The organism is Actinoplanes sp. NPDC023801 (assembly GCF_040639655.1).
Classification (GTDB): Bacteria; Actinomycetota; Actinomycetes; order Mycobacteriales; family Micromonosporaceae; genus Actinoplanes.
The window spans coordinates 352,059-409,729 of sequence record NZ_JBFAAI010000002.1 but is presented as its reverse complement, the minus strand read 5'-3'; the positions used below and the strand labels follow the sequence as shown (position 1 = coordinate 409,729).

Annotated in this window: 44 protein-coding genes, 1 tRNA gene and 3 pseudogenes (2 of these 48 cut by a window edge); 23 read left to right on the top strand and 25 right to left on the bottom strand. The window is 70.3% G+C overall.

Going from position 1 to position 57,671, the window contains the following annotated elements; genetic code table 11:
• A protein-coding gene (locus AB0G04_RS06405; protein WP_360977365.1) for a FadR/GntR family transcriptional regulator crosses the window boundary here: on the bottom strand, nt 1-131 show its beginning. It extends 640 nt beyond the left edge of the window; 131 of the gene's 771 nt are visible here — the first part of the coding sequence; the start codon lies at nt 129-131; its stop codon lies off the left edge, out of view.
• A gap of 137 nt (nt 132-268) precedes the next feature.
• Between AB0G04_RS06405 and AB0G04_RS06400 the strand changes: the two genes are divergently transcribed.
• The 9 genes and pseudogenes from AB0G04_RS06400 (at nt 269) to AB0G04_RS06360 (ending at nt 9,125) form a co-directional block, all read left to right on the top strand.
• On the top strand, nt 269-1,537 hold the full coding sequence (locus AB0G04_RS06400; protein WP_360977362.1) for an extracellular solute-binding protein: 1,269 nt from the start codon (nt 269-271) through the stop codon (nt 1,535-1,537).
• 5 nt (nt 1,538-1,542) lie between these two features.
• A complete protein-coding gene (locus AB0G04_RS06395; RefSeq protein WP_360977359.1) occupies nt 1,543-2,511 on the top strand; it encodes a sugar ABC transporter permease in 969 nt (322 codons plus the stop codon).
• Nucleotides 2,511-3,338 (top strand): carbohydrate ABC transporter permease, encoded by an 828-nt coding sequence (locus AB0G04_RS06390; RefSeq protein ID WP_360977356.1) that lies wholly within the window; start codon nt 2,511-2,513, stop codon nt 3,336-3,338. The genes AB0G04_RS06395 and AB0G04_RS06390 overlap by 1 nt, the downstream gene beginning before the upstream one ends.
• 1 nt (nt 3,339) lies before the next feature.
• Nucleotides 3,340-4,524, top strand: a complete 1,185-nt coding sequence (locus AB0G04_RS06385) for a mandelate racemase/muconate lactonizing enzyme family protein (RefSeq protein ID WP_360977353.1) — start codon at nt 3,340-3,342, stop codon at nt 4,522-4,524.
• Nucleotides 4,525-4,577: 53 nt separating this feature from the next.
• Nucleotides 4,578-4,912 (top strand): annotated as a pseudogene (locus AB0G04_RS06380) (alcohol dehydrogenase catalytic domain-containing protein); the annotation flags it as partial.
• Nucleotides 4,895-5,602, top strand: a complete 708-nt coding sequence (locus AB0G04_RS06375) for a zinc-binding dehydrogenase (protein WP_360977889.1) — start codon at nt 4,895-4,897, stop codon at nt 5,600-5,602. The pseudogene AB0G04_RS06380 and the gene AB0G04_RS06375, both read left to right, overlap by 18 nt.
• Nucleotides 5,599-6,360, top strand: coding sequence for an SDR family oxidoreductase (locus tag AB0G04_RS06370; protein ID WP_360977350.1), 762 nt, complete (start codon nt 5,599-5,601; stop codon nt 6,358-6,360). Before AB0G04_RS06375 ends, AB0G04_RS06370 begins: the two co-directional genes overlap by 4 nt.
• Before the next feature lie 178 nt (nt 6,361-6,538).
• A complete protein-coding gene (locus tag AB0G04_RS06365; protein WP_360977347.1) occupies nt 6,539-8,929 on the top strand; it encodes a ricin-type beta-trefoil lectin domain protein in 2,391 nt (796 codons plus the stop codon).
• Nucleotides 8,930-8,963: 34 nt separating this feature from the next.
• The gene (locus AB0G04_RS06360; protein WP_360977343.1) at nt 8,964-9,125 is read left to right on the top strand and encodes a hypothetical protein; all 162 of its coding nucleotides are present in this window, start codon (nt 8,964-8,966) and stop codon (nt 9,123-9,125) included.
• Nucleotides 9,126-9,280: 155 nt separating this feature from the next.
• On the opposite strand, the gene AB0G04_RS06355 is transcribed toward AB0G04_RS06360, so the two are convergent.
• The 3 genes from AB0G04_RS06355 to AB0G04_RS06345 are packed head-to-tail and all read right to left on the bottom strand — an operon-like array spanning nt 9,281 to nt 16,670.
• On the bottom strand, nt 9,281-12,130 hold the full coding sequence (locus AB0G04_RS06355) for a glycoside hydrolase N-terminal domain-containing protein (protein ID WP_360977340.1): 2,850 nt from the start codon (nt 12,128-12,130) through the stop codon (nt 9,281-9,283).
• Nucleotides 12,127-13,827 carry a ThuA domain-containing protein gene (locus AB0G04_RS06350; RefSeq protein ID WP_360977337.1) on the bottom strand — a complete coding sequence of 567 codons (1,701 nt, stop codon included), beginning with the start codon at nt 13,825-13,827 and terminating at the stop codon, nt 12,127-12,129. Before AB0G04_RS06350 ends, AB0G04_RS06355 begins: the two co-directional genes overlap by 4 nt.
• A 14-nt stretch (nt 13,828-13,841) precedes the next feature.
• Nucleotides 13,842-16,670 carry a PQQ-dependent sugar dehydrogenase gene (locus AB0G04_RS06345; RefSeq protein ID WP_360977334.1) on the bottom strand — a complete coding sequence of 943 codons (2,829 nt, stop codon included), beginning with the start codon at nt 16,668-16,670 and terminating at the stop codon, nt 13,842-13,844.
• 146 nt (nt 16,671-16,816) lie between these two features.
• Here AB0G04_RS06345 and AB0G04_RS06340 point away from each other — a divergent pair, with 146 nt between their 5' ends.
• Nucleotides 16,817-17,116 carry a hypothetical protein gene (locus AB0G04_RS06340; protein ID WP_360977331.1) on the top strand — a complete coding sequence of 100 codons (300 nt, stop codon included), beginning with the start codon at nt 16,817-16,819 and terminating at the stop codon, nt 17,114-17,116.
• Here the strand turns inward: AB0G04_RS06340 and AB0G04_RS06335 are convergent.
• The 14 genes and pseudogenes from AB0G04_RS06335 to AB0G04_RS06270 all read right to left on the bottom strand — a co-directional run bounded on the left by AB0G04_RS06335 (nt 17,103) and on the right by AB0G04_RS06270 (nt 32,462).
• Nucleotides 17,103-18,032: a GTP-binding protein gene (locus tag AB0G04_RS06335; protein WP_360977328.1), complete on the bottom strand. Its 930-nt coding sequence runs from the start codon at nt 18,030-18,032 to the stop codon at nt 17,103-17,105. The genes AB0G04_RS06340 and AB0G04_RS06335 overlap by 14 nt on opposite strands.
• On the bottom strand, nt 18,016-19,254 hold the full coding sequence (locus tag AB0G04_RS06330) for a GTP-binding protein (RefSeq protein WP_360977325.1): 1,239 nt from the start codon (nt 19,252-19,254) through the stop codon (nt 18,016-18,018). The genes AB0G04_RS06335 and AB0G04_RS06330 overlap by 17 nt, the downstream gene beginning before the upstream one ends.
• A complete protein-coding gene (gene rpmF / locus AB0G04_RS06325; protein WP_360977322.1) occupies nt 19,251-19,430 on the bottom strand; it encodes a 50S ribosomal protein L32 in 180 nt (59 codons plus the stop codon). The genes AB0G04_RS06330 and rpmF overlap by 4 nt, the downstream gene beginning before the upstream one ends.
• Nucleotides 19,431-19,664: 234 nt before the next feature.
• Nucleotides 19,665-20,447, bottom strand: a pseudogene (locus AB0G04_RS06320) (WxL domain-containing protein); the annotation flags it as partial.
• Between the two features lie 1,464 nt (nt 20,448-21,911).
• A pseudogene (locus AB0G04_RS06315) lies at nt 21,912-22,880 on the bottom strand (choice-of-anchor M domain-containing protein); the annotation flags it as partial.
• 81 nt (nt 22,881-22,961) lie between these two features.
• On the bottom strand, nt 22,962-23,810 hold the full coding sequence (locus tag AB0G04_RS06310) for an anchored repeat-type ABC transporter permease subunit (RefSeq protein ID WP_360977319.1): 849 nt from the start codon (nt 23,808-23,810) through the stop codon (nt 22,962-22,964).
• A 1-nt stretch (nt 23,811) separates the two neighbouring features.
• Nucleotides 23,812-24,516 carry an anchored repeat-type ABC transporter ATP-binding subunit gene (locus AB0G04_RS06305; RefSeq protein WP_360977886.1) on the bottom strand — a complete coding sequence of 235 codons (705 nt, stop codon included), beginning with the start codon at nt 24,514-24,516 and terminating at the stop codon, nt 23,812-23,814.
• Nucleotides 24,517-24,530: 14 nt separating this feature from the next.
• On the bottom strand, nt 24,531-25,409 hold the full coding sequence (locus AB0G04_RS06300) for a choice-of-anchor M domain-containing protein (protein ID WP_360977316.1): 879 nt from the start codon (nt 25,407-25,409) through the stop codon (nt 24,531-24,533).
• An 18-nt stretch (nt 25,410-25,427) separates the two neighbouring features.
• Nucleotides 25,428-26,972, bottom strand: a complete 1,545-nt coding sequence (locus AB0G04_RS06295) for an anchored repeat ABC transporter, substrate-binding protein (RefSeq protein WP_360977313.1) — start codon at nt 26,970-26,972, stop codon at nt 25,428-25,430.
• A gap of 62 nt (nt 26,973-27,034) precedes the next feature.
• Entirely contained in the window at nt 27,035-27,658 is a 624-nt protein-coding gene (locus AB0G04_RS06290) for a choice-of-anchor M domain-containing protein (protein WP_360977309.1), read from the bottom strand.
• Nucleotides 27,655-28,308, bottom strand: a complete 654-nt coding sequence (locus AB0G04_RS06285; RefSeq protein WP_360977306.1) for a choice-of-anchor M domain-containing protein — start codon at nt 28,306-28,308, stop codon at nt 27,655-27,657. Before AB0G04_RS06285 ends, AB0G04_RS06290 begins: the two co-directional genes overlap by 4 nt.
• A 71-nt stretch (nt 28,309-28,379) precedes the next feature.
• Nucleotides 28,380-29,909 carry a TIGR03773 family transporter-associated surface protein gene (locus AB0G04_RS06280; protein ID WP_360977303.1) on the bottom strand — a complete coding sequence of 510 codons (1,530 nt, stop codon included), beginning with the start codon at nt 29,907-29,909 and terminating at the stop codon, nt 28,380-28,382.
• Complete coding sequence (locus tag AB0G04_RS06275; RefSeq protein ID WP_360977300.1) at nt 29,906-30,952, bottom strand: DUF916 domain-containing protein; 1,047 nt, start codon at nt 30,950-30,952, stop codon at nt 29,906-29,908. The genes AB0G04_RS06280 and AB0G04_RS06275 overlap by 4 nt, the downstream gene beginning before the upstream one ends.
• A 73-nt stretch (nt 30,953-31,025) precedes the next feature.
• Complete coding sequence (locus AB0G04_RS06270; protein ID WP_360977883.1) at nt 31,026-32,462, bottom strand: choice-of-anchor M domain-containing protein; 1,437 nt, start codon at nt 32,460-32,462, stop codon at nt 31,026-31,028.
• 957 nt (nt 32,463-33,419) lie between these two features.
• Between AB0G04_RS06270 and AB0G04_RS06265 the strand changes: the two genes are divergently transcribed.
• From AB0G04_RS06265 to AB0G04_RS06250, 4 genes are all read left to right on the top strand, one after another.
• On the top strand, nt 33,420-33,740 hold the full coding sequence (locus tag AB0G04_RS06265) for a MerR family transcriptional regulator (RefSeq protein WP_360977297.1): 321 nt from the start codon (nt 33,420-33,422) through the stop codon (nt 33,738-33,740).
• Between the two features lie 210 nt (nt 33,741-33,950).
• Nucleotides 33,951-37,295, top strand: coding sequence for a TIR domain-containing protein (locus tag AB0G04_RS06260; protein WP_360977294.1), 3,345 nt, complete (start codon nt 33,951-33,953; stop codon nt 37,293-37,295).
• 637 nt (nt 37,296-37,932) lie between these two features.
• Complete coding sequence (locus AB0G04_RS06255; protein WP_360977291.1) at nt 37,933-38,265, top strand: ATP-binding protein; 333 nt, start codon at nt 37,933-37,935, stop codon at nt 38,263-38,265.
• Nucleotides 38,266-38,404: 139 nt separating this feature from the next.
• A complete protein-coding gene (locus AB0G04_RS06250) occupies nt 38,405-40,027 on the top strand; it encodes a PAS domain-containing sensor histidine kinase (protein ID WP_360977288.1) in 1,623 nt (540 codons plus the stop codon).
• A gap of 20 nt (nt 40,028-40,047) precedes the next feature.
• Here the strand turns inward: AB0G04_RS06250 and AB0G04_RS06245 are convergent, their stop codons facing one another.
• Nucleotides 40,048-40,209: a hypothetical protein gene (locus AB0G04_RS06245; protein WP_360977285.1), complete on the bottom strand. Its 162-nt coding sequence runs from the start codon at nt 40,207-40,209 to the stop codon at nt 40,048-40,050.
• A gap of 122 nt (nt 40,210-40,331) precedes the next feature.
• Here AB0G04_RS06245 and AB0G04_RS06240 point away from each other — a divergent pair, with 122 nt between their 5' ends.
• Complete coding sequence (locus AB0G04_RS06240; protein WP_360977282.1) at nt 40,332-40,625, top strand: histidine kinase dimerization/phospho-acceptor domain-containing protein; 294 nt, start codon at nt 40,332-40,334, stop codon at nt 40,623-40,625.
• A gap of 36 nt (nt 40,626-40,661) precedes the next feature.
• Here AB0G04_RS06240 and AB0G04_RS06235 read toward each other — a convergent pair whose 3' ends face one another.
• The 3 genes from AB0G04_RS06235 to AB0G04_RS06225 all read right to left on the bottom strand — a co-directional run bounded on the left by AB0G04_RS06235 (nt 40,662) and on the right by AB0G04_RS06225 (nt 43,953).
• Nucleotides 40,662-41,903, bottom strand: coding sequence for a DUF6596 domain-containing protein (locus AB0G04_RS06235; protein WP_360977279.1), 1,242 nt, complete (start codon nt 41,901-41,903; stop codon nt 40,662-40,664).
• Nucleotides 41,900-42,229: a YciI family protein gene (locus AB0G04_RS06230; protein WP_360977276.1), complete on the bottom strand. Its 330-nt coding sequence runs from the start codon at nt 42,227-42,229 to the stop codon at nt 41,900-41,902. Before AB0G04_RS06230 ends, AB0G04_RS06235 begins: the two co-directional genes overlap by 4 nt.
• Before the next feature lie 131 nt (nt 42,230-42,360).
• Entirely contained in the window at nt 42,361-43,953 is a 1,593-nt protein-coding gene (locus AB0G04_RS06225; protein WP_360977273.1) for an MFS transporter, read from the bottom strand.
• A 471-nt stretch (nt 43,954-44,424) separates the two neighbouring features.
• On the opposite strand from AB0G04_RS06225, the gene AB0G04_RS06220 reads away from it, so the two are divergent.
• The gene (locus tag AB0G04_RS06220) at nt 44,425-44,646 is read left to right on the top strand and encodes a hypothetical protein (protein WP_360977269.1); all 222 of its coding nucleotides are present in this window, start codon (nt 44,425-44,427) and stop codon (nt 44,644-44,646) included.
• Here AB0G04_RS06220 and AB0G04_RS06215 read toward each other — a convergent pair.
• Nucleotides 44,611-44,695 (bottom strand) — tRNA-Leu (locus AB0G04_RS06215). The genes AB0G04_RS06220 and AB0G04_RS06215 overlap by 36 nt on opposite strands.
• Before the next feature lie 170 nt (nt 44,696-44,865).
• Here AB0G04_RS06215 and AB0G04_RS06210 point away from each other — a divergent pair.
• The 5 genes from AB0G04_RS06210 (at nt 44,866) to AB0G04_RS06190 (ending at nt 54,300) form a co-directional block, all read left to right on the top strand.
• Complete coding sequence (locus tag AB0G04_RS06210) at nt 44,866-46,821, top strand: tetratricopeptide repeat protein (RefSeq protein WP_360977266.1); 1,956 nt, start codon at nt 44,866-44,868, stop codon at nt 46,819-46,821.
• 178 nt (nt 46,822-46,999) lie between these two features.
• Nucleotides 47,000-49,528, top strand: coding sequence for a fibronectin type III domain-containing protein (locus AB0G04_RS06205; RefSeq protein WP_360977262.1), 2,529 nt, complete (start codon nt 47,000-47,002; stop codon nt 49,526-49,528).
• A complete protein-coding gene (locus AB0G04_RS06200; RefSeq protein ID WP_360977259.1) occupies nt 49,522-50,493 on the top strand; it encodes a MoxR family ATPase in 972 nt (323 codons plus the stop codon). Before AB0G04_RS06205 ends, AB0G04_RS06200 begins: the two co-directional genes overlap by 7 nt.
• Before the next feature lie 194 nt (nt 50,494-50,687).
• Entirely contained in the window at nt 50,688-51,797 is a 1,110-nt protein-coding gene (locus AB0G04_RS06195) for a DUF58 domain-containing protein (protein ID WP_360977256.1), read from the top strand.
• Between the two features lie 91 nt (nt 51,798-51,888).
• Nucleotides 51,889-54,300: a DUF3488 and transglutaminase-like domain-containing protein gene (locus AB0G04_RS06190; protein ID WP_360977253.1), complete on the top strand. Its 2,412-nt coding sequence runs from the start codon at nt 51,889-51,891 to the stop codon at nt 54,298-54,300.
• A 12-nt stretch (nt 54,301-54,312) separates the two neighbouring features.
• Here the strand turns inward: AB0G04_RS06190 and AB0G04_RS06185 are convergent, their stop codons facing one another.
• Together AB0G04_RS06185 and AB0G04_RS06180 are read right to left on the bottom strand one after the other, a co-directional pair.
• Nucleotides 54,313-54,672 carry a ferredoxin family protein gene (locus tag AB0G04_RS06185; protein ID WP_360977250.1) on the bottom strand — a complete coding sequence of 120 codons (360 nt, stop codon included), beginning with the start codon at nt 54,670-54,672 and terminating at the stop codon, nt 54,313-54,315.
• The gene (locus AB0G04_RS06180; RefSeq protein ID WP_360977247.1) at nt 54,672-56,258 is read right to left on the bottom strand and encodes an FAD-binding protein; all 1,587 of its coding nucleotides are present in this window, start codon (nt 56,256-56,258) and stop codon (nt 54,672-54,674) included. Before AB0G04_RS06180 ends, AB0G04_RS06185 begins: the two co-directional genes overlap by 1 nt.
• 404 nt (nt 56,259-56,662) lie before the next feature.
• Between AB0G04_RS06180 and AB0G04_RS06175 the strand changes: the two genes are divergently transcribed.
• A complete protein-coding gene (locus tag AB0G04_RS06175) occupies nt 56,663-57,094 on the top strand; it encodes a PPOX class F420-dependent oxidoreductase (RefSeq protein WP_360977244.1) in 432 nt (143 codons plus the stop codon).
• A gap of 19 nt (nt 57,095-57,113) precedes the next feature.
• Nucleotides 57,114-57,671: the 5' portion of a hypothetical protein gene (locus AB0G04_RS06170; RefSeq protein WP_360977241.1), read on the top strand. The gene runs 330 nt beyond the window's last position; 558 of the gene's 888 nt are visible here — the first part of the coding sequence; its start codon is at nt 57,114-57,116; the stop codon falls past the right edge of the window.

Below are 57,671 nucleotides of genomic sequence, written 5' to 3'. Positions count from 1 at the left end.
CCGGAGGGGTAGACGTTCCGGACGATGCGCTCGACCAGCTCGGCGGTGAGTGCTTTGGCGAGGTTGCTGGGCCGGCGAGCCCAGGCCGGCTTGGCCACGGCGTTCAGGGCCGTGTCCTGCGATGGCGTCATGTTCCCTCCGGGTGCTCGCCGGGAAGCGGCGTGGCATCAGTGTACGACCGCGTAATTGACGGCATACGTCATACGAGTTACGTTCCCGTTATTGTCGGCCCTGACGGTCCGTCGGCCGCTTCTGCAGAGGTGACGAGATGAGAGTGCGCTCATGGTGGTCGGCGGTCCTGGTGGCGGGCCTGGCTCTGACGGGGTGTGGCAGTGCGTCGGGATCCGGTGGAGCCACGTCCGGCGGGTCGGCGGACAGGCTGGTGGTGTGGGACTGGAAATCCGGTGAACCGTCCGCGAAGTCCTACGTGGAGAAGGCGAAGGCCGACTTCGCCGGAAAGCATCCGGGCGTCACGGTCGAGTTCGTCGCCCAACCGTTCGACCAGTACTACACACTGCTCGGCGCGGCGATCCAGTCCGGCAAGGGGCCGGACGTCATGTTGTTCAACGGCGGAGGACAGATCCGCGACCGGGTCGACGCGCTGGTGCCGCTGGACGAATACCTGGCCGAGGACCGGCAGCGGCTGGCCGGCTGGGACGCGTTCACCAAGGACGGCAAGACGTACGCCGGCCCGGTGACGCTGCAGGGCCACCCCATCTACTACAACAAGGGGCTCTACGAGAAGGCCGGCCTCGATCCCGCCGCTCCGCCGGGGACCTGGGACGAGTTCCTCGCCGGCTGCACCGCCGTCACCAAGGTGGGCGCCGACTGCATCGCTCTCGGCAACAAGGAGGGTGCCGGCATCCAGTTCTGGCTCTCGGCGCTGGGCTCGGGAGTCCTCACCGCCCAGGAGTACGACGACTGGATCGCCGGCCGGCGCGACTGGAAGTCGCCGCACGTGAAGCAGATCTTCGAGCTCTGGAAGCAGTCGGGCGAGAAGGGCTTGAACAACGAGGGCGCGAACTCGACGGCGATGTTCAACGACTCCTTCGCCCTCTTCCAGTCCGGCAAGGCCGCACACGTGATCGGCCTGATGTCGGACGTGGGGCACTGGAAGGACTTCAACGAGTTCCTGACACCCGAGAAGCTCGGCGTCATGGGCGCGCCGGTCGTCACCACCGGCGTCACCCCGAGCATGCCCTTCGACGGCGGGATCGGGTACGGCGTGGCGAAGTGGACGAAGAACCCCGAGGTCGCCGCCGACCTGGTGCGCTCGCTGACGTCGACGGAGGCGCTGAAGGCGTTCTACGCCGAGGCCGGGGCGATAGCCGCCGACACCACGATCGACGCGTCAGCCGCCGGCCCGGCCGTGGCCACGATCTCCGCAGCGATCAAGACCGGCAAGCCCGCCCTGCATGTGGCGCTCTCCTCGAAGACCCTGGACCTGATGGGACGCCTGTCCCAGCAACTTCTGAGCGGGTCGATCACCGTCGACCAGGTGGTGGAGCAGCTGGCGGCCTCCGACAAGACCGCCTGAAGCCCGTGCGGACCGAGAACGCGCCACCGCCGGTCCGTCCGGGCGGGGCCGGACGGGCCGGCGAGGCGCCGCGCGAACCCGCGACCCGCCGTCCGCCCCGCCCGAAGCGGGGCTCGCGTACCGAGCGGTTCGCACCGTACGTGCTGATCGCCCCCACCGCGCTCGTCATCCTGGGGCTGCGGCTGTACCCCCTGCTGCTCGGGGTGAACTTCTCGTTCACCGGCGACGGGGAGCGGAACGGGACGGCGGTCGGCTTCGACAACTACCGCGAGCTGATCGAGGATCCGCTGTTCCGCACCGCGCTGAGCAACGTCGGCCTGCTCGTGCTGCTGCTCCCGGTGGCCGTGGCGATTCCCGGCCTGCTCGCCACCTTCATCTACCTGCGGGTGCCGGGGCACCGTCTCTACCGCGGCGTCTACTTCTTCCCGGCCGTGCTCTCCCCGGTCATCGTCGGTGCGATCTTCAACCTGCTCCTGGCCTTCGACGGTCCGCTCAACGCCGTCCTCGGCCACGTGGGAATGAGCCCGGTGGACTGGCTCGGTGACCCCGCCATCGCCATGTTCGCGGTGGTCGGCGTACACGTCTGGGCGACGTTCGGAATGGCCCTGGTGGTCTTCCTCGCCGGATTCGCCACCCTGGATCCCGCGCTGCTGGACGCGGCCCGGGTGGACGGGGCGTCACTGCCGCGCGTGATCTGGCACGTGATCATCCCCCGCCTCACCCGCACCATCCAGTTCGTCTTCGTCACCACCATGATCGGGATGCTGACCTCGATGTTCGGTCTGCTCTTCGTGATGACCAGCGGTGGCCCCGAGGGCTCCACCTACCTGCCGGAGTACTACATCTGGATCCAGCAGGGGCAGATGAACCGTCCGGCTCTCGCGTCCGCCGCGTCGACCGTCCTCTTCATGATCATGCTGGTCGTCGGCCTGCTGCAGATCACACTGCTCCAACGGTCCGGGAAGGACGACTGATGTCGCGTTTCCGCCCGGCCACCTGGCTTCTCGCGCTCCCGATGCTCCTGCTCGCGCTCGCCACGATCTACCCCTTGCTGTTCACCGTCAACGTGGCCATGAAGACCCGGCGTGACTACGTCCTCGATCGATTCGCGCTTGCCGACACCCTGCGCGGTGCGAACCTCACGACGGCGTGGACCAGCGTCGGCATGGGTCGCTACCTGGCCAATTCGCTCCTGGTCGTGACGTCGGCGGTGCTGCTCCTGCTGCTGCTCGGCTCGATGGCGGGCTTCGCCCTGAGCCGGTTGCGCTTCCGCGGATCCACGGTGCTGTATCTGGCCTGCCTGGCGGGGCTCTTCGTGCCCTTCCAGGTGATCATGGTGCCGCTCGCGCGGATCATGGCCGACACCGGGCTCATCGACACGTACCCGGGCCTGATTCTCGTCTATGTCGCGCAGTTCCTGCCGTTCACCGTCTTCCTGATGACCGGCTACTACCGGACCGTTCCCCAGGAGGTCATCGACGCGGCCAGGATCGACGGCAACAGCGTCTACGGCGTGTACCGCCGGATCATGCTGCCGCTCGGCACCCCGGCCCTGCTGTCGGTGGGGATCCTCAACGCCCTCTTCTGCTGGAACGACGTGCTCATGTCGCTGGTGATGATGCCCTCGGCCGACCACCGGACCCTCATGGTGGGCGTGACCTCGCTGCGCGGGCAGTACTCCGACGACATCCCGACCTTCGCCTCCGGGGTTCTGATCGCCGCGCTTCCCGTGCTCGTCGTCTATCTCTTCCTCCAGCGCCAGATCGCCGACGGCGTCGCCGCCGGCTCCACGAAGGGCTGACATGCGGATCACCGGATATCGGACACTGACCACGGTGCAGCAATGGGGACGGCCGGTCGGCGACGCCAACGGCGTCTTCGCCGACGGCATGGTCCCGGTGTCGATCGTCATCGTGGACACGGACGAGGGCATCTCCGGGGTGGGCCTCGGCCCGCACGTGGAGATCGAACGGGTCTTCGCCGCCGTCGAGGGTGAGGATCCCCGCGCGGTGACGTCCCTCTACGACCGCATGCTGCGGCACACCTTCAAGGCCGGGCACGCGGGGCCGGTGTTCGGCACCATCGGCGCGCTGGACACCGCTCTGTGGGACATCAAGGCCAAAGCCGCCGGCCAGCCGTTGTGGCGGTTGCTCGGCGGGCGCGACCGGCGGGTCCCGGCGTACGCCTCCGGCCTGGACATCGCGCTGACCGACGACGAGCTCGTCGCCGCCTATGAGATCTATGCCGGGTACGGTCTGCGCGCCGCCAAGCTCAAGGGCGGGCTGGACATCGAGCGTGACCGGGACCGGTTGTGCCTGGTCAGGGATGTGCTGACCGAGGCGGCGCACGGGCGGCGGCCCGGCCTCATGCTCGACGTGAACGAGGCCTGGACCCGGAAGCAGGCCGTCCGTCACGTCAGCGAACTCGAGCGCACCGTCGACCTGATCTGGATCGAGGAGCCGGTACGCCGCTGGGACGCCGAGGGTCACGCCGCGGTCACCCGTGGCGTACGGGCGTCGGTGGCCACCGGGGAGAACCTCAGCGGGCTCGAGCAGTGCCGTCCGATCATCGCGGCCGGGGCGGTCGACATCGTGCAGACGGCCGCCGTGTGGGGCGTCACCCACTTCCTCCGGGTCTCCACCCTGGCCCACGCCCACGACCTGCCGGTGAGCCCGGTGGGCAACATCCCGATCGGGCTGTTGCACGCGGCGACCTCCGTACCGAATCACCTGACCAGCGAATTGCAGGACCTGGACCCACCCGTCGGCGTCTCACTGGACCTGCAGGTCGAGGACGGCGCCTTCCTTCTCAGTGACACCCCGGGCCTCGGCATCCGCGTCGACGACCGGGCGATCCGGGCCGCGGCGCACCGATTCACCGGGGCCGCGGCGGAGGGGCCGAACGTACGCCCGGAGCGCGCCGGTCAGCGGCTGCTGCCGGATCTGGACGGCGTCGCCCGGCCCGCCCGGTTCCCTGTGGCGCCGTAGCCCAACAACGACGTCCGCCCGCTTCCGGCGGGCTGCCCCCATACGGAGGTTCGATGAGATCAGTGCTCTACCGAGGAGCGCAGCAATTCGACGTCGTCGACCGGGAACCGCAGCCGCCCGGTGCGGGCCAGGTGCGGATCGCCGTGGCCTACACCGGCATCTGCGGTACCGATCTGCACATCTACCACGGGGACATGGACTCCCGGGTCGCTGCTCCCGCGGTCATCGGGCACGAGATGTCCGGCCGGATCGCGGCGCTCGGCGCGGGCGTCGACGACCTCGCCGTCGGTCAGGCCGTCACGGTGATGCCGACCGCTGGTGCGGGCGGTGTACCGCCTGCCTGCGCGGCAACTCGCACATCTGCCATGCCATGAACTTCCTCGGCATCGACTCGCCGGGGTCCATGCAGGACTCGTGGAACGTACCGGCGAACCTCGTCGTGCCGTTGCCGGACGGCCTGCCGCTCGATCAGGCGGCGCTGACCGAGCCGGTCGCCGTGGCGGTGCACGACGTCCGCCGGGCGAACGTGGCCATGGGCGATCAGGTGGTCGTGGTCGGTGGCGGTCCGATCGGCGTACTGATCGCCCGGGTGGCGCAGCTCCGCGGTGCCCGTGTGCTCCTGGTCGAACCCGACGAGTACCGGCGCGGCGTCGCGGCCGGTATCGGCATCGACACCGTGGATCCGGTGCCGACCGACGTGACGACCGCGGTCGCGGACCGCACCGGCGGGGCCCTCGCCGACGTCGCGTTCGAGGTGTCCGGTTCGGCGCTGGGCGTCGACACCGCCATCAGCGTGCTGACCACGCGGGGCCGGCTGGTGATGGTGGCGATCCACCCGCAGCCCCGGCAGGTGAACCTGCACAGTTTCTTCTGGCGTGAGCTGGAGCTGCTCGGGGCGCGGCTCTATCGGCGTGAGGACATGGAGGAGGCGGTCCGGCTGCTCGCCGGAGGCAGGATCGCGGTCCAGCCGCTGATCTCGCGGATCGAGCCGCTCGGTGAGGTGGCCGCGGCGTTCGCGGCACTGGCCGGCGGCGGCGTCATGAAGGTGCTGCTCGACTCGCGGGAGGAGACCCGGTGACCGCCCTGTTCGACCTGTCGGGACGGACCGCTCTCGTGACCGGCGCCCGGCGTGGCATCGGCCTGGCGATGGCGGAGGCGCTCGCCGTGGCCGGTGCGGACGTCGTCGGCGTCTCCGCCCGGCTCGAGCCGGACGGCAGCGAGGTGGAGCGCCGGGTCCGCGGTGCCGGTCGCCGGTTCACCGGGTTCCGGGCGGACCTGGCCGACCGGGCGGCGGTGCGGCGGCTGGCCCATGACGTCCTCGCTCTCGGACCGATCGACATCCTGGTGAACAACGCCGGCACGATCATCCGTACGCCGGCGGCCGACCACACCGACGACATGTGGGACCGGGTCATCGAGGTCAACCTCAGCGGCCAGTTCGTGCTGAGCCGGGAGATCGGCCGGACCATGACCGCCCGGGGACACGGGAAGATCATCTTCACCGCGTCGCTGCTGAGTTTCCAGGGCGGCGTCACCGTACCCGGATATGCCGCCTCGAAGTCCGGTATCGCCGGGCTCACGAAGGCACTCGCCAACGAGTGGGCCGCGCACGGGGTGAACGTGAACGCCATCGCTCCCGGCTACATCGCCACCGACAACACCCGGGCGCTGCGCGACGATCCCGAACGCGACCGGGCCATTCTCGCCCGGATCCCGGCGGGCCGGTGGGGCCGCCCGGACGACCTGGGCGGCGTCACGGTGTTCCTCGCCTCGGCGGCCTCGGACTACGTCAACGGGGCGGTGATACCGGTCGACGGTGGCTGGCTCGGCCGATGAGCGGCACGGGCCCTGAGCGGCGGATCTCCTGACCGATCCGGCGTACGGCATCCGGGACGCGTGCCGTCGAAAGCGACATCCGTCAATCCTTGTTGAGACATAATTCGTATGATGAACTGACGGCTGACTGTGTCCCGCTCCCGCACTTTCCCCCATTTCCCCAGGTAAGGAGACACCCGTGTCCGTACCTCGCTCAGCCTCGCCGGGGAGACTTCTCTCCCGGCTCGCGACGATGTCACTGACGGTCGTGGCCACCGCGGCCGTCGTGGCGACGTCGGCCACCCCCGCCCGGGCCGCCACCACCACCCTCTACGCCGCCCCGGCCGGGACCGGCACCGTTTGCACGAGCGCCCAGCCGTGCTCACTCACCGCCGCGCAGACCGCCGTGCGAGCGCTCACCGGGTCCATGTCCGGTGACATCGTCGTGCAACTCGCCGACGGGGTGTACCGGCTGCCCGCGCCGCTGCGGCTGACCGCCGCCGACTCCGGCACGAACGGCTACCGTGTCCTGTGGCAGGCCGCGCCGTCGGCCCGGCCCGTGATCAGCGGCTCCCGGGCCGTCACCGGGTGGTCGCTTGCGGACTCCGGCAGGAACATCTGGCGCGCCAACGTCGGCGCCGGCCGGGACAGCCGGCAGCTCTACGTCAACGGGGCCATCGCCACCCGCGCGCGTACCCAGGTCAACCGGGCCGACTTCACCGCGGACAGCACCGGACTGAGGTTCACCAACGGAGCGCTGTCCTACCTCAACAACCTCGCCACCGACAATCGTGTCCAGGTGGAGAGCGTCGGCTCGTTCACCGACCGCTACGTGTCGGTGCAGAACATCGCCGGGAACCTGATCACGATGCAGCAACCCGGCTGGAGCAACAACAACTTCGGGTACGACACGTTCACCAGTCCGCACCGGGCCGGACCGCTGTACCTGAGCAACGCCTACGAGTTCCTCGACGCGCCGGGGGAGTGGCACCTGGACCCCGGCACCGGAGCGCTGTCCTACATCCCGCTGTCCGGCCAGAACATGACCAGCGTGAGCGTGGAACTGCCGGCGCTCGAATCACTGCTCCAGATCGGAGGAACGTACGCCGCTCCCGCACACCACGTCACCTTCGCCGGGATCACGTTCAGCGGGACGAGCTGGCTCGGGCCCAGCGGCAGCCAGGGCTATGCCGACCAGCAGACCGGTGCGTACATCTCGGGGAACTGGAACTGGCCCGCGTTCACGTCGTGCCACAACGGCTGCCCGCAGTTCGAGGCCACCCGCCCCAACTGGTTCCAGTCGCCGGCCGCCGTGCAGGTCTCCGCGGCCAGCAACATCACCTTCACCGACTCCCAGTTCGTCAACCTGGGCCAGACCGCGATCGGCATCGGCAACGACGCCACCGCGCACGCCAGTGGTATCGGACTGGGCGCCACCGACATCACCGTCACCCGGTCGGAGATCGCTCGCAACTCGGCCGGCGGCATCGTCGTCGGCGGCGTGCGAGCTGATGCGCATCATCCCTCCGACCAGCGCATGGTCAACCGGAACATCACCGTCAGCAACAACCGGCTCCACGACCTGGGCGTCGAGCACCGCGGCATCGTGTCCGTCCTGACCACGTACGTCGCCGGCGCCACGATCTCGCACAACGAGGTCTACAACCTGCCGTACACCGGCGTGTCGGCTGGGTACGGCTGGGGCTCCAACGACGCGGGCGGCAGCAACCACTACGCCGACCGGGGGCTGTACAACTACCAGCCCCGCTACTCGACCGCCACCACCGCCGCGAACAACGTGATCACCGGCAACTACATCCACGACGTGATGCAGCAGATGAACGACGGCGGCTGCATCTACACGCTCTCGGCCAACCCGGGCGCGCTGATCAGCGACAACTACTGCCTGCGTACCAACGGGTACTTCGGGCTCTACTTCGACGAGGGCTCGCGCTACTACACCGCCCGCAACAACGTCTTCTCCGCGACCGGGACATGGGCCACCGCCAACTACTGGTTCGCCGAGAACATGGGCAACTTCACGGTCACCGGCAACTGGTCCTCCAACGGCAGCACCAACGTCACCAACGGCGACCGGGGCAACGTGGTGTCCGGCAACGTCACGGTGACCGGCGGCAACTGGCCGGCCGGAGCGCAGGCGGTGATGGCCTCCGCCGGGCCGCAGACCGGCGCCAGCCGGCAGAACGTGCAGATCGTCGGCGGTGCGTCCGGCCGCTGCGCCGAGGTCGGCGGGGCCAGCACGGCGAACGGCGCCCAGGTGCAACTGTGGGACTGCCTCAGCGGGACGAACCAGCGATGGACCCACACCGCCGGCAGGCAACTGACGGTGTACAGCAACAAGTGTCTCGACGCCTCCGGCAACGGGACCGCCAACGGCACTCCCGTGATCATCTGGGACTGCAACGGACAGTCCAACCAGCAATGGAACATCAACGCCAACGGATCGATCACCGGCGTGCAGTCCGGGCTGTGCCTGGACGCCAGCGGCAACGGCACCGCGAACGGGACCAGGATCCAGCTCTGGACGTGTCACGGCGGCACGAACCAGCAGTGGAGCCTGCGCAACTGATCGATCGGCCGGTGGTCGTCACCGGTGCCTGCGGGTGGCAGCAGCGATCGATGGCTGCTGCCGCCCACCGGTGGACGCCGGCGGTCAGGGGGACGGCATCCTCGAACGGATCCAGGGGCGGGGCGCGGCCGAGTTTGCGGCCGGCAACAAACTCTGGCAGTACCCCGATGGAGTGTGTGTCGCCTTCCTGGACTGAGTCAGGCCCGTTCGCTTTCCGATTTCCGGTGACAATCCGCCCGTCCAGGAGTTGAGTGACACGGTCGCGGAGTACGGGGACGGGCCGGCTGACGTGCTCGGGGAAACGGTGACCGACGGGAACCCGCGGTACCGATGTCGTGTTCACCCGGGGTGTCAGACGCGCTGGAGCTGGAACCGCTGGTTGGCGCTGCTACCCGGAGTCCACTGGGAGATGCGGGCGCCGTCGGCGGTGGCGGCCTGCCACACGTCCATGGCCAGGCCGCTCTGACGGTTGATCAGCCGGACCACCCCGCCGCCCTGGTCCTCCACCCGCCACTGCTGGCCGGTGGAGCCGGTGTCGGGTTGCTGGGTGATGTCGGCGCCGGTGCCGGTGCCGGCGACCTGCAGCACCAGGCCGCTGTGCCGGGCCCGGATCCGGTAGTGGCCACCGTCGGAGGGCAGGAAGTCGAACTGCTGGTTGAGGCCGCCGGAGAGCTGCCACTGGATCAGCTGCGCCCCGGCGGTGGCCGACGCTCCGCTGATGTCGGCGGCCTTCCCGCTGTGCTGAGCCACCAGCCGGTAGTGCACCCCGGTCTCCACCGGGCCCGATCGCGTGGCCGACGCGCGGTAGGTGTGGCCGGCCTGCCCGGTGAACGCGACGAGGTCGGTCTCCGGCCTGGTCGGCTGCACCGCGGTGCCGCTCGTCTCGTCACGCAGCTCGAAGGTACCGGTGAAGATCCGGCTGCGGACCCGGACGGTGCCGTCGCGGTCGGGCGTGATGACGAGCTCGGTCCGAGTGGCGCTCCAGGAGGCGCCGACCGTGTGTCCGCCCCGGCCGCGCAAACCGGTGACACTCCCGGCCGGCCAGGCCGACGGCAGGGCGGGCAGCACGTGCAGCTCGCCGTTGTGGCTGTGCAGCAGCATCTCGGCGATTCCCGAGGTGGCGCCGAAGTTGCCGTCGATCTGGAACGGCGGGTGCAGGTCGAACATGTTCGGCGCGAGCCGGTCCGTGCGTACCAGATCGCGGATCAGTTTGTGGGCGCGCGCACCGTCCTCCAGCCGGGCCCAGAAATTGATCTTCCAAGCGAGCGACCAGCCGGTCCCGTCGTCGCCGCGCAGCTCCAGCGTCTGACGCGCGGCCTGGTACAGCTGGGGCGTTCCCCGCCGGGTGATCTGATTGCTCGGATGCAGGCCGTACAGGTGGGAGACGTGCCGGTGGTTACGCTCGGTCTCCACCCAGTCGGCGAGCCACTCCTGGACGTTGCCGCGTGAGCCGACCCGGGTCGGTGCGAGCCGGTCCCGTGCCGCCAGGACCCGGGTACGGAAGGCGGCGTCCACGCCCAGGATCTCGCCGGCCCGCGCGACACCGTTGAACAGGTCACGCAGGATCTGGTTGTCCATGGTCGGCCCGGCGCACACGCTGGCGTTCGCGTGGTGGGGCAACTCCGGCGAGTTCGACGGGTTGGTGACCAGATACCCGAGCGACGGGTGGGCCACCAGCGAGTCGAGGAAGAACTGTGCGGCGCCCTTCATCGCGGGATAGTTGGCGCGGAGGAACTCGGCGTCGCCGGTGAACAGGTGGTGGTCCCAGATCATCGTGGCGAGCCAGGCGCCACCGGTCTGCCACATGCCCCACAGCGCGCCGTCGACGACCGATGAACCCCGCCAGGCGTCCGTGTTGTGGTGGGCCACCCAGCCGCCGGCGCCGTACTGCACGGTCGCGGTGCGGGCGCCGGTCACCGTCAGGTCCCTGATCATGTCGAAGACCGGCAGGAGGCACTCGGGGAGGTTGGTGGTGTCGGCCGGCCAGTAGTTCATCGGCAGGTTCGCGTTGATCGTGTACTTGGAGTCCCAGGACGGTGCCATCTCCTGGTTCCAGATGCCCTGCAGGTTCGCCGGCTGGGTGCCCGGTCGCGACGAGGCGATCAGCAGGTACCGGCCGTACTGGAACAGCAGGGCCGACAACTGCGGGTCGTTGACGCTCGCATGCTGGGCGATCCGCACGTCGGTGGTCTGATCGGCCGCCGGCGTACGCCCCAGATCGATCGTCACCCGGTTGAAGAGCGCTTGGTGGTCGGCCACGTGGCGGGCGCGCAGCTGGTCGAAGCCGGCGTTGCGGGCGGCCGTGAGGTGCCGTCGCGCGATGCCCTGGTAGTCACCGTTGACCGTGCGGTAGTCGACGTAGCTGGAGCCCATCGACACCAGCACGGTGACGCTCGTGGCGCCGGAGACCCGCAGCGTGCCGCCGGAGCTGCTGACCGTGCCCCCGGTGACGCTCGCGCCGGCCAGGGCCAGGAACCGCACCGAGCCGGCGATGCCCTCCATGGTGCCGGAGATGCCGTCGAGGGCGATCGTCGTGGAGTCCGGGCTGGACACGGTCGTCCGCTGCGGGCTGCCGAACGCGGCGTCGAAGGTGACCGCGCCGGGGCGGTCGGCCGTCAGCCGGATCGCGACCACCTGGTCCGGTGCGCTCGCGAACACCTCCCGCTGATACCGCACGCCGTTCAGCACGTACGTGGTGGTCACCGTGGCGGTGGTCAGGTCGAGCGCCCGGTGATATTGCGACGCGCCGGCGGCACTGCCGAAGGCGAGCCGCAGATCACCGACCGGCTGGTACGCCAGCTGCCCGGCCGGGTTGCCGAGCATCGTCTGGTTGATCAGGTCCTGGGCCGGGACCCACTGGTCGGCGAAGACCCGTCGCCGGATCTCCGCGAGGTTGGCCGCGCCCCGCGTGTTCGCCGAGTCGTAGGGGCCACCCGCCCACACGGTGTCCTCGTTGAGCTGCAGCCGTTCGGTGTCGATGTTGCCGAACACCATGGCGCCGAGGCGCCCGTTGCCGATCGGCAGTGCCCGTAGCCAGTCCGTTCCCGCGGGCTCGTCGTACCAGAGCGCCAGGTCCCCGGCGGCCAGCACGTCCGCCGGTGGCACCGCACCGGCCCGGGCGGCCGCCGTCCACCCGGCCGGGAGCAGTGCGGCTCCGGCCCCGGCCACCCCGGCGGCGAGGATGTTCCGGCGGCGCGTCACGGGAGGGTCCAGCGCTGGTTGGTGCCGCCGTGGCAGGACCAGATGATCAGCTGGGTCCCGTCCGCGGAGCTCGCGCCGTTGGCGTCCAGGCACTTGCCCGACTGCGGGTTCACCAGGGAGCCGTTGGCTCCCGGGGTCCAGTTCTGGCCGCCGGAGCCGTTGCAGGCCGACAGCTGGACCGCGGCGCCGTTCGCGGTGCTGCCACCGGCGACGCCCATGCACTTGCCGAGCGAGCGCAGGGTGGTCCCGTTGACCGTCCACTGCTGGTTCGTGCCGCCGGTGCAGCGCCACAGCTGGATCTTCGTGCCGTCGGCGGAGCTCGCCCCGCTGACGTCGACGCACTTGCCCGTGGCGCTGGTGATCGGGCCGGTCCGCGGCACCGTGCCACCGGACTCCTTGATCCGGATGTTGCGGAACGACACGTCGTCGCCGGTGCCGTGGTTCTGGATGCCGATGTGGCCGGAGGTGAGCGACCGTACCGGATCGGTGTTGGTGAAGTCGTTGACCTTGACGCCGTTCAGGAAGACCTGCAACCTCTCGCCCTCGACGAGCAGCTCGAAGGTGTTCCACTCACCCGGCGGATTCAGCGCCGCGTCGCGGGCGGCGATGTCGGCGGACTTGACCCCGTACACCGACCCGGTGGTCCGGTCCGAGGTGTCGGTGGCGTCGATCTGTACCTCGTACCCGTTCGCCATCGCCGCGTTCGGGTCGCTGCCGGCCGGGAACCCGATCAGCACGCCGGAGTTGTCGTCGCCCGGCATCATCCAGTCGAGTTTCAGCGAGTAGGAGCCGAACTCCTTGGTGCTGTACCAGAGCATGCCCAGCCCACCGGACGACGTCAGGGTGGCGTTGCTGTTGCCGAACCCACCGGGCCCGGCCTGGGACCAGCCCGTGGTGGAACCGTTGTAGAGGGTGGTGTAGCCGGTTTCCGGCCGGCAGTCGGCCCTGGTGCGGCCGGCCGCGTACCTGATGCCGCCGAGGATCAGCGACCGGAAGCCCGCCTCGGTGTAGGTCGCCTGGGTGTGGCCGCTCCCGGTGTAGAACGAGCGCCCGCCCTGGAGGGTCTTGCACCAGGTGTGCGGGTGGTCGGCGCCCATCGTGCCGCCGGAGTAGGTCGACTCGTCCAGCGTGGACAGTACGCGGGCCGACGACCGGGGATTGGTCCGGAAGTTGTACCACTCGTCGGTACGCACCACCGCCGGGCTGGATCCGGCGGTCGCCGCGTGCGCCCGGTTCTCCACCCGTACCGTCGCCTGCTGGATCGCCGGGTGCGAGGCGAAGTACGCCCCGACCAGCTCACCGTAGAACGGCCAGTTGTACTCGGTGTCCGAGGCCGAGTGCACCCCCACGTACCCGCCGCCGCCCCGGATGTAGTTCTCGAAGGCGGTCTGCTGGGTGGCGTCGAGCACGTCGCCCGTGGTGTTGAGGAAGACCACGGCCTCGAACCGGGCCAGATTGCCGGCGTTGAACTGGCCGGAGTCCTCGGTCGCGGTCACCGTGAAGCTGTTGGCCGCCCCCAGGTCACGGATCAACTGGATGCCGGCCGGGATCGCGTCGTGCCGGAAGCCGGCGGTCTTGGAGAACACCAGGACGTCGTACGGTGCGTCGGCGGCGTACGCCGGTGTGCCGCCGGTGCCCGCGACGGTCAGTAGCACCGCTGCCGTGACGCCGAGGAGTTTGCGCATCAGGTGTCGCATGGTGGGGATTCCTCTCATGGCAGGGTCCAGCGCTGGTTGGTGCCGCCGTGGCAGGCCCAGATGATCAGCTGGGTTCCGTTCGCGGAGCTGCCGGCGTTGGCGTCGAGACACTTGCCGGACTGGGTGTTGACCAGGGAACCGTTGGCTCCCGCCGTCCAGTTCTGCGTGCCGGAGCCGTTGCAGGCCGACAGTTGCACCAGGCTGCCGTCGGCCGTCGCGCCGCCGGCCACGCCCATGCACTTGCCGAGGGACCGCCAGGTGCTGCCGGTGCGGGTCCACTGCTGGTTGGCGCCGGCGTTGCAGGTCCACAGCTGGATCTTGGTGCCGTCGGCGGTGCCGGAGCCGTTGACGTCGACACACGAACCGCTCGCGCCGACGATCCGGCCGGTGCCCCCACCGCCCGTAGTCGTGCCGAACGTGAAAGCGTCCAGGTCGAACAGCGTTCCGGTGCCACCGTGGAACGTCAGATACAGGGTGGTGGTGCCGGCCGGGGCCCCGGACAGGGTTGCCGACACCTCCGTGAACGTTTCCCAGCTGCCGGTGACCGGCACCGTGACGGAGCCGAGCACCGTGCCGGTGGGTGACCCGGCGCGAACCGACAGGGTGCCGCCGGTGCCGCCGGACGAGACCCGGGCCGTGAACCCGGTCTCCCCGGCCAGGGCGTAACGCTGGAACGCGATCCAGTCACCGTTGTTGATGTCGCCGACGGTCTGCCCGCCCTCCGCGGGAGTCTTGCTGAACAGCGAGGTGCCCGACTGGCTGTTGCGGTGCTCGGCCTGCCGGTGCCGTGGCTGGAGGATCTGCTGCGTGTGTGTGGTCAGCGCGGGCTGGCCGTTGGCGCCCCGGTCGGTGTATTCGGCGTCGAACACCGCGTACAGGTTGGCGGCCGTGTCGTGTTCCCCGTCCGCCGGGATCTGCAGCGTCCCCGAGCATCCGGTGCTCGACGTGATCGGATGAGCGTGGTCGTCGTGGCCGAGGTAGTAGCTCAGCTTCACCCGGGTGCAGTCGGGAGTGCCGTCCTCGGGGTCCGACACCGTGATCGTGTACGGCACGCTGTCACCGAAATTGAACAGCCTCCCGTCGGCCGGCGAGTTCAGCACGACCGTGGGTGCGGTGTTGCCGACCGTGATGATCACCGAGGTGGTGGCGGTGAGACCGGCCGGATCCGTCACGGTGAGCGTGACCGTGCGCTGGCCGTTGCCGGTGAAGGTGTGGCTCGGATTGGCAGCCGGGGACGTGCCGCCGTCACCGAAGTTCCAGGCGTAGGTCAGCGCTCCGCCTTCGGGGTCCGAGGAACCGGCCGAGGAGAAGTCGACGGTCAGCGGTGCGATGCCGGACGTACGGCTGGCGGCGGCACGTGCCACCGGTGCCTGATTGTTGCCGGCCTGCGGATACTCGATGCGGTACAGGGCGGAGCTCGCGTCGCCGCTGCCCCAGCCGGTGCCGTAGTCCAGCACGTACAGGGCTCCGTCGGGGCCGAAGGCGCTGTCCATGATCTGCGTGCCGCGCCACGGGAAGTCGTTGATCTGCCCGGCCGACCCGTCGGCGTTGACGTCGACGGTCTTGATCCAGCGGCGGCCGAACTCCATCGCGAAGTAGTGACCGTCCAGGGCTGCGGGGAACTTGACCGTGGACGGGTTGGCCGGGTCGTAGCGGTACACCGCGCCGCCCATCGGCGACTCGGAGCCGCAGCCGAACGCGGCCACCGAGCAGTTGTCGTACTTGATCCACGCCGGTCGCGCGGCCGGCAGGTTGGTCAGGCCGGTGTTGCGTGGCGAGTTGTTGACCGGCGCGGCGCAGTTGAACCGGTTCCCCGACGGCCCGGACGGGAACACGTAGTCGACGTACGTCTCCGACGTCGTGTTGGAGCCGGTGCAGTACGGCCAGCCGTAGTTGCCGGCGGATGTGATCCGGTTGAACTCGACCTGACCCGCCGGACCCCGCGTTGCGGTGGTCGTGCCCGCGTCGGGTCCGTAGTCGGCGACGTACACCGCGCCGGTCGGCTTGTCGACGCTCAGCCGGAACGGGTTGCGCAAGCCCATCGCGTAGATCTCCGGCCGGGTACGGGCGGTACCCGGGGGGAACAGGTTGCCCGCCGGGATCGAGTACGTCCCGTTCGCGTTCACCTTGATCCGCAGCACCTTGCCGCGCAGGTCGTTGGTGTTGCCGGCACTGCGCTGCGCGTCGTAGACGGGGTTGCGGTTGCTGCGCTCGTCGATGGGCGTGTAGCCGCCCGAGTCGAACGGGTTCGAGTCGTCCCCGGTGGACAGGTAGAGGTTGCCGGCCGCGTCGAAGTCGATGTCGCCGCCGACATGGCAGCACATGCCGCGATTCGTCGGAACCTCGAGCACGGTGACCTGGCTGGCCGTGTTGAGGGTGTAGTCGGCGTTGAGGGTGAACCTGGCCAGCCGGTTGACCCCGTTCCAGGCGGAGAAGTCCGTGCCGGTTGCCGGGGCGTCCCCGCCGGGTGTGGACAACGGCGGCGCGTAGAAGAGGTAGATGAACCGGTTGCCGGCGAAGCCGGGGTCCACCCCCACTCCCTGCAGTCCCTCTTCGTCGTGGGTGTAGACCGGCAGTGTGCCGATCACGGTGGTGACCCCGGCGGCGGTGGTGCGCCGCAGAACGCCGTTGCGGGCCGTGTGCAGCACCGAGCGGTCCGGCAGCACCGCCATCGACATCGGTTCGCCCATCTCGGACACCCCTCGGGCGAGCTCGACCTGCTGGAAGTCGGCCGCGTTCACCGGGTGGGCGGTGGCCGGTGAAGCGGGGCCGACAATGGCCGTCACCATGCCGGCTGCGGTAAGGACAGCGGCCGCTGCCGCCGCCATCGCGCGTTTTCTCATGGGTTGTCACACCTCTGTCATCGGCTCACATGCGAACGGGGTCACCTGATCAGTCGTATGACGTCCGATGTTAAGCAGAGAATAGAGGGCAGTCAATGAAGCGGCGCTGGAGACGGTCGCGACCTTCGACGGCCCCATGCCGACCGGTGTCACCGTCCCGTGGCGGCCGCATCTTCGTCAACCTTCCGAAATGGGGAGACGAGGTGCCGGCCAATGTCACCGAACTGCGCGACGGGCAGCCGGTACAGTTCCCGGACCAGCGCTGGAACACGCCCGACGGCAACGCCGACGAACGGACCTTCGTGTCGGTGCAGAGCGTCGTCGTCGACCTGGCCGACCGGCTGTGGGTGCTCGACACCGCGGCTACGACGTGTGCCGGCAGCCCCGGTGCCTGCCGGAGGTTCCACATCGGCTGCAGGTGGGACCGGCCGATCAAGCCTCGTTGACCGCCGAGGCCGGATAGGCGCGCTGGAACGGGTCCGGCAACCGCCGCCAGTGCTCTTCCCCGCGGGACAGCTCATCGTCGGTGAGCAGACAGCGGCTCAGGGTGCGGTGGATGCGGACCGGGTCCAGGTCGATGCCGGTGAAGGACAGCTGGTGGTGCCGGTCGCCGTAGTACGGGTCCCAGTCCAGGGCCGCAGCGAGCCTGCGCTCGGGGTCGACCTCGTCCCAGTGCTCGTCGGGCAGCTGGTCCAGCCAGCCGCTGTGCGGGCCGAGGCGGAGTCCGCCGGCCGATTCCCACGTCATGACCAGGTCGGGACGGCTGGCGAGCCAGAAATGTCCGCGGGACCGGAGCACGCCCATGGTGACCTCGTCCAGGGCATCGTGCAACCGTGCGGGATGGAACGGGCGGCGGGCGCGGAAGACGGCTGCACTCACCCCATGCGCCGGTACCGGCTCGTGGACGCCCACGGCGTGTCCCTGCAGGCCGCGGCTGAGCACCTCGAGCGGCCCGGTGCGACGGGCGACCGAGGTCAGCGGATCGCCGGGGCGCGGGTGAACGGACCACGGCGCCAGCCGGCGCAGCAGTACCCGCAGCTGCTCGGTCTCCCACTCGTCGTCCAGTTCCCCGGTCAGCAGGACGGCGTCGGCCTGCTCGATCTGCCGGGCGACCAGATCCCCGATGGCGCGCTCGTCGGTGTCGTCACGGTGCAGGCCCACCTCCCGCAGCGGTCGTTCGTCGGTCAGGCCGTCGAGCAGCAGGTCGGCCGGCATGACCGTGACGACGGCCGGGTTCGGCCGCCCGCCGGCGCGGATCTGGTCCGGCTCAGCCGTTTCCGGGAGCACGGTGTACCGCCCGGGCACATCGGCGGCGGCGTGCGGCCAGAAGCTGCAGAGCACGAGGTCAGTGCTGGTGAGCATGGGGCTCCACCTCGTCGAGGACCCACTCGGGGAACGGGTCCGGCCAGGTGCGCCAGACGTCCTCGCCGGCCTTCAGTTCCTCGGTGGTCAGCAGGCACCGGCGCAGGCCCTCGCGCAGGTCGTCGGCGGGCAGCCGCACCCCGATGAAGACCAGTTCCTGGCGCCGGTCGCCGAAGATTGGATGCCACCGCTGTTCCAGGTCGGCGCGTTCGTCCGGGTCGTCGGGCCACTCGCCGGAGACCGCGACCGGCACGCCGGCGGGATCGCACTGACCGTTCGGTCCGGCCTGCGACCACAGGCCGATCATGCCGGGCCGGCTGGCCAGCCAGAGAAAGCCCTTCGAGCGCAGTACGCCGTACCCGGTGACGGCCTTCTCGAGGAAGTCCCACAGCCGTTGGGGGTGGAACGGTTCCGGGGCGCGGAACAGCAGGCTGTTGATGCCGTACTCGACGGTCTCGGGAATGTGTTCGCCGTTGAGCTCGGCGACCCAGCCGGGGGCGGTCTCGGCGGCGTCCATGTCGAAGCTGCCGGTATTCAGCAGGTCGGTGGGGGAGACCCGGCCGAAGGTGGATCGGATCTGCCGGGCGCGCGGGTTGAGGCGAGTCACCAGTGCCTGCACCCTGGCGAGTTCACCCGATGTCACGAGGTCGGTTTTGTTGATCACGATGACGTCGGCGAACTCCAGCTGGTCGACGAGCAGATCCGCGATCGTACGATCATCGCCTTCGAACGCCGCCAGTCCGCGCGCCTCGAGGGCTTCGCCGGCGTTGATCTGCGCGATGAGGTGGGGTGCGTCGACGACCGTGACCATGGTGTCCAGGCGGGCGATGTCGGCGAGCACCCGGTCCTGCTCGTCGATGCCGAAGGCGAAGGTGGCGGCGACCGGCAGCGGTTCGGAGATGCCGCTGGACTCGATCAGCAGGTAGTCGAAGCGGCCCTGCCGGGCGAGGTGGGCCACCTCGCCGAGCAGATCGTCGCGCAGGGTGCAGCAGATGCACCCATTGGTCATCTCGACCAGGCGTTCCTCGGTGCGCGACAGGGTGCCGCCGTCGCGGACGAGGGCGCCGTCGATGTTGATCTCGCTCATGTCGTTGACGATCACCGCGACGCGCAGGCCGTGGCGGTTGGCCAGAACATGGTTGAGCAGGGTGGTCTTGCCCGCGCCGAGGAATCCGGACAGGACGGTGACCGGCAGCCGCGTGGGCGTGGTCGTGGTGCTCATCGGGGCTCGGTCACCTGGCGGTCGCGGTAGAGGCCGCAGTGTGTGCAGGCGCGGTGCGGGACGATCTTCTCGCGTCGCGGGCAGGGGCAGTCGGCGAGCGCCGGGACGGTCGCCTTCCACTGGGCGCGGCGGTGGCGGGTGTTGGAGCGTGAGGTGCGCCGCTTCGGGACAGCCATGTGGGTTCTTCCTCTTGTGCCGGACAGGTGCCGGACCCATCTTGTTGGAAACGGTTTTCATTGTAAAGTCAGGGTGCATCGGATGCGCCGCGCCCGGCCTCACCGACGACAGCGGACCACCGGGCGCGTGCACACCAAAGGTCCGGCGGACAACGGCGTCCGCCGGACCGCACCCTGCATACACGCCCCGGCCGTCGTGGGCAGCCGGTCTGAGCCGGCTGCCCTGTGACGTGATCAGATGGCTGTCAGAGTGAGGGTGCCGGTGTAGGTGCCGGCCGCGGTGTCGGTCGGCACGCTCAGCCGCAACTCGGCATCGAGCCGTGCGGTGCCGTGCCCGGAACCACCGGGCGCCGTTGCGAGCGGAGCGCTTGCGCCGAGTCCGACACCGGGCGCGCTGACCTGGCCGGCCACCACGCCCTGTCCGTCACTTTGCGCGACGACTGCGGGTGTCCAGCCGAGATGGGCGCCGGTGAAGGCCTTGCCGTCGGAGGTCCGGAATCCGTCGGGGACCTGGCCGGAAGCGGTCCAGCCGGGCCGGCCCGCGCGAGTGTCGGTGACCGTGACCGGCTGCAGGGCTCCGGTGCTCTCCCACCTGTCACCGCTGCTGTTCAGCACGGCCGCCGGCAGGGTGATGTCCCGATCGGCCGGGTCGACGCTGATCACGAGTGCTCCGTCGGAGGCGTCGATCGTCGCGGTCACCGACTTCGACGCGGTGCCGCCCTGCGGTGCGGTGGCGACCTTGACGGTCACCGGTTCACTGACGGCCTTGACCGTCTGCTCGTCGTAGAGCTTGACGAGATATCGCGTGCCGTTCAGATCCGCGGTCGCGGTGAAACTGTAGGAAGCGCCGGTCTCGCCCTCGATCGGCGTGAGGTCGGCGTCACCGGGCCGCTTGGCGAACCATTGGTAGGCGGTCAGCGGGCCCTGCGGCGACTGGACGGCCTGCAACGTGACGGCGTCACCCGGCTGGTATCCGTCGTCCGACAGACCCGACACCGACAGGGACAGGTCGCCCGGCCCGCTGGAGCCGTTCACGTGCAGCGTGACGGGGGCCGACTCGACGTATTTGCGGCCGTCGTCGAAGGTGAGCCGGGCGACGACAGTGGCGCAGTCGTGCTCCGCGGCGGCGGCGAGCGACAGTGCTGCGCCGTTCTGACCGGCCACCAGCTGCCCGTTGAGATACCACTCCCAGCGGGCCAGCACCGACGCCGGCGCCACCGAGGCGGACAGTTTCACCTCGTCACCGACGCGGTAGTTGTCGGCGAGGCCCTCGACGGTGACCTTCTCCCGTGGTGCCGCACCGTGATCGTCCACGTGAATGGTCGCCGGCTCGCTGGTGGCCAGCAGCGAGCCGCCGGCCGAGTACAGTTCCGCTTTGACCAGCGTGCCGTCCAGAGCCTGTTCGGCGCGGACCTCGTGGCTCGCCGTGGTGATCTTGTCCATGACGACGAAGTCGGCGTGATCGGGGCGTTTCCACAGCCAGCGGTACGTGTCGGTGTCGCTCGCCACCGGGTCGGCGAAGGCGTTGAGCCGGATCGGGTACCCCTGGTGATAATGGCCGGCCAGCGACTCGAGGAACAGCAGCTGCTCGCCGGGAGCGGCGTCGGTGACCCGCAGCTCCTGCTGGGCACCGGCGACGTGGAAGCCGGTCGCGGCGTCGGTGACGGTCAGGTAGAGGGTCTTGCCGTCCAGGTCCGGGGTGACCGGCAGCTCGATCGAGGACGAGTCGGCACCCGGAATCGGGGTCCACTGGTCGGACGCGATGCCCCACTCGTAGGCGAGGCCCTCGCGTGCGGGGTAGAGCTCGGAGGTGGCAGTCAGCGTGTCACCGGCCCGGTAGACGGTGCGGACGCCGGAGAGCAGCAGCTCCCGGTAGGTGACTTCCGTGGTGACGGCGAGGGAGCGGCCCACGACCGTGCCGTCGGCGGTGACGATCTCGTACGCCCACTCGTTCTGGTTGAGCCACAGGGTGTCGATCAGGTACGCGTCAGGGCTGCCTGGAACCGCCTTGGGCAGCGCCCACTCGCCGACCTCCTCCCACGCGGTGCCACCGAGCACGGACCGGATCAACCACCGTCCCCGTTCACCGTCGGCCAGGGCACGATGCTCGACGGAAACCTGTGCCGGGTCTCCCACGTGGTAGCTGTCGCGCATTCCGGTGAGCGTGATGGACTCGCCCGTGCCGATGTCCGGACCGTCCACCTTCACGGTGCGGTAGCCGGTCTCCTGCACGACCTTGTTGTCCGCGAGGATCTGCACCTTTATCTGCGCGCCGTCGAGGGAGACGGTGGCGTCCCGGGTGTACCGCTCGCCGACCACCGAGTAATAATCGGTGGTCTGCCCGGCGGGGCGGACGAGCCAGTACGCCTGGTGGCCTTCGCCCAGGGTGACGCCGATGAATCGCAGGTCGATCTGCTCGCCGGCCTGGTAGCGGTCGGCCAGACCCGTGATGGCGAAGACGTCGCCACCGGCCTGCTCGGTGACCGTGACGGTCACCGGTGCCGACGTCGAGCGACCGAATTCGTTGAGCAGGTGCGGCACGTATCGTGCGGTCAGCGATCGGTTCCCCAGCGGCAGGGTCGTGACGCCGAAGGACGCCCCACCGGCGGAGACTGCCGTATGGCCGAGGACGGTATCGCCGTCGAGAAACTCGACGAATCCGGTGGCGTCCGGCGGGGTGACGGTCGCGTCGAGGCGCACGTTGTCACCCGTAACGACGCTTGTGGCGCTTGCGGTCAAAGCCGTGGTGGTGGCCGTCGCGGCCGGCAGCCCGCCGACGACGAACGTGTAGGTGGCGTCAGCTGTCCGTCGCTGACCGGCGACGGTGACCGCGGCCCGCACGCTGATGCGGTAGCTGCCGGGGGCGGTGAAGGCCCAGTTGGCGTGCATGTGGGTGCGGCTGATGGTGAAGGCGCTGAAACCGTCGTCGTCTGACGACCACAGCCGCTTGCTGCCACCGAACCCGGCGGCGGTGAACAGTTCGAGGCTGCCGGGCCCCTCGAAACCGGTGAGGGTAAGGGTCGTCTGGTTGCCTTCGATTGCGCCGGCCGGTACGGCTTCGGTGGAGAAGCCGGGCCACAGCCGGCCTGCTCCCGGGTTCGACTCGGGGGCGATCCACACCTCACTACCGGCCGGGGCGATGAACTCGTAGCCGGCCGGCACGGTCGCTTTGGCGTCGTCGGCCAGGTGCAACCGGATGTCCTCGGCGGCGAAGCGGGTCCCGTTGCCCTCCGCGACGTCGGCCTTCGACGCCAGCGTCAGCCGCCCGTCGTCGAGGAACGTGGAGACCGCGTCGGTGTGCACGCCGGCGATGATCCGGTGCTCACGCGGGGGCGGAGCCGGCCCGTCGGCCGCGGTGGCGGTCGACGCCGGGGCGAGGACGGCCGCGGTCGCGGCGGTGAGAACCGCCAAGGCCGCGGCCCTCCGGCGCGGTCGTGATCGTATGTGCATGAAGGTGCTTTCTCTCGGATGCGGGCATGGTGAGGACACGCCCGGCGGCGACCGGACGTGCAGGGTGGGGGCAGGGAGCCGTCAGGCCGCCAGCCGGGCGATCAGCCCATGGCGCGGCGCCACCAGTTGGGCCAGCAGGAAGGCCCCGGTGAGGGTGAGCACGATGGTGCCGCCGACCGGCAGGTCCCAGGACCACGAGAGGTAGAGGCCGAGCAGGGCGCAGCCCGCGCCGATGGCCGGTGCGACGGCCATCATCACCGGCAGCCGGTCGGTGAGCAGGCGGGCGGTGGCGGCCGGGGTGATCAGCAGGGCCAGGACCAGGATGTTGCCGATGGTCTGTACGGCCATCACCACGGCCAGGGTGACGAGTACGTACAGCATCAGGTCGAGCCAGAAGGTGCGCAGGCCCAGCGCGCGGGCCATCTCCCGGTCCAGGGTGACGGCGACGAACTCCTTGTGCAGTAGGAACACCGTCAGGAGTACGGCGATGGTGGTGCCACCGACCACGTAGAGGTCACGGTCGGGGATGCCGGTGATCGAGCCGAACAGGAACTGCTGCAGCGAGCCGGCGTAGCCCGGCGCCCGGGAGATGATCACGATGCCGAGGGCGAACGCGGCGACGAAGAAGATCCCGATGACGGAGTCCTCCTTCAACCGGCGGTTCTGGGCGAAGACGGTGACCAGCAGAGCGGTGACGACTCCGGCGATCGTGCCGCCGAGGACCAGGCTGCCGGAGAACAGGAACGCGATGGCCAGGCCGGGGAACACGGCGTGGGCGACGGCGTCACCGATGAACGCCATGCCGCGCAGCACCACATAGCAGCCGACGACACCACACATGATCGCCGACAGCACGGCAATGGTCAGGGCCTTGGGCAGGAATGCCAGGTCGGGGTTGGTCAGGTCGGCGAGGAACTGCCACGGGGACACGTCAGGCTCCCACGAGATCGAGGGCTTTGAGCAGGTGGCTGCCGGGTCCGACGTCGAAGGTCCGCATCCAGACCTCCGGGTCCTTGAGGTCCGCGGGCGGGCCGGAGGCGATCACGGTGCGGTTGAGCAGGATCAGACGATCACAGGTGTACGCCGCCGCGGTCAGATCATGGGTGGCCATGAGCACGGCCCGTTCCCGGGCGATCTCGGTGAACAGGTCGGTCAGTGTCTCCTGGGCGGGCATGTCGAGCCCGGTGAACGGCTCGTCGAGCAGCAGCACCGACGGCTCCAGCACCAGCGCGCGGGCCACCAGCACCCGCTGACGCTGTCCGCCGGACAACTCGCCGACCGGCCGCTTGCGCAGGTCGGCCAGGCGGACCCGGTCGAGGGCGTCCCACACGGCGCGCCAGTGCGCGACCGCGGGACGGCGGAACAGGCCGATGCGGCGGACCAGGCCGCTGAGCACGGCATCCTGCACCGAGGCGGGGAAGTCCCAGGTGAACTCGTGCCGCTGCGGCACGTATCCGGCGCTGCCGGTGCGGACCGTGCCGCCGCGTAACGGGATCAGGCCGAGCGCGGCACGCATCAGGGTGGTCTTGCCGGCGCCGTTGGGACCCAACAGGGCGGTGAAGTCACCGGCATCCAGGCGCACGTCGACGTCGCGCAGAACCGGACGGCCACCCAGGTCAGCGGCCACACCGATCATCTCCAGAGCCGCGCTCACCGGAAGTTCTCCCGTTCGGCACGGCGCCGCACGGCTGCCTGCCGGGCCACCAGTGCCACGATGATCAGGATTGCGAGCAGGCCGGCGCCGATCAGGGCGGGCGTCTGCCACGTACCGGATGAGGTGTCCTGTTCTTCGGAGGCCTCGGCGGCGGCAGACGCCGAACCGGCCGCCAGCGGCACGGTGAAGGCGGTGTCGTAATCCGGCTCGGTGGCGTCGCCGACCGCGACGCGCAGCACGGTGCTCGCCGTGGCGGTGGTGCCGTCGGCGAGGTCGGCGCTGATGTCGACGGCGAGCTGGTAGTTGCCGGGCTTGCCGAAGACCCAGTTGGCGTGGGTGTGGGTGTTGGTCTCCACCCACATCGGTTGCGGCAACGGCTTCGCGCTGCTCCACAGCACCTGCGGGGCGCCCAGATTGCCCGACTGCAGGAAGATCGTGACGTTGCCGGGGCCCTGCACGCCGCGCAGCGTCATGGTGACGCCCCGGCTGATCGCGCCGATCACGCCCGGGTCCTGGGTGTTCCAGCCGATCCAGACGACTCCCTGTTTCTCGGTTTGCGGCACCACGTGCACCTGCGTGCCGGGCTGCTCACCGAGGAACCCGTAGGCCGGGTCGTCGGGTATCTGCTGACGGGCGGTGTCGCGGATCCGCAGAACGGTGTCGGCGGGTTCGCGCCACACCGACGGGACGGTGTGGTCGTCGTGGATCTGGATGCTCCACTTGCCGTCGCGCATGCGGGGGCCGATGTCGACGTGGCCGGTTTCCAGCACGGCCCGGCCGGTGGCCTGGGCCTGACCGGGGTCGAGTGACTGGTCCAGGCCGGGGGTCGGGCTGGGAGCTGCCGCGAGCAGTACGGCGAGCAGAGACTTGATCAAGGCTGGTCCTCGGGTGGTTCAGGAGAGGCAGGAGCGGAGGGAATCGGCGTTGAACCGCATCATCGACACGTAATCGGTGACCCGGTCGTCGAAGGCGTCGCCGTAGATGTCGCAGACCTTCACGTTCTGCTGCTTGGCGACCTCGACCAGGGTGGAGGATCGGGCGCGCAGGTTCGGTTCGAGGAACACCGCCCGGATATGCAGGTTGCGCAGCGTCTCGGTAAGGCGGCGCCGGTCGGCGAGGCTAGGTTCGACGGCCGGATTGGGGGTGACGAAGCCGGCGACCGGGATGCCGTACGCCCTCGCCAGATAGGCGAAGGCGTCATGGGTGGTCACCAGATGGCGGTTCGCCGCCGGGATGGCGTCGGCCTGTTCCTGGACGTACGCGTCGAGCGCACTCAACTCGGTCAGGTACCGGTCGGTGTTGGCCCGGTAGGCGGCGGTGCCGGCCGGGTCGGCGGCGATCAGCGTGTCCCGGATCAGCTCCACGTAGGACTGTGCGTTCCCCACGTCCTGCCACAGGTGCGGGTCGATCTCGCCGTGCACGTGCCTGCCCAGCACCGCCTGCGGCAACTGGTAGATCTGCGTACCGGGCCGGCCGAGGAACCGGAAGCCCGGTCCGGCCGGCACCTCCTTCAGCGCCTTGGCCGGGACCTCGATCACGGTACGGGCGGGATCGTGGCGCACCTGCTCGGTGCCGCCGTGCCCGTCGCCCCACAGGTAGAGCTCGCCGGTGTCGATGTCAGCGGTGACGTCGGTGTGCCCGTCGTGCAGCACTCGTGCCCCGTCCATCCCGGGCACGGTGTGCGCGTCCACGCCGACGGCGAAGGTGAAGGTCTGCTCACCCATCGGCATCGGCTTGGTGCCGGAAGCCACCGCCAGTTCGGCGCGTAGCGTCAGCCGGTAGACGCCTGGTTCGGTGAACGCCCAGCTCATATGGGTGTGCGCGTCCGGCGGCAGGTCGATGGTGTCGTCGCGGTAACCGTTGGCCGCGTCGAAACCGTCGCCGGAGTCGAAGGTGATGTCAGGATTGCCGAACGACTCGGTCAGATAGGCGGACAGCCGGCCGGGGCCCTCGACCCTCGTCGCGGAGAGCCGTACATCCGAGGAGCGGGTGACGCCATGGGCCGCGCCGGTGCCCCGCGCGCGCAGGCCGAGCCAGATGGTGTCGAGAGAGACGTCCTCGACGAGCGGGATGATCTCGGCGGCGTACTTGGTGGCGCCTTCGGCGAGCGAGATCTGCCGGACGCCGTCGGGGAGGTTGGCGTCCAGCGTCTTGATCACGCTTTGGGCCTCGAGCAGCAGGTAGTTGCTGAACGCCACGTCGGCGTAGACGACGTTGCGCACGTCGCGAAGCGTCGGTTCGTAGGCGTGCGCGTCGGCGTCGTCCGGGACGATCGAGTCGACCAGGACACGGTCCCCGCCGACGTTGCGGACCAGGTCGGCCAGGAGGCCGGTGGTGGTGACCACCTGGACGCGGTCGTCGGTGCCGGACAGGGCGGGCGGCGGTGCGCACCCGGCCACGGCGCTGAGCAGCAGGGTGGCGGCCAGCAGGCGTTTCATCGTTCTCCGGGTACGGTGGGCGGCGGGTCCGCTCCACTTCCACTGGAGCGGACCCCCCTTGATCACGGCAGGACGGTGAAGGTGAACGACTTCACACCGGTGGTGACCGTTGCTCCGGTGCTGATCAGCTTGCCTGTCACCTCGAAATTGAGGGCGTAGGTGCCGGCCGCGGTGAAGCCCCAGTTGGCATGGGTGTGGACGTTGTAGGTGACGGTCCGCGTGTCGGGCAGGCCGTTGGAGGAGTCGAACAGCCTGGTCGGCGTGCCGGACGAGACGGTGTAAACGCTGACGTGGCCCGGGCCGCTGAAGCTGTTGAGCCGGAACGTCACCGAGTTGCTCTGGAACACCCCGGACGGGACCTCCGCGGTGTTCCAGCCGGCCCAGAGCAGGCCACTCGTGTTGCCCTGTGGCAGCACCCAGGCGGTGCTTCCGGCCGTGCCGAGGAACGACCACGCGCTGCCGGACGGCACGGTGATCTTCGCGGCGGCCGGGACCTGGAAGATCACGTCGGCCGGGTTGCGCTCGGTCACGTCGTCGTTGACGTTCAGGACCAGGGCGCCGGCGGTGTAGTCGACGTCGAGGACGTCAACGTGGCCACTGGTGAGGGTGACGGTGGCGGCCTGTGCCGGCACGGCGGCGGCGACCACGAGGCTCAGGGCGGCGGCGAGGACCGCGGCGGCCCTCACGGCTGGACCACGAACTTGTAGACGACCGGCTCCGAGGTGACGGTCTCGCCGGTGGCGGCCAGTTCGGCGGTCGCCCGGACCTTGATGAGGTACACACCGGCCTTCTGGAACGCCCAGCTGGCGTGCCGGTGGGTGCCGGTGGTCAGCGGCAGCGCGTCAGGCAGGCCGTCACCGCTGTTGACCAGTACGGTCGGGGTGCCGACGGCGTCCTCGGTGAACACGGCGACGCGGCCGGAGCCGGTGACCTTCTCGAACTTGAGGGTGACCGTGTCGGCGGCGAAGACGCCGTTCTCGATCTCCTCGGTGGCGATGCCGGGCCAGATCAGTTCCTCGTTCTGGATCTCGGGCAGGACCCAGACCGGCTTACCGGCCGTGCCGAGGAAGCTGAACGCCGGATCGTCCGGAACCGTGATCTTGGCGGCCTTCCTGACCAGGAAGATCACGTTTTCGACGTCGCGCTCGACGTCCGGGTCGACGGTCTCGTCGTGGACGCCGATCTCGAGGACACCGTCCTCGTAGGCGAGGTCGACCACGTCGACGTGACCGGCGCTCAGGACCACGGTGTCGGCGGCCTGGGCGGGAACCGCGGTGCCCAGCAGGGCGGCGGCGAGGAAGCCGCTGCCGAGCAGCAGGCGGAGGGGTTTACGCAAGAGTTTCTCCTCAGGACGAATTCCGGCCTCGGGTGCCGGAACACGCTGAACCTTAATGGCTTTCATTTTCATTAGGAAGGGTCGGGAGTGGACACGTGACCGGGCTCGCTTCGCCGCCGCCGGGCGAGGAGTACGGCGACCGTGCCCGCGGTGAGCAGCAGTGCGCCGCCGCCGGTGATCGACATGATGTCCGTGCCGGTTCTGGCCAGATTCCCGCCGCCGCTGTCGCCGCCGCCATCCGAACCCGCACCCGAACCGGCGCCGTTCCCGTCACTGCCGGTGTTGCCGGTCCCGCTGCCCGCGTCGGTCGAGTCGCCCACGGCGACGGTCAGGGTTCTGGTGTCCGAAACGCTCTTGCCGGCGGTTGTGGTGGCGGTCATGCCCACCGTGAGCCTGTAGACGCCGGCCTTGGTGAAGGCCCAGTTGCCGTGCGCATGGGTATTCGGCGCGACGCCGAGCTGCTGTGGCAGTGGCCCGCCCGAGTCGAAGATCACCTCGGGCGTGCCGAACGAGCCGGTCAGGAACAGCTTGAACTGACCCGGGCCGCTGACCTGCTGGAGACGCCAGGTGATGTTGCCCTTGGTGCCCTTGACCACGGATTCGTGCTGGGTGTTCCAGCCGGGCCAGACGATCCCGGACTGCTGTGACTGCGGCAGCAGGTACACCTTGTCGCCGGCCTTGCCGAGAAACGCGTACCCGGCGCCGGCCGGCACGTCGATCTTCGCCTTGTCGGTGACCTTGAGCGTCACGTCCGCCAGCTCACGCCAGGTCGGGGGAGTGGTGCTGTCGTCCTTCAGCCGGATCGTCAGCTTGCCGCCGCCGAGTTGGGGACCCATGTCGACGTGTCCGTCCGAGATCACCTTCTTACCGGTAGCGGTGGGGGCGGAGGTCGCCGCCGCTGCCTTCTTCGCGGCGGTGGACTCCGCGGGCACCGTGGTGGACGGTGCGGCCTCGCGTACCGGGGGTGTCCGGCCTTCCGGAGCGGCCTCGGCCCCGGTGGGTACCGACACGGTGTAGACCGCCTCGTCCCGCAGCGTCTTCGTGCCGGTGCGCGACGTCGCCCGCAGCGTCACCCGGTATTCCCCGACGGCGTCGAACAGCCATACGACGCCGCCCACCCGTTGACCGGCCGGCAGCCGGGTGCTCCGCCGGTCGTCACTGTCGAGCAGCAGGGTGGGCCGGCCCCACGCGGAGAGGGTGTAGGCGGCGAATGCGCCGGGTCCCTGCACCGAGGCCAGTTCCAGAGCCACCTCGCCCTTGGCGATCGCGGTGGTGTCGAAGGTGGAGAACGGCGAGCCGTCCTGCAACGACCACACCGGCGCGCCGGGACGGCCGAGAAACGCGAAGGCCGGGTCGTCGGGGATGACGCCGACCGGTGACCCCGAGGCGGTGAACCGCACCGACTGCGGATCGGTGTCGGTCCGCCCGTCGCTGCGGAAGCTCAGCCGCAGCTCGCCGGACTCGACCGATAGTGCCACCAGGTCGGCGCCGTCGGCAGGCGTGGCCGCGACAGCCGGGTGACCCGCGCTCAACGCCACCGTCAACGACGTGGTGGCGACGGCGACGGTCTTCCGCAGACGGCTGTTTCTCCGGCGGGTCATCGGGTTCCTTCCTTCTCGAGTGTTGCGGTCGCCTGTTCGCGCCCGCGTTTCTCGGCGGCGGCGAGGGCCGCCCGCATGCGACGGTTGCGGCGGCGGCGGGCGTACAGCCAGGCGACGAGCAGAGCGGTGGCGAGGGCGATGAGGGCCAGTTGCGGCCACGGCATCAGCCAGAGGACATGCTGGGACGCCGCACGGACCGGCGCCGGATCGACGGTGCGGCCGTCGGCGGGCGCGGGCCGGATCTCGAGTGTCAACCGCTCCTGGAACAGGGGAGGGACCGAGTTCAGCGCGACCGTCGTGGTCAGCGAGCCGCCGGGCAGGATCTCCGGGACGGCGGTTGCCGTGGTGGTTCGGACGCCCAGGCCGAACGGCCCCTCGATCTGGGCCGACGGGGCGCCGCCCAGGCGTACGTTGCCGGTGTTGGCAATGGTGAACGTCGCCGTGACGCGCGGCAGCTTCAGAGGGTTCCACGACGTCGCCGTCCTGATCTGCACGTCGGTCACGGTGAGCGAGGGTTGCAGCGGACCGGTGACGCGCAGGTAGACGCGGCTGCCGACCCGGTGGTCGACGGAGACCTTGTTACCGGCGGCGTCGGTGGTGCCGGCGACCAGGGAGGCGACAACACCGGCCGCGTGGTCACCGGGCGTGGCGTTGGCCGGGACGGTGAGGGTGAACGGCACGACGACCCGCGAGGATGCCGGCAGGGTGATCCGCTGCCGGCCTAGCTTGATCCACAGCCCCGCGTCGGTGGGCGTGGCGTTACCGGCCCGCAGGTCGAACCCGCCGCCCGTGGTGGTGAAGGCGTCGTGGGCGTAGAGGCGCAGGGTCAGCGGCTGCTTCGAGTGATTGGTGACGGCGACGTGGTCGGTGACGATGGCGCCGGGGTCGAGTTTGTAATCCAGTGCCGGCCGCCCGTTCGGTCCCTTCGGGCCCGAGGGTGATACCGACCATGTCAGCGAGCCGCTTCCCGGCGCGGCCGGGACCGGCGCGGGGAGCGTGAGGGTGGCCAGAGCCAGGACGGCTGCGGCGATGCGGGTACGCATGAGGGGGTCTTTCGTTCGCCCGGGGTCGCGGGGCGGCCGCACGGGGGTCACGGCCGGCCGCCCCGCGACGTCTTCAGATGGCGGTCAGGGTCAGGGTGCCGGTGTAGGTGCCGGCCGCCGTGTCGGTCGGAACGCTCAGCTTCAGGGCCGCGTCGAGCTGGGCGGTGCCCAGGCCCTTGCCGTTCGGCGCGGACGCCAGCACGGCGCTGCCACCGAGGCCGGTGTACGGCTGGACGGTGCCGTACGGGTGGGCGACCGGCCCGGCGATCACCCCCTGCTGGCTGCCCTGCTGGGTGATGCTGGGCGTCCAGCCGAGATAGCCGCCGGTGAAGGTCTTGCCGTCCTCGGTCTTGAACCCGTCGGCTACCTGCCCCGATGCGGTCCAGCCGGGCTGGGCCGCGCGGGTGTCGGTCACCGTGACCGGCTTGAGGGCGCCGGTGCTCTCCCACCGGTCACCGGCCGCGGACAGCACGGCCGCGGGCAGGGCGACGGCACGGTTCTCGGGATCGACGCTGATCACGAGCGCACCTTCGGACGCGTTGATGGTGGCGGTCACGGATTTTGCGGCGCTGCTGCCCTCCGGCGGGAAGGCCACCCACAGCCAGGCCTCGATGCTGGTGGCCACGGCCTTGTCACCGTCGTACAGCTTGACGACGTACTGGCTGCCGTTGAGGGCTCGCGTCGCGGTGAAGGTGTACGACGCGCCGGTCTCGCCCTCGATCGGCGTGAACTCGTCCTCGGCCGGCTTCTTGCTGAACCACTGGTACTGCGTCAGCGGCCCCTGCGGGGACTGCACCGCCTGCAGCGTGACGGTGTCGCCTGGCTGGTACTCGCCCTCCGACATGCCGGAGATGCCGAGGCTCAGGTCGCCGCCCCCGGCCTGGAGGTCACCGACGACGAACCGGTAGTCGACCGGCCCCGTGGTCAGCGTGGTCCCGTCGGCCAGCGTGGCGTCGGCCTGGAATTTCAGCGTGTAGGTCCCGGTCGCGGAGAACACCCACCCGGCGTGGGCGTGGGTGTGCACCGGCACGTCGAGCCGGTCGGGCAGGCCGTCGTTGCTGCGGAACTTGATGTTCGGCGTACCGAGGGAGTTGGTGTCGAACAGGGTCACGTCACCGGGGCCGTCCACTCCGACCAGGCTGATGCCGATCTTGTCGCCGGCGAAGACGCCTGAGCTCAGAGAATTGGTGTTCCAGCCGGGCCAGAGCAGAGCCGGGTCCTGGACCTGCGGCAGCATCCAGATCTTGCTCCCGGGCGCGCCGAGGAACGAGAACGCCGGCAGGTCCGGCACAACGGTCTCGGCCGCGGGCAGCACCTGGAACGTGACGTCGGCCGGGTCGCGCACCACCGCGGGGCTCACCGTGTCGTCCTTGACCTTCAGGGTCAGTTCGCCACCGTCATAGCGCACATCGACGGCGTCGGTGTGCCCTTTGGCGAGCACGACCGGTTCGGCGGCCAGTGCGGGGGAGGCGCTGAACAGGGTCGTCGTGGCCAGGGCAAGACCAGCGATGGTGGACGCGACCCCTGTGGAGGGTCTCTTCACGCATCGTCTCCCTTCACGAGTTAATGAAAACGAATCTCGTTTTCGGCTGGACAGTAGCAGGGTGCCTCGGAAATCCGACCGGGCGTCGCGTGTGGATCGAGTGGCGATGAACACGACATCGACTTTCATTAGCATGAGGCGATGCGGTGGTGGGCTGTTCAAGGTGGGTGCCGTGGTTCAGAAAACCTGTGTTGCGGCGACTAGACTTTCTTGGCGGGGTCGGTTAGTGTTTCTCTCGTTGACAGCAAAGATCGTTGAAGACGCAGACGTAGCAGGCCGAGCGTCAAGCAGGGCCCGGATCATTCGTGGCTCGCTCGGGACTGCGATGGAGTGCATGACCGCATTCCAGGCAAGACAACGCAGTGGCAAGGCAAGACCCTGACGTAATTCCAGGTCAGGGCATGCAGGCAGGGCCGAGGCACGTTCGGGGTTCTGCCTGACGAGAAGCGGATCGGAAGTATGCAGTACCGCAAGTGGCAAGTCAGTAGCAGTTGGTAGTCAAGACCTTGACGTAATTCCAGGTCAGGGCGTGCAGGTAGGGCCAGGGCATGTTCGGGGCTCTGCCTGATGAAGGAAAGATCTGCCGTACGTGAGCGGGGCCATGAAGTTTGCGTGGGGTTCCGGCACCGGCAGATGGCAGGACAGCAGTACAGGTAATGGAAGCAGAGGAAAGGGAGGGTTCAGCACCGTTGGATCGCCCGCCGTCAGGACGCAGTTCCGGTTCTGGGGTGGACACCGCAGTCTCCATCGAACGTGAGGTGGTCTCCGGTCACGCTTATGCGATCCTCGCACTTCAAGCCGCTGCAGTTGGCGGCCGGTGCGGATACGACAAGCCGACGAACCTGTCGGTAGATGGTGTAGTAAACCCGCAACCCCGGGCCCCGGCGCTTCTTGCGCCGGGGCCCTCGTCATGGAGGTACCTGTATGGCCCAACCGGATGACATGCTCGACGACGAGGACTACCCCGCCTACACGATGGGTCGCGCCGCGGAGATCACCGGCGCCTCGCCGGATTTCCTGCGCCGCCTCGACGAGGCGAAACTGATCACCCCGTTCCGGTCCGCCGGCGGGCATCGCCGTTACTCCCGCTACCAGTTGCGCCTGGCCGCACGGGCTCGGGAGATGGTCGGCCGCGGCACCGCCCTGGAAGCGGCCTGCCGGATCATCATTCTCGAGGACCAGCTTGAGGACGCCCGCCGTCATCATGAGAGCTACCAGCGCCGACGGCACGCGGACGCTGCCTGATCGCCATCGCCCGACGGTCCTTCTCCAGCACGAGAGGGACCGTTTGCCGTACCTGGCGCCAGACGATCGAAGATGGCGACCCCACGAACAAGCGCTACCGGGTCGCACTCGACACTCATCGCGTCCTACCCGACGCCGATCCCGCGACGGCGCGGAACTCTGCAGCCGGGCCGGCCTGCGGAACACCGGATTCCGTCGATCGTCCCCGGCGTGCACAATCGGTCGGCGTTGACGAACGACGACAGGAACGGCATGAGCTTCAACGGCTTCATCTCGTACAGCCACGCCGCGGACGGGAAGCTGGCCCCGGCGGTTCAGCGTGGACTGCACCGGCTCGCGAAGCCCTGGCATCGCCGCCGGGCATTGTGGATCTTCCGCGACCAGACCGGCCTGTCGGTGACGCCCGGGCTGTGGTCGTCGATCCAGAAGGCGCTGGACGGCTCGGAGTGGTTCGTGCTGCTCGCCTCGCCGGCGGCGGCCCGGTCGCCGTGGGTGAACCGGGAGATCGAGTACTGGATCGCGACGAAACCGGCCGGCCGGATTCTGCCCGTGGTGACCGACGGCGAGTGGCGGTGGGACGCGGAGCACGGCGATCTGTCCGCGGACTCCACGGCCGTGCCCGACGCTCTCCGTGGCGTCTTCGCCGAGGAGCCGCTCTTCCTCGACCTGCGCTGGGCGCACGACGACCGGAAGCTGAACCTGCGCGACACCCGCTTCCGGGCCGCGATCGCCGAGCTGGCCGCACCCATGCACGGGGTCAGCAAGGACGAGCTGGAGAGCGAGGATCTCCGCCAGCACCGGCAGGGCCGCCGGCTGCGCCGGGTGGCGGTGGCGGCCGTCGCACTGCTGACCATGGTGGCCTCCGGGACCGCCGTGCTCGCGGACCACAACGCCGACCGGGCCACGGCCGCGGTGGTGGAGGCGCAGCGCCAGCAACAGGACGCGTCACACCAGCGTGGCGAGGCCGAGAGGTACGCCGAGGAAGCTCGCCGCCAGGAGAAGAACGCGTACGCACAGGAGGCCCGGGCACGCGCCGCCACCACCGAACGCAAACAGCAGGAGAAACGAGCCCGGGAACAGCAAGGCGCGGCGCAGCAGGCGGCGGCCGAAGCAGAACGGCATGAGAAGGCCGCACGCCGCCAGCAGGAGCTGGCGAAACGCGCCCAGGCGCTGGCCCGGCAGCAGGAGGCGGTGGCCCGGGAGCAACGTGAACTGGCGCTGCAGTCGTCGCGCGAGGCGACAGGCCAGCGGATCATCGCGGAGCAGCAGCAACGTCTCGCTGAGGAGGCCGCCGCGGAGACCGAACGGCAGCGGCGCAACGCCCAGCAACAGCAGCGGATGGCCGAGGAGGCCGAGGCGGAGGCCCGCCGGCAGAAGGCCATCGCCGAGCAGAACCAGCGGAAGGCGGAGGAAGCCGCGGAGGAGGCCCGCCGACAGCAGGCCAACGCCGAGGAACAGAAGAAGGTCACCACCGGGCGACGTTTGATCAACCAGGCGAAAGCCACGATCGACAACGACCCGATGACGGCGTTGCGACTGGGAATCGCCGCACAGCGGATCCAGCCGGGCACCGAGGCCCGCACGGAACTCGCGGGAATCGTCACCTCCACCCGCCGGGCCGGCACGATCAACGACTCCTGGTACGCCGCGCACGGGCCCGGCGACGTCATCGCCGTCGTCGAGGACGATTTCACTGCGGCGTTGTGGAGCGTGTCCGACCGGGCGAACCCGGTACGCCTCGCCCCGCTCGACGGCTTCCTCTTCACCGCCCAGCCCGTCTTCAGCCGGGACGGCCGGATGCTCGCGATATCCGGCGCCTACGAACTCGCACCGCACCTCTTCGACGTGTCCGATCCGGCGCATCCGAAACTGGTCGGCACCGTGCCCGAGCTGATGGGCAAATGGACCACTTTCAGCCCGGACGGGCAGATGCTCGGCGTCGTCGACTTCGACGGCGTGTGGTCGCTGTGGGACGTGTCCGACCCCGCCCGCCCCGCCCTGCTCACCCGGCAGACCAAGGGATATCCGGCGCCGCTGGCGTTCAGCCCGGACAGCCGCAGCGTGGTGACCGCCGGCGCGCCCGGAATCGTCTGGGACATCACCGACCGTACCCGCCCCACCGAGGTGGGCACGCTGCCCGGCAGCTGGGCGCGGGTCGCCGTCCACCCGGTCCGGCCCCTGCTGGCCACCAACGACGAGGAGGGGAACCTGGCGTTCTGGCACCTGGACAAGCCGGCGAACCCGCAGCGGGTGGCCACGGCGCCGACCCGGTCCCGCGCCGTGGCGTTCAGCCCGGACGGCCGCACCATGGCCAGCAGCGACGACAACGGGACGGCGCGGCTCTGGGACCTGACCGACACGCCGGTCCCCATGCACGAACTCAACGACCAGGGCGGTTCCCCGGGATCGATGTCGTTCAGCCCGGACGGCCGGACGCTGGCCACGGTCGGCAGCCTCCGCACGCTCAGCCTGTGGAACGCCGTCGCACACGGTGAGCCGACGGCCGTCGGCCAGGCGGACGGGACCGCCGGGCGGACGGTGACGGCGGCCCTCACCCCCGACGGGCGTCGGCTGACCACCGTGCACGCCGACGGAACAGCGACGGTGTGGGACGTCTCGGACCGGTCCCGCCCGATCGAGCAAGCCACCGTGCGCGTCCGTGACGGGGACATCGGCATGGCGGCCGTCAGCCCGTCCGGCGACCTGATCGCCGCGGGCGGGGTGACGGACGGCGCGCGGGTGACGCTCACCGATGTCAGCGACCCGAGGGCGCCGAGGGCAGCCGGTGGGGTGCCCGGCGGAGAGCCGGACGGGCGGATGACGTTCAGCCCGGACGGGCGCACGCTCGCTCTCGACATCGGGGCGTACACCATCATGCTCTGGGATGTCAGCGAGCCGGACCGGCCTTCCGCAGTATCGATTCTGGACGGCGAGGACTGGGTCGAGGCCATCACCTACAGCCCCGACGGGCACACCGTCGCGGTCGGCGAAGGGCGGTCGGTCGTACTCTGGGACGTGACCGACCGGACCAAGCCGGTGCGGCGCACGAAGCTCAAGGGACACTCCGACGCCGTACTCGTCGCAGCGTTCAGCCCGGACGGGCGCACGCTGGCGACCGGCAGCGCCGACCGGACGGCGGCGGTCTGGAACCTCGCCGGCCGGGCTCGCCGGCAGGCGATCTTGACCGGCACCAAAGCCGCGGTGTGGTCGGTGGCGTTCGGGCCGGACGGGCGGACGCTGACCACCGGCTCCCAGGACGGCTCGGTGGCGTTCTGGGACGTCGGAGAGCTGTCCGGCCCGATCCGGATGCCGTCGATGCGACGCGCCTCGCTGGGGTCGAAGTCGTTGCTGCCGCATCCGGACGGGCGGACGCTGACAGCCGCCAGCGGGGAACCCGGCGGCCGGCGCGCCGTGCTGTGGGACTACTCGTCGTTGACCGCCCTACGGGACGAACCCGCAGCGGTCGCGTGCGAGGCGGCGGGTGGCGGTTTCACGGCGGACGAGTGGGCCGCTTACATCCCGGAGGTGGCGTACCAGCCGACCTGCCCTGGCTAGCGGAGAGGCCGGACCCGCCCGGTCCGGCCTTCCGGGCCCACGCAGGGGCCCAACTGACCTGGAAGGTCGCTTCCTCGGGGGGCTACCGGTGGCGTCACCGCAACGCCGGTAGCAACACCGCCGGCTGGGTGTTACCACCGGGCTTCATCGACCGGTGCGGGACTCGCCGCCAAGATCGTTCGAATCGCCAACCGCTGTGCCGCTCCTCCTCAACCCTGAGCCCGGGGCCGCGCGGAACGCCGTCAGGCCCCCTCCCCGGTCGCCGCGTCCGCGGTGGCAGCGCGCAGGTGGAACCGGGCGCGGCGGTGCGCTCGGCCGCCAGGGCCTCGCGCTCAAACGCTCGCAGGTACGGTGGCCCATCACTGATCGACTGCGGTAGCCGCCACGGTGGGATCAGCTTGGTTCAGGGCTGGAAGTGGAACGGACGGCTCCGCTGCACGTTCCACCATCGTTGAGCGACGTACGCGGAATCTCTCACGCAACGGAGGAATATCGGCGATCAAAACGGAAACGTCATCTGACATGGGGGCAACGCAGACGGGTGGGGGCGACCATGAGTAAACCGACACGGCGACAGTCGCCATGTATCAGCGACGTGCTGCTACCGCTCGTCAGCGCCCCTGCACATGCTCGTGACGTGATCACTCAGGCATGCCTGCAGTGGCAATTGCCGAGCCTGCTGGCGTCGGCGGCTCTCGTGGCCAGTGAGTTGGTCACCAACGCGGTCCGGCACGCCGGGACCATGATCGACCTACATGTGGTTCGTGGTCGCCAGCACTTGATCATCCAGGTCATCGACGGCAGCCCGCACCGCCCGATGATGCCGGATCCCCTCACCGTCATGCGTAGCCTCACCAGCCCCGGGTTCAGCCGTGGACTGATCCTGGTCGACGCGACAGCTGATCGATGGGGCTGCTGGCCTGTCAGGGACGGCAAGATGACGTGGGCGGCGCTGAGGTCCGCGCCCTGACCTGTCCTACTCTCCTGGAACAGGAACGTTCGGCGGTTCGGCTAACAGACAGTCGCGGGTAGGCTGGAAGCCATCGTGTACCGCACCCCCCGGTTGGTAAAGCCAGCGCTTCCACGCGCGACATGGACCGGGGGACGTCATGACCGAGCCGGTACTGGTCGCCTGCGGCGGCAATGTGCTGCAGGACCCGCAAGCGCTGCTGGCCAGCGCACCGGACGCCTATATCGCCATTGACGTCGCCGGGCACGTCGTCGCCTGGAACCCGGCTGCGGAGTCCACGTTCGGTCATCGCCACGCCGATGCGTGCGGCCGCGACCTGGCCGAGCTGATCATCCCACAGCGGTACCGGGCGGCGCACCGTGCCGGGCTGGCCCTGCTGGCGGCCGGCGGATCCGGGCGCCGGCTCGGCCAGCGGCTGCAGCTGGAGGCCGTGCACGCCGACGGCCACGAGTTCCCGATCGAACTCACCTTGAGCGCCACTGCCGGCCCGGTCTTCCATGCCTTCTGTCACGACGTCACCGCCGCCCGGCGCATCAGCCGGTTCGCCGGCGTGGAGGCCAGCGTCTCCCGCGGCCTGGCCGAGGCCTCCTCCAGCCAGGCAGCCGCCACACGGGTCGTGGAAGCGCTGGGCGTGAAGATGGACTGGCCGGTGACTGAACTGTGGCTGGCCGACGACGAGCGGCAGGTACTGGCCTGCGCCGCCCGGCACGCCGCACCCGGTCGCACGCTGGGCAACTTCGCTCTCGACGAGCTGCCGCCCGGCGCCGGTCTGCCCGGCCGCGTCTATGCCCGCGCCCGGTCGCTGTGGATCGCCGACCTCGCCGCTGACGCCGGATCCCTGCGCAGCCGAGCCGCTGCCCGTATCGGCCTGCACGTCGCTGTCGGCGTGCCCATCTGCACCGGCTCCCGCGCGATCGGGGCGCTGTGTGTTTACGGCGACCGTGTCGAAGACCCCGAAGAGTCCCTGACCGCCCTGCTGACCGGCATCGCTGCGCAGGTCGGTCAGTATCTGGAACGCCGCCGCGCCGAAGAGCTAGCCATCGAGCTGGCCCGGACCAAGGACGAGTTCCTTGCTCTGGTCACCCACGAGCTACGCAACCCGCTCGCGGTGATCACCGCCACCGCGTCGCTGCTGGAGGAGGAGCTCGACGGCCTGCTCGACGCCGATCAGCGGCAGTACGTACGCACCGTACTCAAAGGCGCCGAGCGACTCTCGGTCATGGCCGGCGACCTGCTCGACCTGGCACACCTGGAGTCGGGGCACCTGGCCATACACCCGGCCCCGGCTGACCTGGCCGCCATCATCGGCGGCGCCGTTCAGGCCGTCGCCGCCCAAGCAGCCGGTAAGAACCTCACCATCATCGTCGATACTCCGGAACACCTCGAGCTGTATGCCGACGGCAGCCGCCTGCAGCAGGTCGCCGACAACCTGCTGTCCAACGCCATCAAATACACCCCCGCCGACGGGACCATCACCATCACCGCCACCGCCGACGACCTCGACGACGGCCAAGGACGGATCACCTGGACCGTCACCGACACCGGCATCGGCATCCCCGCCGCCGACCGCCCACACCTGTTCCGCCGCTTCTACCGCGCCTCCACCGCACTCGACCGGCGCATCCCCGGCACCGGCCTCGGCCTGGTCATCACCCGCGCCATCATCGAACGCCACGGCGGCACCATTGCACTCGCCAGCCATGACCGGCCCGGCACCACGTTCCGCATCAGCCTCCCGACCAAAACCGTCCTCGCGCCTTGACGCCGCTGCCGTCGATCGCCTCACGTCCTGGGCACGCAACCGGCACCTGGCCACCGGCGTACCCCGAACGTGTCCGAGCCCCATACGGCACCCACTGCGTCGACATCGACGGTGAGCTGGCGCAGCTCGACGTCGATGGCTACCGGCCGCTGCGGCTGCGCGGTGCCGATGGACAAGGACATGATCGTGACCACCGCGATCCGTGACGTCAGCGACCGCCTGATCGCCCAGGCCGAACGCGAACGCCTCATCACCCAGGCCGAACGCGACGCCGCGGAGAAACGCCTGCAGCACGCACGCCGGCGTGGCCCACGACTTCCACAACATCCTCGCCGTGATCAGCAACTACGCCGAGATGATCGCCGAGGTCCTCGACTCGCGCGTCCCCGATCCCGGAGACCTCGCCGACGCCCGGACCGACCTCGGCCAGATCAGCCGGGCCGCGGAACGCGCCACCCGGCTGACGAAACAGTTGCTCGCCTTCGGCCGCCGCGACATCACCCAGGCCGAGGTGCTCAACCTCAACCACGTCATCGGTGACGTCGAGCAGATCCTGCGGGCGCGCCATCGGCGAGCACATCCACCTGGTCGCCACTAGGGTGACCACCTGAAGCGCCGCCGCCCCGCCGCCGCCCTATCCCAGCTGGTCGCGGCGGCGCCTCAGGTGGGCGATCTCGGCGGTGTTGCCGGCCAGTCCGATGGCTTTGTCGTAGGCCGCGCGCGCCTGCTGGCTGTGGCCCAGCCGGCGCAGGAGTTCGGCGCGGGTGGCCTGGTAAGGGTGGTAGCCGGCCAGCTTGTCCTCGAGTCGTTCGACGGCTGCCAGGGCCACCTGCGGGCCGTCGAGCTCGGCGACCGCGATGGCCCGGTTGAGGGCGATGATCGGCGAGGGGTCGAGGCGGACGAGCTGGTCGTAGAGGGTGACGACCTGCGCCCAGTCGGTGTCGCGCGCGTCGCGGACGCAGGTGTGGACGGCGTTGATCGCCGCGAGGATCTGGTAGCGCCCCGGGGCCACCCCGGCGGCCGCGGCGGCGAGGCGTTCGCGGACCAGCTGATGCCCCTCGGCGAGAAGCGTCGCGTCCCAGGCCGCTCGGTCCTGTTCGTCGAGGGTGACCAGTTCGCCGTCGGCCGAAACGCGGGCGGTGCGGCGGGCCTCGATGAGCAGCATCAACGCGAGGAGCCCGGCCACCTCGCCGTCCTGCGGCATGAGGGCCCGGAGCAGGCGAGTGAGCCGGATCGCCTCGGCGGTCAGGTCCTGACGGATCGGGTCGGTGTCCGAGCCGGTCGCCAGGTAGCCCTCGTTGAACACGAGGAACAGGACGGCGAGGACGCCGAAGACGCGGGCCGGGAGATCCTCGGCGGACGGCACTCGATAGGGGATGCGAGCCGCCTTGATTTTGGCCTTCGCGCGGGTGATCCTCCGCTCCATCGTGCTCTCCTGCACCAGGAAGGCACGGGCGATCTCGGGGACGGTCAGACCGCCGACCATGCGCAGGGTGAGTGCCACACGGATCTCCATCGCGAGCGCCGGGTGACAGCAGGTGAAGAGCAACCGGAGCCGCTCGTCGTCGATGGCGCCGGGAGGCTCGGGCGGGTTGCCGGCGGACAAGATGTGAGCCTCCCTCTGCTTCTCGTCGCGCTTGTTCTCGCGCCGGATCCGGTCGATGGCCTTGCGGCTGGCGGTGGTGGTCAGCCAGGCGCCGGGATTGGGGGGTACGCCGTCGGTGGGCCACCGCTCGACGGCGGTGGCGAATGCCTCGGCGGCCGCCTCCTCAGCGATGTCGAGGTCACCGAAACGTCGGGTCAGGGCGGCGACCACCCGGGCCCACTCTTCGCGGTGGGCGCGGGTGATCGCCTCTCGGACGTCGATCGCGTTCACTCGCTGTGGAACGGCCGCACCTCGACCCGCCGGTTGCACTGCCTGGATCCCTCGGCAGCGAGCTTGATCGCCACGTCGAGGTCGGGGGCCTCGATGATCCAGAACCCGCCGAAGTACTCCTTTGACTCCAGGAAGGGACCGTCGGTGAACACCGGTTCGCCGTTCCGGTTGTCGATGACGGTGGCCGTGCTCGGCGCGGCGAGGCCGCCGGCGAAGACGAAGTGTCCCTCGGTCTTGAGCCGGTCGTTGAACGCGCCGGCGGCGGCCAGCTCGGCCGGGGTGGGAGAGGTGGTCTCGTCGTCAATCACAGAAATCAGGTACTGCATCTCGGTCATCTCCAATGACGCCGGTGGCGCCCGGTGGGCGGCCGCTCGCTCTTGCTACGAACGGCCCTACCCCGATCCGACACCGTCTCGCGGCTTTCTTTCCAAAACATTCCGGTCCATCGTCGACCAGCTCAGGCTGTGGTGGCCGACGTGGCTTGGGGACCGGGTTGGCCTCCGGATCCTTCGTCGGGGTGGGTTGACCGGCTCTTCGTGGTCCGCAGGTGCCGGAACGCCCGCAGTGCGAGGATGGCCAGGCCGACGTAGAGGATGGCGCTGACGATGCCGACCGTGTGCACGCCGGAGGTGAACGCGTCGCGGGCTGCGGCCAGCAGGGCAAGGCCCTGCTCCGGAGGCAGTTGACCGGCCACGTCGACCGCCCGGTCGACGCTCTCCCGGGCGGCGGCCGCCGCGTCGGGTGGCACGTCGTCGAGCGCGCCCTCCATGTTGCTCCGGTACACAACCGTTCCCAGTGTGGCGAGTGTAGCGATGCCCAGGCCGAGCCCGAGTTCGTTGGCCGTCTGCAGGATCGAGGCCCCCGAGCCCGCCTTCTCCGCCGGCACCGCTCCCATGGCGAGCTGGTTGCAGAACGCGGCCAGCGGCCCGGTGCCGAGCATGGCCACGCACATCGCGATGATGATCATTTCGGGACCGGATGCCGAGCCGACCAGGGTGAACATCGTGTAGCCGACGCCCGCGATGAGCAGCCCGCCCATGATCATGTACATGGCGGGGATGTAGTTGGACAGCGGTGGGCTGGCCAGGTTCCCGATGATCATCAGCACGTTGGGCATGATCAGCAGCAGGCCGGCCGCCAACGGGGTGAGGCCGGTGACGTTCTGCAGGTACAGCGTGACGAGCAGGAGGGTGCCGGTGCCCACCACACTGGTCGCGAAGGTCAGGGCCAGCGCGGACGTGAACGTGCGGTTGCCGAACATGCACAGGTCGAGCAGCGGGTGCTCCAGGCTCCGCTGCCGCTGGACGAACACCACACCCATCGCGATGCCGAACACCAGCGCCACAGCCGCGAACCAATCCCAGCCGTAGCGGGCCAGCTCCTTGAGCCCATACACGAACGGCAGCATCGCCGCGAGCGACAGCAAAACGCTCAACGGGTCGAGCCTGCCCGGCTGCGGTGACTTCTGGTCGGGGAGCACGGCGGGACCGAACACCAGCAGCACCAGGATTCCCGGCACGGCCACCAGGAACACCGAACCCCACCAGAAGTACTCCAGGAGCGCGCCACCGACGAGCGGGCCAAGCGTCAGCCCCGCCATGAAGCACGTCAGGTAGATGGTGATGGCGCGACCGCGTTGCTTCGGGTCGGTGAACATGGCGGTGATCAGGGCCAGCACCGACGGCATGACCGCGGCACCCGCCACACCGAGCAGGGCGCGGCTGGCGATCAGCATCTCCGGGCTGGTGGAGAACGCCGCCGCCGCCGAGGCGAGGCTGAACACGACGGCGCCGATGAGCAACAGTTTCTTGCGGCCGATCCGGTCACCGACGGTGCCCATCATGACCAGGAATCCCGCGATCATGAAGCCGTAGATGTCCACGATCCACAACTGCTCGACGCCGGTCGGGTCAAGAGCGACAGTCAGGTGCGGAACGGCCAGGTAGAGCACCGAGAAGTCCATCGTGACGAGGAACGTAGGAAGGGCGAGCACAGCCAGCGCGACCCATTCCCGCCGCCCGGCTTGGGGCGTCGTGTCTGCAGTGGTCATGTTCTGATCCTGTCGTCGTCGACATGCGGGCCGCCTCATGGGCGCCGCTCACCCCTGCTACGAACGTCCCGGCCCCGATCCGACACCACCTCCCGGATTTTTTCACCACGGGGTTCGGTCGGGGCGGGACCTGTCGCCAGGCCGGAGATCCGAGGCCGGCGTGGCCTGGAGATCTTCGACCGGCCACGCCACCACGCACCGGTCCAACTCACTGGGACCGCTCTGACGGACAACCTCCGCCGCGTAGCCGATGCCCGGCACCGCGCAGCACTCGCCGCAACCAGCAGCGCAGATTACACCGCAAGGATCCGCCAAACGATCACGGACGCCGACGCCAAGATCCACCGCTACCGGGCGGCGCTCGACGCCGGAGGCGATCCGATCCTCATCGCCGGATGGATCACCGAGACCGCCGCGATCAAGAAGGCTGGCCAAGCCCGGCTCGACCTCACTGACGTGTCACCTCAGCGGATGACGGGGGAACAGCTCGACGCCATCGCCGCAGTGTTCAAAGACCTGCTCACGTTGATCCGGGGCGCAGACTCCCGCGACCGCGTGGAGCTATACAGCCGCGGGCTGCGGATGACCTTCCAGCCAGGCCCGAAAACACTGAAGGCCGAGGTCGTCAGCGACGACTTCGGCCGTGTGTATAACGTGTGTCCGAGGGGGGACTTGAACCCCCACGCCCGATAAAGGGCACTAGCACCTCAAGCTAGCGCGTCTGCCATTCCGCCACCCGGACCTGCTGCGTACAAGCTTAACGGGGCCGCCACCCTGGCTTTCACCTGGGTTTCAGCTGCCCTGTCGGCCGCACGGACAGAACTATATACGGCCTCCTCCCGGAGTCGAAGCGGGGGCCGGGGTCGGCTTCGGGTGTGGCGCGGGGCGGGGGAAACGGGCAGCATGGCGGGCGTGCCGAAGTCCCCCCTCACTCCCGCGCTCGAACGTGCCCGTGCCCTGATCGCATCCGGTGACCTCGGGCCGGCTCAGGTGCTGCTGGAACGGGCCGTGGAGCTGGGGCGCGAGAACCTGGGGGAGGACGAGCCGGACGTCCTGACCGCACAGCGTGAGCTCGCCGGTGTCTTCCTGCTGTCGGACGACCCGATGGCGGCCCGGCGGATGCTCGAGGACGCGTACGCGGCGGGGCAGTGGAAACTCGGTGACAGCGATCCGGTCATGCTGCACATTTCGCATGACCTCGGCGTTGTCGCGGAGGAGCTGGGCAACAAGCACGAGGCGCGCAAGGCCTTCGGGCGGGTGATCACCAACGGACCTCCGGTCCTCGGCGAGGGGCATCAGTTCATCGCCCGGGCCCGGACCTATCTGGGCGAGGACCCTTCCACCACGGCGGTACGGCCGGAGGCCCCGCCAACCCCCGTCGAGCCCGTTCCCACCGGCCACCCGTCGCCGATCACGCACCCGTCGTCCGGCGTGGCCGCGCCGCCCGCACCCACCGGACGAGCCCACCCGGCCCCTCCCGCGCAGCCGGTTCACCCCGCCCCTCCCGCGCAGCGGGTTCAGGCCGTCCCGCCGGCACGACCCGGCCCGCCCGCGCAGCGGATACAGCCTGGCCCGCCCGTGCCGGCCGAGCCGATTCAGCCTGCTCCGTCCGCACCTGTGGAGCTGTCTCAGCCCGCCCCGCCCGTCGATCGCGTCCCGCCGACGACGGCCGGACACCCCGGACAGGACGCACAGCGTCCGGTGGCGGAAGGGGGTCAGGGCCACGGCGTGGCGGGGAGCCCGGACCCGCGGGCGGCGATCGACCGCCCGACCGACGTGCTGCCGATCGCCCGACAGTGGGACGGCGATCCGCGATCTTCGGGTGCCGGCGATCAGAACCAGTCATCCGGTACGGGTCAGCCGCCGGCCCCACCGCAACCGGGGCCACCCGCCGTCCCTCAGCGGTCCGGCTATTCGCAGGCCGGTCAGCAGAGCCACGCGGTACCGCCCGGCTACGGCACCGCCCAGGCCGGCCATCCCGCGGGCCACACGCCTCCACAGCAGGGGGGGCCGCCGGGCTATGCGCCGGGACAAGCCGCATACCCGCAGGGCTACGCCGGGCAGGCCGGCTATCCGGTCGGCTGGACCGACCAGGCGGCGACGCCCGGATACGCGCAGCGGCAGACCGGCCACGCCTCGGCGCCACCTGCCCCGCCGGTCGGTCAGTCGGGTCACTCCGGCTATCCGCAGCCGGACGGACACGTCGCGGCGATGCCGCCGGCCTGGCCGGGCACATCCCACCCGGGCTGGCAAGGGGGACCGAACCCGGGCTGGCAGGGGACATCGGATCCCGGCTGGCAGGGTGCGTCGCATGCGGGGCAGCAGGGTGCAGCCAGTGCGGGGCAGCACGGGCCGGCCGGGCCCGGCTGGGCGGCCGGGGCGCCGGGCGCGGCGGTGCAGACCTACCCCTATCCGGGTGACACCGGTGCGCAGGCTCACCCGTACCAGCAGAAGGGCCGGGGTCTTGCCGTTGGTCTGACCGTCGCCGCCACCCTCGTGGCGCTCACCGCGGTGGGTGCGCTGGTGGTCGTGCTGTTCGATCGGGAGCAGCCGCCCGCAACTCCACAGACGACCGCCTCCACGGGACCGGTGCTTGCGGGCGATCCACCGTCCACAGTGCGTCTGGACGATCGGGGTGCCGTTGTGGAACTCACGTGGCGTGATCCCACGAGCGGGAAAGTGCCGTTCGTGGTGACGATGGCACGGCAGGGGCAGCAGCTCAAGCCGGTCTCGAACGTCGGCCTCGGCAAGACGGAAGCCCTGGTCAGCGGGCTCAACCCGAAGCTCGAGTACTGCTTTGCCGTGGTCGCCGTCTATGGCACGGACCGGTTCGCGAGTTCGAGTCAGGTGTGCACGCAGCGTTCCTGAGTTGTCCACAGGCTGATGAGCCGGGTATCGACGAACACCGCACTTTCCCTATGATGGCCTGCGTCCTTGAGGCGGTTAGACCAGCTCGACGGGGAGGACGACCGCAGTGACCAGCACTGAAGCCACCACGGTGGCGGCGCGTAGGCGCCGGATACCCAGCCGGGGGCAGATGGTCACGATGGCGACGGTCGTCGTTCTCGCGGCCGGCCTGGGATTGACCGTGCGCGGGCTGGGAGCCGCCGATGAGGCGCTGGCCAGCTTCGACGCCGCGTCCTGGGTGTGGAGCAAGGGCAAGGGCGAGCTGGCCCGGATCAACGGGACGAGCGCGCGGGTGGACACCCGCGCCGACGTGGCCCGGGCCCGCGGCCACCAGACGCAGGTGAGCCAGAGCGACCGGTTCGTGCTGCTGCGCGATGTGCAGACCGGCGCGGTCGCCTCGATGGACCTCACCGACCTGGTGGTCTACTGGAATCAGCAGACCCAGCCGGGCATCGGCGTGAGTGTGGCGCTGCACCGGGACTCGGCGTTCATCACCGACGCGGTGCAGGGCCGGGTGCAGCAGGTCGACGCGGCGACCCTGCAGCCGATCGGTGAGCCGTTGCAGTTCCCGCCGGGCATCAGCGGTGGTGTGTTCGACGGCGCCGGCCGGTTGTGGGTCGCGGCGCCGAGCGAGGGCACGGTCACGGCGATCGAGCCGGGGGAGTCGGCGCCGACGCGGCTGCGCACCGATCCGGTGGCCGCACCGAGTCACGACCTGGCGGTGACCGCGATGGCCGAGGGCATCGCGGTGCTCGACCGCACGACGAACGCGCTGGTGCGGGTGGACGACAAGGGTGCGGGGCAGCCGACGACGCTGCCGTTGAGCGGGCCCGGTGAGCTGCCGCCGCGCACCGACGGCGACACGATCGCGGTGACGGTTCCGGACGACCGGCGGGTCTACACGGTCGGTGCGGACGGGGTGCGTGACGTGGCGGTGCCGGCCGTCGGCGGTGAGATTCAGCCGGCCGTCGCCTACCGGGGCTATCTCTACGTGCCTGAGGACGACGGCACGGTGCACGTCTTCGACCAGGACGGGCAGGCCCAGGAGCCGATCGACATCCCGCAGCCGGGCGGCGACCTGGAGCTGGAGGTCCGCGAGAATCACCTGTTCATCAACGCGCCGGGGTCGACCACCGCACGGGTCGTCGACGACCAGCACACCGTCCGGGCCGTCGACAAGGACACCGACCAGGTTCTCGGCGGTGACCCGCCGCCGGTGAAGGCGCCGCCCGCGCCGCCCAAGCAGCAGAAGCCGAAGAAGCCGGTGGCCTCGAAACCGGGCGCGCCGCGCAGTGTGCGGGCCGCCGCGGGCAACGCCGAGGTGCGGGTCTCCTGGCAGGCCGCGCCCGACAACGGCGCCGCCATCACGCGTTACGTGGTGGCCGGGGCGGGGCGCACCTTCCAGGTCGGCGCCGATCAGCGTTCGCTGCTGGTCGACGGGCTGACCAACGGTGAGACGTACAAGTTCCAGGTGCACGCGGTCAACCGCAAGGGCGACGGGCCGGCCCGGTCGAGCAACGCGGCGGTTCCGACCTCCGACGTGCCGGACCCGCCGGCCACGCCGCCGGTCGCCGAGGCGAAGCCGGACGGGACGATCGCGGTGACCTGGCCGGAGGCCAACGGCCAGGGACGCAAGATCGTGCGGTACGCGGTGACGGCCGTCAGTGAGGGCGTCACCTCACCGATCGGGGAGTCGCCGAGCGCGTCGCTGACGGTGCCGGCGAACCAGGTGGAATTCGGCAAGCAGTACGCGTTCACCGTCGTGGCGATCAACGAACTGGGCGCCGGCTCGAAGGCGTCGGCGATCAGCAACAGCGTGGTGCCGTTCACGGTGCCGGGCAAGCCGGAGAACGCGGCCGCCGCCACCGTCGCCGGGACGGCCGGTGCGGTCACGGTCACCTGGACGGCGCCGCCCGACAACGGCCGGCCGATCACGAAGTACGTGGTCAAGGCCGGTGGCAAGGAGACCGAGGCGACCGGGACCTCGGTGACGCTGACCGGGCTCGGCGACGGCGCCACGGTGCAGGCCGAGGTGACGGCGGTCAACGAGGCCGGTGCCGGGCCGGCGGCGACCGCGACGGCACGGACCGTGTCGGCTCCCACGGTCACCGTCACCGGGGTGGACGCGACGTTCAGCACGGCCAAGGTGGCGTTCGCGGTGAACAACGGCGGCGGCACGACCACCTGCACGCTCACCGTGACCGGTGGTGGCAAGGGCTCGTCCGGCAGTTGCAGTTCGCTGAACGCGACCGGGCTGAAGCCGAGCACCGCCTACACGTTCACGGTCACCGCGGAGAACGCCGCCGGTAGCAAGGCCGCGACGATGGCGAAGACGACCGACGCCCTCTACGGCATCGCCACCTGCATCAACGGCGACAGCGGCGATCAGCGGACCTATTGCGACAGAGACGTGAACGGCCGCAACGGCAACGAGATCTTCAAGGTCGCCCGGCAGGACGACGACCAGCAGGCCGGCTGGGTCAAGAACGGCACCCGGCTGCAGACCTACTGCAAGAAGTCCGGCGAAGAGGTGTACGCGTACGTGTACAACAAGAACAAGAGAAGCACGTGGTGGATCCAGGTGAATTACGAGGGCAAGACCTACATCCCGTGGGCGTGGCTGAACCTCGAGGGCGGCGACGACCTGGCGGACCTGCCGACGTGCTGACGCCCGCGCACATCCAGGGCTTCGCCGAGGTCGCCGGCGAGCTCGCCAACCGGATCGGCACGGTCGTGCTCGGCAAGCCCGAGGTGGTCCGGCTGACCCTCACCGCGTTGTTCGCGCAGGGGCACGTCCTGCTGGAGGACGTGCCCGGCGTCGGCAAGACCACCCTGGCACGGGCGCTGGCCGCGTCGATCCGTGGCCAGTGGCGGCGCATCCAGTTCACCCCCGACCTGCTGCCCTCCGACGTGTCCGGCGTGACCGTGTTCAACCAGGCCAACCGGGGTTTCGAGTTCCACCCCGGCCCGGTGTTCGCCAACCTGGTGATCGCCGACGAGATCAACCGCGCGTCGCCGAAAACCCAGTCGTCGCTGCTCGAGGTGATGGAGGAACGGCGGGTCACGGTCGACGGCGTGCCGCACCCGGTGCCGCAGCCGTTCCTGGTGGTCGCCACCCAGAACCCCGTCGAGATGGACGGCACCTACCGTCTGCCCGAGGCCCAGCTGGACCGCTTCCTCGTCAAACTCTCCGTCGGCTACCCCTCCGAGGAGGTCGAGATCGAGGTGCTCCGCGGCGCCTCGGTCCGGTCACCGGACAATCTGGAGCCGGTCACCGACACCGCCATGATCGGCGAGATGACGCGGATGGTCGCGGCGGTCCACATCGCCGATCCCCTTTATGCGCACGCCGTGCGCCTGGCCGCCGCCACCCGCAACCACCCGCAGGTCCGGGTCGGTGTCAGCCCTCGCGGCGTGATCGCCCTGACCCGCGCCGCCGCCGCGTACGCGCTGATCGGCGGCCGGGGCTACGTGCTGCCGGAGGACTTCAAGCAGCTGGTCGGCCCGGTGTTCGCGCACCGCATCCTGCTCTCCGCCGACGCCCAGTTGCGCGGCGTGACGGCAGCCGAGGTGCTGGCCGACGCGCTGCGCTCGGTGCCCGTCCCGCTGCCCGACCAGCACGTCGCGGCGTGACCCGTCCGCAGGACACCGGGGCAGCCGTTCCAGACCCGGACACGTCGTCCGTCTCAGGCTCGGGCACGTCCGTTCCGGGTCCGAGCCTGCCGGTTCCAGATCCGGGCACGTCCGTTCCCCGCTCGGGCACGTTCGGGCCTCCGTCGTCCGGTGCGTTCGTTCCCCGGCCCGGGCGGGGCGGAACGCGCAGCGGCGTGACCGGCCGCGGCATCGGGCTGATCATCGCCGCCGTGGCGCTGCTCGCGACCGGGTTCCGGTACGGCTACCCCGACCTGGCCCTGCTCGGCGGTGCCGCCGTGATCGCCCTGCTCGCGGCGGTGGTGTTCGCGTTGTGGCGGCCGGCCCTCGGCGTCACGCGGGTCGCCGATCCGGACCGGGTGGCCCGCGGCGAGCCGGCGAACGTCACGCTGACCATCAGCAACGCCAGCCGGGTACGCACCGCGACGCTCGTCGCCACCGACCGCTGCGGTTCGGCGACCGTGCAGGTGCCGCTGCTGCGCCTGCGGGCCGGACACGACACGGTGGCGAGCTATCCGGTGCCCACCCAGCGGCGCGGCCTCGTGCCGGTCGGCCCGCTGCACGTCACCCGCCGTGATCCGCTCGGCCTGCTGACGCTGGCCCGGGCGTACGGCGAGTCGATCGTGGTGCGCGTCTATCCCAAGGTGCATCCGCTGCGTGCGGTGCCGGCCGGATTGACCCGGAGCCTCGACGGCAATGCCGACAAGGTGCCGCACGGCAGCATCACCTTCGACACGCTGCGTGAATACGTGCCCGGCGACGAACTGCGGCGTGTGCACTGGCGCAGCAGCGCCAAGGTGGGCGAGCTGATGGTCCGTGAACAGCTCGACACCGCCGAGCCGACGATCGTGGTCCTCCTCGACGACCGGGCGTCCGCGCATCGCGGCGACAGCTTCGAGGACGCCTGCGAGGCGGCGGCGTCGATCGCGGTCGCGGCGGTCCGTGAGGATCTGCCGGTCAGCCTGCACCTCGTGACGGCGAGCACGAGTGGGCCGCACCTGGACGTGCTCACCGAGGCGACCCTCGGCCACGGCGACCTGGCGGCCACGTTGCGGCGGCTGCGGGCCCAGAAACTGGGCGACACACTGATCTTCCTGACCGGGCCGGGTGGGCGCGATGATCTGGGGGCCGTCAGTGGGCTGCGCGCGGCGTACCCGATCGCCCTTGCGGTGATCCTCGGCGACCGGGACTCGTCGCCCGCCGTGCCCACCGACCGTCTGCTGGTGATCGAGGCCGCCGACGGTGCCGAGTTCGCCGCCGCCTGGGACGGAGTCCGCGGGTGGTGACCGGCGGGTGCCCCCGCCACACCGGCGGGCCGCACAGGAACTTCGGTGGGCGACGCCGCCACGCGGCGCGGGGGGCGGCCGGAGGCGTGCGATGCGGGTGACGGGAATGCTCCGGCGGGCCGTGGTGCCGTTGGCGCTGGCCGGGATGCTGATGCTGGCCGGGGCCGCGCTCGGCCGGATCTATGCCGACGATCTGCTGCTCCGGCTGGTCGCGGGTGCCGCGGCCGGATCGGTGGGCGCCGGTGTCGCGATGCGGCGGCTCCCGTCGTGGTCGGTGGCACCGATCTCCGCTCTGCTGCTCGGCGGCTACCTGACGCTGGCGATGCACCTGGCCGCGGGTGCGTCCGGGCTGACCGCCGAGACGGCCCGGGACGCGTTGACCAACGGGATTCCGCGGCTGCTCACCGCGATGATCCCGGTCGGGAGCAAACCGGACACCGTCGTGATCGCGGTCGCGGCCGTCTGGATCGCCGGGCTGGCCGCCACCGAGGTCGCGGTGCGCAGCGGCCGGGTGCTGCTCGGCTGCGTGCCACCGATGGGCGTGTACGCGGGTGCCCTCTACGTGGTCGGGCCGAACAGCCCGGCCGCGACCGGTCTCACCCTGGGCTTCGCGGCACTCGTGGTGGCGGCTCTGGCCACCTCCGCGGGGATCGCGGCCGGAACTCCGCCGGCGGTCCGGGCGCGGGCGGCCGGCGGCGCGATCGTGAGCCTGCTCCTGCTGGTCGGGGTGATCGCGGCGGCCGGGCCTTGGATCGGCGATCACGTCACCGCGACACCGGTGGATCCCCGGCGGTACGTCCAGCCGCCCCGCGTGGACAGTCTGGACGAGAGCCCGCTGAACCGGATCTCCGGATGGGCGCTGGACCCGAGACAGCGGCTCCTGGAGTACCTCCCCGGTGACGGGGCCGCCGTCCCCGCGCCGGGCCCGGCCGCGCCGAGCGCGACGCCACCGAAGAAGACGACCGGTCCGAAGGAGAAGCCGCCGGCGCAGCGGCCCCTCCGGCTGCGGCTCGCGGTCCTCTCCGACTACGACGGGGTCACCTGGAAGGTCGGCGGCCTCTACCGCAACGCCGGCCGGGTGCTGCCCGCCCCCGACGTCCCCGCCGGCACCGGGCTCACCGAGACCGAGCAGCGGATCACCATCACCGGACTGACCGGACGTCTGCTGCCCGCCGTGCCGACGCCGACCCGGATCACCGGGGCGCGGGTCGCCTACGACGCGGCGAGCGGCACCCTGATCCGCCCGGAGGGCCTCACCGAAGGACTGAGCTACACGGCGGTCTCGCAGGTGGAGAAGCCGGACCTCAACCAGCTGCCGTTCGCCGACGTGCCGTCCGGTGACGCGGTGATCCGCTACCTGACCGTCGGTGCGGGCGCACCCGAGCAGGTCCAGCGGCTCGCCGACCATCTCACCGAGGGCAGCGGCGCACCGTACGACCGGGCGGTGGCGATCGAGACGTTCCTGGCCGAGCACTACCGGTACGTCGCCGACGCGCCGAGCGGGCACGCCTACCCCAACCTGCGGCACTTCCTGTTCGGCAGACGTGACCTCGGCGGGCAGAAGGGCACGACCGAGCAGTTCGCGGCGGCGTACGCGGTCCTCGCCCGGCTGTCCGGCCTGCCGGCCCGGGTGGTCGTCGGTTTCCACGCGCCCGCCGCCGGTGGTGCGGTCACCGCCGGTGACGCGCTCGCCTGGCCGGAGGTGTACTTCAACGAGCTGGGCTGGGTGGCGTTCGACCCGATGCCCAAGACCGACGAGGTCCGGCCGGTCGAGGAGGACTTCACCCCGCCGACCCCCAGCCCGCCACCGTCGCAGTCGGAGCCGCCGGTGGTGACCCCCAGCGGGTCCGCGTCGGCACCGGTGGGCATCGCGGCGCCGGCCGGGCGGTCCGGGCCGTCCGCCGTGCTGGTCGCCTCGGGCACGTCCAGCGGTCTGCTGCTCGTGCTGGCCGGGGCTGCGTGCACCGTGGCCGCGCTGCGTGGTGCCCAGCGTCGGCGGAGGCTGACCGCCGGCGACCCGGGGCAGCGGATCACCGGGGCGTGGCTGGAGTTCACCGACGCGTTGCGGCTGGCCGGGCGGCCGGTTCCGGCGCATCTGTCGGCCACCGAGGCGGTACGGCACGCGGCCGTCCCGCCCCGGCCACCACAGCGCACCGGACTTCTCCGCAGGGCGGTCCCGGACGGCACGGCGCTGCCGGAAGGAACGCCGGAGAGTGCCGCGCTCCAGCAAGGAACGCCGGAGGGTGCGGCGCACCAACGAGGAACGCCGGAGGGTGCGGCGGTGCCCGGTGCTACGGGGGACGCGTTGCCGCTGCCGGCGCTCGACGCCTTGGTGGACGCGGTGAACACGGCCGGGTTCGCGCCGGAGGCCGCCGACGCGGGACAGGCCGATCGCGCGGCGGCCCAGGTAATCGCCTACTCGGCGGCGCTGCGGGAACGTCGTTCCTGGTGGCGACGGATCTGGTGGAGCGTACGCCCGGGCCCGCTGCGCTGGAATCGCTGATCGGCAGCCGCCTCAGGGCAGGGCGGCGGGGGTGATCCGGGCCGGGCCGAGTTCCGGGCCGACGGCCAGCCGGGCGCCCGGTTTGCGCCCGCGCCCCCAGCCGATCTCCCGCCGGTAACTGCCCAGCAGCCCGGAAGCGGCCAGATGCGCCTCGTCGCGCAGCGGGGAGCCCTCCGGTACCGGATGGGTCATCGGGGCGACGAACAGCGCGTCGGCCGGGCAGTGCGCCTCGCACATGAAGCACGTCTGGCAGTCACCCTGCCTGGCGATCACCGGGATGCCTCCGGCCCCGGCGTCGAACACGTTGGTGGGACAGACGGCGATGCATACGTCGCAGCTCACGCAGCGCGACTCGGAGACCAGTTCGATCATCAGGCGGCCGCCAGCCGGCCGGTGACCGATTCGGGCCGGGTCCAGAGCCGGTCCAGGCCGCCGACGGCCAGGCGGTGGTACTGGTTCGGGTCCTGCTCCGGGTGTTCCTCGCGACGGGCCATCCCACGGCTTTCGGTACGGGCGATCGCGCTGGTGTACATCCATCGGGCGTTCGCGACCATGGCCGCCGCCTGCCGTAGTCCCGGAAGGTCGCCGTCGTGCGCGACCGTCGCGCCGCGCAGCCCGTCCCAGACCTCGTCGAGGTGGGCCAGTGCCGGCCGCAGCCGCGACCCGTGCCGCAGATAGTTCTTGTCGTACGGGTGCACCTGCCGCCGAATGACGTCGAGTGCCTCCCGGCGCCCGGCCGTGGTCGCGGTGGCGCCGGGCCGGATCCCGACTCCGCCGGCCCCGCTGACCTTGCGCTGTCTCGCGCCGGCACCGAGCGCGGTGGCGAAGGCCGCGGCACCGCGCCCGGCGAACGTGCCGGACGACATGGCCCATGCCGAGTTGTGGCTGCCGCCGCCGGTGAACGCACCGCAGATCAGTTCGCGGGTGGCGGCGTCGCCGGCCGCGTACAGGCCGGGAACCGTGGTGGAGCAGTCGTCGGCGACGATCCGGATGCCGCCGGTGCCGCGTACGGTGCCTTCGAGCAGCAGCGTGACCGGGAACTTGTCGGTGAACGGGTTGATGCCGAGCCGGTCGAACGGGAGGAAGAAGTTCGGCTGCCCGAGCCGCATCTGTTCCTGCTGGCCGGCAGTGGCCTGGTCGATCTGGCACAGCACGATCCCGGTGCGCAGCAGTTCGGCGGCGATCACCGACCGGCCGCCCTGGCTGCCGGCGCCCGCGAGCGGGGTGCCGTCGCCGCGGAAGAACGTCGCGAAGCTGTAGTAGGCGGTCTTGGTGACGGACGTGAAGGCCGGGGCGATGCCGTACGCGTTGGAGAACTCCATCCCGGACATCTCGGCACCGGCCTCGGCGGCGAACAGGGCGCCGTCCCCGGTGGCGACGTCACATCCGAGCGCCTTGCTGAGGAACGCGCACCCGCCGGTGGCCAGGACCACGGCACCGGCCCGGACGCGGTAGGCGGTGTCGTGCCGGCGGCGGTGCCCGCGGACGCCGGCGACCGTGCCGGTGTCGTCGACGAGCAGTTCGGTGACGGGGCTGTGGTCGAGGATCCGTACTCCGGCCCGTTTGATCCAGGAGCGCATCCGGCGCATGTACTCGGGGCCTTGAACCCCCTGCTTGTACGGCTTGCCGTCGATGATCGGGAACGGGTATCGGGCCTCGGCCTGGAGACGGTTCATGTTCTCGTACGTCTGGTCCAGTACCCGGCCCATCCAGCGCCGGTCCTGCAGGAAGCCACCGAGTGCCTCCCGGCTGGCCATGGCCTTCTCCCGGGCGGCGGGTTCGGGCTGGACGTACCAGACGCCGGTGCCGCCGGAGGCGGTCGGTCCGCTGGTGCCGCAGTATCCCTTGTCGAGCAGGACGACGTCGGCGCCGGCCTCGGCGGCGGTGAGCGCGGCCCAGGTGCCGGCCGGTCCGCCGCCGGCGACGACGACGTCCGCGGTGAGATCGAGGGTGCTCATGAACCCGAGCTTTAACCCTCAAATCCTATATGTCAACTGGGGTATCGCGGGCTGGGAAGGCAGGGCTGGGAAGGTCGGGCTGGGAAGGCCGGGTGGGGACTCGCCGGGGCAGCCGGGAGGTAACTGGGGGAACCGCGACTGCCCCGGCGAGGATTCAGGGGCCGATCACGTCGCCGGTCAGGGTCCTGCCGTCGATGGTCGGCCGGTCACCGATCGTCCTGCCTCTGATGCGCCGGGAATCAGTCATCCTGCGCCTTTCGTTAGCGGAGACGGGTTTCTGCTCATAGGTACGGATCTTTCGTGGGAGCGGTTCCGTACGAGATCAAGACTTAAGGCTTTCTTAAGGAATCGACGACCGTGGGGCGACGCGGAATACCCTGCGGCGACCGGGAATTGGCAGGAGCATGACCGCTGAAACCTTCGATCCCCGTCAATTGATCGCGGACGCCAAGCTCGGTGTCCTGGCCACCATCAAGGCGAGCGGGCTGCCGCAGCTCTCGCCGGTCACGCACCACTACGACCGCGCCGCCGAGACCATCTACGTGTCCATCACCGCGGGCCGGGCCAAGACCGCCAACCTGCGCCGCGACCCGCGGGCCGCGCTCGAGGTGACCAGCGGCGACGGCTGGGCGTGGGCCACCGCCGAGGGCTCGGTGACGCTGATCGGCCCGGGTGACAACCCGGACGGTCCCGAGGTGGACGCCCTCGTCGACTACTACCGCAACGCGGCCGGCGAGCACCCGGACTGGACCGAGTACCGGCGGGTGATGGTCGACGACCGCCGGGTGCTGATGGCGCTGAAGGTGGAGCACGTATACGGCCAGAAACTCGGGTGACGGTGTCAGAATCGGGGGCGTGCGGCTGGAGATCGAGGAAACAACGGCGCTGACCTTCGACGACGGGTCCCCGGTGCGGGCCGCCTCGGCGGTCGCGGCGTTCGGTGACGGATGGCTGGTGGCACAGGACGACGCCACCCACGCGGCCTGGTTGCGGCCGGGATCGGTCACCCGGGTACGCGTCGCCGATCCGGTCGACGGGCTGGAGGTGTTCAGCTCCGCCGCCGGCACCAAGCACCTCAAACCCGACTTCGAGGCGGCCTGCGCGGTGCCCGGCGGTGAGGTCCTGCTGCTCGGCTCGGGATCCACGGCGGCCCGGATGCGGGCCTCGCTGGTCGGCGGTGACGGGTTCGTCGCCGCCGGCCTGCGCCCGGTCTACCTCGCGGTCGCCGCCGCCCTCGGGCTGCGCGAGGACCAGCTCAACCTGGAGGGCGCCTGCCTGGTCGGTGACCGGCTGCGCTGGTTCCAGCGCGGCAATCCGGCGGCCGGCGCACCGACCGCCTCGGTGGACATCGACGCGGCAGCGCTCCTGGCCGCGGTGCGCGGCGAAAAGACGCCGGACGACATCGGCATCGCT

What these genes read in the sequence shown, in the direction of transcription:
- AB0G04_RS06400 (WP_360977362.1), top strand. Translation starts at nt 269, where the DNA reads ATGAGAGTGCGCTCATGGTGGTCGGCGGTCCTGGTGGCGGGCCTGGCT.
- AB0G04_RS06390 (WP_360977356.1), top strand. Translation starts at nt 2,511, where the DNA reads ATGTCGCGTTTCCGCCCGGCCACCTGGCTTCTCGCGCTCCCGATGCTC.
- AB0G04_RS06385 (WP_360977353.1), top strand. Translation starts at nt 3,340, where the DNA reads ATGCGGATCACCGGATATCGGACACTGACCACGGTGCAGCAATGGGGA.
- AB0G04_RS06375 (WP_360977889.1), top strand. Translation starts at nt 4,895, where the DNA reads ATGAACTTCCTCGGCATCGACTCGCCGGGGTCCATGCAGGACTCGTGG.
- AB0G04_RS06350 (WP_360977337.1), bottom strand. Translation starts at nt 13,827, where the DNA reads ATGCGACACCTGATGCGCAAACTCCTCGGCGTCACGGCAGCGGTGCTA.
- AB0G04_RS06345 (WP_360977334.1), bottom strand. Translation starts at nt 16,670, where the DNA reads ATGAGAAAACGCGCGATGGCGGCGGCAGCGGCCGCTGTCCTTACCGCA.
- AB0G04_RS06335 (WP_360977328.1), bottom strand. Translation starts at nt 18,032, where the DNA reads ATGCTCACCAGCACTGACCTCGTGCTCTGCAGCTTCTGGCCGCACGCC.
- AB0G04_RS06330 (WP_360977325.1), bottom strand. Translation starts at nt 19,254, where the DNA reads ATGAGCACCACGACCACGCCCACGCGGCTGCCGGTCACCGTCCTGTCC.
- rpmF (WP_360977322.1), bottom strand. Translation starts at nt 19,430, where the DNA reads ATGGCTGTCCCGAAGCGGCGCACCTCACGCTCCAACACCCGCCACCGC.
- AB0G04_RS06305 (WP_360977886.1), bottom strand. Translation starts at nt 24,516, where the DNA reads ATGATCGGTGTGGCCGCTGACCTGGGTGGCCGTCCGGTTCTGCGCGAC.
- AB0G04_RS06295 (WP_360977313.1), bottom strand. Translation starts at nt 26,972, where the DNA reads ATGAAACGCCTGCTGGCCGCCACCCTGCTGCTCAGCGCCGTGGCCGGG.
- AB0G04_RS06280 (WP_360977303.1), bottom strand. Translation starts at nt 29,909, where the DNA reads ATGACCCGCCGGAGAAACAGCCGTCTGCGGAAGACCGTCGCCGTCGCC.
- AB0G04_RS06275 (WP_360977300.1), bottom strand. Translation starts at nt 30,952, where the DNA reads ATGCGTACCCGCATCGCCGCAGCCGTCCTGGCTCTGGCCACCCTCACG.
- AB0G04_RS06265 (WP_360977297.1), top strand. Translation starts at nt 33,420, where the DNA reads ATGGCCCAACCGGATGACATGCTCGACGACGAGGACTACCCCGCCTAC.
- AB0G04_RS06250 (WP_360977288.1), top strand. Translation starts at nt 38,405, where the DNA reads ATGACCGAGCCGGTACTGGTCGCCTGCGGCGGCAATGTGCTGCAGGAC.
- AB0G04_RS06245 (WP_360977285.1), bottom strand. Translation starts at nt 40,209, where the DNA reads ATGTCCTTGTCCATCGGCACCGCGCAGCCGCAGCGGCCGGTAGCCATC.
- AB0G04_RS06230 (WP_360977276.1), bottom strand. Translation starts at nt 42,229, where the DNA reads ATGCAGTACCTGATTTCTGTGATTGACGACGAGACCACCTCTCCCACC.
- AB0G04_RS06225 (WP_360977273.1), bottom strand. Translation starts at nt 43,953, where the DNA reads ATGACCACTGCAGACACGACGCCCCAAGCCGGGCGGCGGGAATGGGTC.
- AB0G04_RS06220 (WP_360977269.1), top strand. Translation starts at nt 44,425, where the DNA reads ATGACGGGGGAACAGCTCGACGCCATCGCCGCAGTGTTCAAAGACCTG.
- AB0G04_RS06205 (WP_360977262.1), top strand. Translation starts at nt 47,000, where the DNA reads ATGGCGACGGTCGTCGTTCTCGCGGCCGGCCTGGGATTGACCGTGCGC.
- AB0G04_RS06190 (WP_360977253.1), top strand. Translation starts at nt 51,889, where the DNA reads ATGCGGGTGACGGGAATGCTCCGGCGGGCCGTGGTGCCGTTGGCGCTG.
- AB0G04_RS06185 (WP_360977250.1), bottom strand. Translation starts at nt 54,672, where the DNA reads ATGATCGAACTGGTCTCCGAGTCGCGCTGCGTGAGCTGCGACGTATGC.
- AB0G04_RS06180 (WP_360977247.1), bottom strand. Translation starts at nt 56,258, where the DNA reads ATGAGCACCCTCGATCTCACCGCGGACGTCGTCGTCGCCGGCGGCGGA.
- AB0G04_RS06175 (WP_360977244.1), top strand. Translation starts at nt 56,663, where the DNA reads ATGACCGCTGAAACCTTCGATCCCCGTCAATTGATCGCGGACGCCAAG.